The sequence below is a fragment of the Thalassotalea euphylliae genome (genome assembly GCF_003390335.1).
GTDB classification, from domain to species: domain Bacteria; phylum Pseudomonadota; class Gammaproteobacteria; order Enterobacterales; family Alteromonadaceae; genus Thalassotalea_F; species Thalassotalea_F euphylliae_B.
The window spans coordinates 2,248,329-2,305,999 of the sequence record NZ_QUOU01000001.1 but is presented as its reverse complement, the minus strand read 5'-3'; the positions used below and the strand labels follow the sequence as shown (position 1 = coordinate 2,305,999).

The 57,671-nt window shown below is 43.5% G+C and carries 48 protein-coding genes, 2 tRNA genes and 2 pseudogenes (2 of these 52 cut by a window edge); 12 read left to right on the top strand and 40 right to left on the bottom strand.

Going from position 1 to position 57,671, the window contains the following annotated elements; all coding sequences use genetic code 11:
* From DXX93_RS10130 to DXX93_RS10120, 3 genes are all read right to left on the bottom strand, one after another.
* On the bottom strand, positions 1-315 hold the 5' end (the start) of the coding sequence (locus DXX93_RS10130; RefSeq protein WP_116007994.1) for a DUF2855 family protein. 852 nt of this gene lie to the left of the window's left edge; 315 of the gene's 1,167 nt are visible here — the first part of the coding sequence; its start codon is at positions 313-315; its stop codon lies off the left edge, out of view.
* Positions 316-409: 94 nt separating this feature from the next.
* Positions 410-1,402, bottom strand: coding sequence for an alpha/beta fold hydrolase (locus DXX93_RS10125; protein WP_258872648.1), 993 nt, complete (start codon positions 1,400-1,402; stop codon positions 410-412).
* A 66-nt stretch (positions 1,403-1,468) separates the two neighbouring features.
* Complete coding sequence (locus tag DXX93_RS10120; RefSeq protein ID WP_116007993.1) at positions 1,469-2,143, bottom strand: nitroreductase; 675 nt, start codon at positions 2,141-2,143, stop codon at positions 1,469-1,471.
* Between the two features lie 781 nt (positions 2,144-2,924).
* Here DXX93_RS10120 and DXX93_RS10115 point away from each other — a divergent pair.
* On the top strand, positions 2,925-3,152 hold the full coding sequence (locus DXX93_RS10115; RefSeq protein ID WP_116007992.1) for a DUF1653 domain-containing protein: 228 nt from the start codon (positions 2,925-2,927) through the stop codon (positions 3,150-3,152).
* A gap of 79 nt (positions 3,153-3,231) precedes the next feature.
* On the opposite strand, the gene DXX93_RS10110 is transcribed toward DXX93_RS10115, so the two are convergent.
* Positions 3,232-4,242: an NAD(P)H-quinone oxidoreductase gene (locus DXX93_RS10110; protein WP_181902194.1), complete on the bottom strand. Its 1,011-nt coding sequence runs from the start codon at positions 4,240-4,242 to the stop codon at positions 3,232-3,234.
* Between the two features lie 151 nt (positions 4,243-4,393).
* Positions 4,394-4,663, bottom strand: coding sequence for an acylphosphatase (locus DXX93_RS10105; RefSeq protein ID WP_116009912.1), 270 nt, complete (start codon positions 4,661-4,663; stop codon positions 4,394-4,396).
* A 78-nt stretch (positions 4,664-4,741) separates the two neighbouring features.
* Between DXX93_RS10105 and DXX93_RS10100 the strand changes: the two genes are divergently transcribed.
* Entirely contained in the window at positions 4,742-5,932 is a 1,191-nt protein-coding gene (locus DXX93_RS10100; RefSeq protein ID WP_116007990.1) for a class I SAM-dependent methyltransferase, read from the top strand.
* Positions 5,933-6,015: 83 nt separating this feature from the next.
* Here DXX93_RS10100 and DXX93_RS10095 read toward each other — a convergent pair whose 3' ends face one another.
* The 19 genes from DXX93_RS10095 to DXX93_RS10005 all read right to left on the bottom strand — a co-directional run bounded on the left by DXX93_RS10095 (position 6,016) and on the right by DXX93_RS10005 (position 26,906).
* Positions 6,016-6,393, bottom strand: a complete 378-nt coding sequence (locus tag DXX93_RS10095) for a hypothetical protein (RefSeq protein WP_116007989.1) — start codon at positions 6,391-6,393, stop codon at positions 6,016-6,018.
* 292 nt (positions 6,394-6,685) lie between these two features.
* A complete protein-coding gene (locus tag DXX93_RS10090) occupies positions 6,686-7,933 on the bottom strand; it encodes a class I SAM-dependent methyltransferase (protein WP_374188927.1) in 1,248 nt (415 codons plus the stop codon).
* 136 nt (positions 7,934-8,069) lie between these two features.
* On the bottom strand, positions 8,070-9,026 hold the full coding sequence (locus DXX93_RS10085) for a DUF1365 domain-containing protein (RefSeq protein ID WP_116007987.1): 957 nt from the start codon (positions 9,024-9,026) through the stop codon (positions 8,070-8,072).
* Positions 9,019-10,305, bottom strand: coding sequence for an NAD(P)/FAD-dependent oxidoreductase (locus DXX93_RS10080; RefSeq protein ID WP_116007986.1), 1,287 nt, complete (start codon positions 10,303-10,305; stop codon positions 9,019-9,021). Before DXX93_RS10080 ends, DXX93_RS10085 begins: the two co-directional genes overlap by 8 nt.
* Complete coding sequence (locus DXX93_RS10075; RefSeq protein WP_116007985.1) at positions 10,305-11,111, bottom strand: SDR family NAD(P)-dependent oxidoreductase; 807 nt, start codon at positions 11,109-11,111, stop codon at positions 10,305-10,307. Before DXX93_RS10075 ends, DXX93_RS10080 begins: the two co-directional genes overlap by 1 nt.
* Complete coding sequence (locus tag DXX93_RS10070; RefSeq protein ID WP_116007984.1) at positions 11,108-11,566, bottom strand: nuclear transport factor 2 family protein; 459 nt, start codon at positions 11,564-11,566, stop codon at positions 11,108-11,110. The genes DXX93_RS10075 and DXX93_RS10070 overlap by 4 nt, the downstream gene beginning before the upstream one ends.
* Positions 11,567-11,621: 55 nt before the next feature.
* A complete protein-coding gene (locus tag DXX93_RS10065; RefSeq protein ID WP_116007983.1) occupies positions 11,622-13,001 on the bottom strand; it encodes a cryptochrome/photolyase family protein in 1,380 nt (459 codons plus the stop codon).
* 29 nt (positions 13,002-13,030) lie between these two features.
* A complete protein-coding gene (locus tag DXX93_RS10060) occupies positions 13,031-13,996 on the bottom strand; it encodes a YbgA family protein (RefSeq protein ID WP_258872647.1) in 966 nt (321 codons plus the stop codon).
* A 15-nt stretch (positions 13,997-14,011) separates the two neighbouring features.
* Positions 14,012-14,731: a ChrR family anti-sigma-E factor gene (locus tag DXX93_RS10055; protein ID WP_116007982.1), complete on the bottom strand. Its 720-nt coding sequence runs from the start codon at positions 14,729-14,731 to the stop codon at positions 14,012-14,014.
* Positions 14,724-15,299, bottom strand: a complete 576-nt coding sequence (locus tag DXX93_RS10050; protein ID WP_258872646.1) for a sigma-70 family RNA polymerase sigma factor — start codon at positions 15,297-15,299, stop codon at positions 14,724-14,726. The genes DXX93_RS10055 and DXX93_RS10050 overlap by 8 nt, the downstream gene beginning before the upstream one ends.
* Positions 15,300-15,426: 127 nt before the next feature.
* On the bottom strand, positions 15,427-16,026 hold the full coding sequence (locus tag DXX93_RS10045) for an LON peptidase substrate-binding domain-containing protein (protein ID WP_116007980.1): 600 nt from the start codon (positions 16,024-16,026) through the stop codon (positions 15,427-15,429).
* Between the two features lie 173 nt (positions 16,027-16,199).
* Positions 16,200-18,389 (bottom strand): fasciclin domain-containing protein, encoded by a 2,190-nt coding sequence (locus DXX93_RS10040; protein WP_116009910.1) that lies wholly within the window; start codon positions 18,387-18,389, stop codon positions 16,200-16,202.
* 190 nt (positions 18,390-18,579) lie between these two features.
* The gene (locus DXX93_RS10035; RefSeq protein ID WP_258872645.1) at positions 18,580-19,134 is read right to left on the bottom strand and encodes a DUF3833 domain-containing protein; all 555 of its coding nucleotides are present in this window, start codon (positions 19,132-19,134) and stop codon (positions 18,580-18,582) included.
* 159 nt (positions 19,135-19,293) lie between these two features.
* Positions 19,294-19,824, bottom strand: a complete 531-nt coding sequence (locus DXX93_RS10030) for a chalcone isomerase family protein (protein WP_181902193.1) — start codon at positions 19,822-19,824, stop codon at positions 19,294-19,296.
* On the bottom strand, positions 19,817-20,320 hold the full coding sequence (locus tag DXX93_RS10025) for a DUF2878 domain-containing protein (protein WP_147302673.1): 504 nt from the start codon (positions 20,318-20,320) through the stop codon (positions 19,817-19,819). The genes DXX93_RS10030 and DXX93_RS10025 overlap by 8 nt, the downstream gene beginning before the upstream one ends.
* 318 nt (positions 20,321-20,638) lie before the next feature.
* Positions 20,639-20,938, bottom strand: coding sequence for a PilZ domain-containing protein (locus tag DXX93_RS10020; RefSeq protein WP_116007977.1), 300 nt, complete (start codon positions 20,936-20,938; stop codon positions 20,639-20,641).
* An 85-nt stretch (positions 20,939-21,023) separates the two neighbouring features.
* Complete coding sequence (gene hrpA, locus DXX93_RS10015) at positions 21,024-24,947, bottom strand: ATP-dependent RNA helicase HrpA (protein ID WP_116007976.1); 3,924 nt, start codon at positions 24,945-24,947, stop codon at positions 21,024-21,026.
* Positions 24,948-25,343: 396 nt separating this feature from the next.
* Entirely contained in the window at positions 25,344-25,760 is a 417-nt protein-coding gene (locus DXX93_RS10010) for a CBS domain-containing protein (RefSeq protein ID WP_116007975.1), read from the bottom strand.
* 114 nt (positions 25,761-25,874) lie between these two features.
* Entirely contained in the window at positions 25,875-26,906 is a 1,032-nt protein-coding gene (locus tag DXX93_RS10005) for an isoaspartyl peptidase/L-asparaginase family protein (RefSeq protein WP_116009908.1), read from the bottom strand.
* Positions 26,907-27,261: 355 nt separating this feature from the next.
* Between DXX93_RS10005 and DXX93_RS10000 the strand changes: the two genes are divergently transcribed.
* Positions 27,262-28,068, top strand: a complete 807-nt coding sequence (locus tag DXX93_RS10000; protein ID WP_116007974.1) for a crotonase/enoyl-CoA hydratase family protein — start codon at positions 27,262-27,264, stop codon at positions 28,066-28,068.
* A 150-nt stretch (positions 28,069-28,218) separates the two neighbouring features.
* On the top strand, positions 28,219-29,127 hold the full coding sequence (locus DXX93_RS09995; RefSeq protein ID WP_116007973.1) for a homocysteine S-methyltransferase family protein: 909 nt from the start codon (positions 28,219-28,221) through the stop codon (positions 29,125-29,127).
* A gap of 233 nt (positions 29,128-29,360) precedes the next feature.
* Here the strand turns inward: DXX93_RS09995 and DXX93_RS09990 are convergent, their stop codons facing one another.
* The 5 genes from DXX93_RS09990 to DXX93_RS09970 all read right to left on the bottom strand — a co-directional run bounded on the left by DXX93_RS09990 (position 29,361) and on the right by DXX93_RS09970 (position 39,530).
* On the bottom strand, positions 29,361-29,882 hold the full coding sequence (locus DXX93_RS09990; RefSeq protein WP_116007972.1) for a DUF3087 family protein: 522 nt from the start codon (positions 29,880-29,882) through the stop codon (positions 29,361-29,363).
* Positions 29,883-29,910: 28 nt separating this feature from the next.
* Positions 29,911-31,812 (bottom strand): exodeoxyribonuclease V subunit alpha, encoded by a 1,902-nt coding sequence (gene recD, locus DXX93_RS09985; protein WP_116007971.1) that lies wholly within the window; start codon positions 31,810-31,812, stop codon positions 29,911-29,913.
* Positions 31,805-35,380: an exodeoxyribonuclease V subunit beta gene (recB, locus tag DXX93_RS09980; RefSeq protein ID WP_116007970.1), complete on the bottom strand. Its 3,576-nt coding sequence runs from the start codon at positions 35,378-35,380 to the stop codon at positions 31,805-31,807. Before recB ends, recD begins: the two co-directional genes overlap by 8 nt.
* A gap of 108 nt (positions 35,381-35,488) precedes the next feature.
* Complete coding sequence (gene recC, locus DXX93_RS09975) at positions 35,489-38,974, bottom strand: exodeoxyribonuclease V subunit gamma (RefSeq protein ID WP_258872644.1); 3,486 nt, start codon at positions 38,972-38,974, stop codon at positions 35,489-35,491.
* Positions 38,975-39,188: 214 nt separating this feature from the next.
* Positions 39,189-39,530, bottom strand: a complete 342-nt coding sequence (locus DXX93_RS09970) for a DUF4870 domain-containing protein (protein WP_147302672.1) — start codon at positions 39,528-39,530, stop codon at positions 39,189-39,191.
* Positions 39,531-39,736: 206 nt separating this feature from the next.
* On the opposite strand from DXX93_RS09970, the gene DXX93_RS09965 reads away from it, so the two are divergent.
* On the top strand, positions 39,737-40,324 hold the full coding sequence (locus tag DXX93_RS09965; protein ID WP_181902192.1) for a DUF2982 domain-containing protein: 588 nt from the start codon (positions 39,737-39,739) through the stop codon (positions 40,322-40,324).
* Here the strand turns inward: DXX93_RS09965 and DXX93_RS09960 are convergent.
* From DXX93_RS09960 to aroG, 4 genes are all read right to left on the bottom strand, one after another.
* Entirely contained in the window at positions 40,278-42,446 is a 2,169-nt protein-coding gene (locus DXX93_RS09960; protein WP_181902191.1) for a transglutaminase family protein, read from the bottom strand. The genes DXX93_RS09965 and DXX93_RS09960 overlap by 47 nt on opposite strands.
* 1 nt (position 42,447) lies before the next feature.
* Complete coding sequence (locus tag DXX93_RS09955) at positions 42,448-43,434, bottom strand: DUF58 domain-containing protein (protein ID WP_116007965.1); 987 nt, start codon at positions 43,432-43,434, stop codon at positions 42,448-42,450.
* Positions 43,435-43,508: 74 nt separating this feature from the next.
* Positions 43,509-44,435 (bottom strand): AAA family ATPase, encoded by a 927-nt coding sequence (locus DXX93_RS09950; protein WP_116007964.1) that lies wholly within the window; start codon positions 44,433-44,435, stop codon positions 43,509-43,511.
* A 157-nt stretch (positions 44,436-44,592) separates the two neighbouring features.
* On the bottom strand, positions 44,593-45,642 hold the full coding sequence (gene aroG, locus DXX93_RS09945) for a 3-deoxy-7-phosphoheptulonate synthase AroG (RefSeq protein WP_116007963.1): 1,050 nt from the start codon (positions 45,640-45,642) through the stop codon (positions 44,593-44,595).
* A gap of 306 nt (positions 45,643-45,948) precedes the next feature.
* Here aroG and add point away from each other — a divergent pair, with 306 nt between their 5' ends.
* From add to deoD, 3 genes are all read left to right on the top strand, one after another.
* Positions 45,949-46,944, top strand: coding sequence for an adenosine deaminase (add, locus tag DXX93_RS09940; protein WP_116007962.1), 996 nt, complete (start codon positions 45,949-45,951; stop codon positions 46,942-46,944).
* Between the two features lie 45 nt (positions 46,945-46,989).
* Positions 46,990-47,160 carry a DUF1427 family protein gene (locus DXX93_RS09935; protein WP_116007961.1) on the top strand — a complete coding sequence of 57 codons (171 nt, stop codon included), beginning with the start codon at positions 46,990-46,992 and terminating at the stop codon, positions 47,158-47,160.
* A gap of 116 nt (positions 47,161-47,276) precedes the next feature.
* Entirely contained in the window at positions 47,277-47,981 is a 705-nt protein-coding gene (gene deoD, locus DXX93_RS09930) for a purine-nucleoside phosphorylase (protein WP_116007960.1), read from the top strand.
* A gap of 82 nt (positions 47,982-48,063) precedes the next feature.
* Here the strand turns inward: deoD and DXX93_RS09925 are convergent.
* The 5 genes and pseudogenes from DXX93_RS09925 to DXX93_RS09905 form a co-directional block, all read right to left on the bottom strand.
* A pseudogene (locus tag DXX93_RS09925) lies at positions 48,064-48,201 on the bottom strand (transposase); the annotation flags it as partial.
* Between the two features lie 392 nt (positions 48,202-48,593).
* Positions 48,594-48,684 (bottom strand) — tRNA-Ser (locus DXX93_RS09920).
* Positions 48,685-48,791: 107 nt separating this feature from the next.
* Entirely contained in the window at positions 48,792-49,766 is a 975-nt protein-coding gene (locus tag DXX93_RS09915) for an HDOD domain-containing protein (RefSeq protein ID WP_147302671.1), read from the bottom strand.
* Between the two features lie 323 nt (positions 49,767-50,089).
* Positions 50,090-50,180: transfer RNA gene (locus DXX93_RS09910), tRNA-Ser, on the bottom strand.
* Between the two features lie 277 nt (positions 50,181-50,457).
* Positions 50,458-50,865, bottom strand: a complete 408-nt coding sequence (locus tag DXX93_RS09905; RefSeq protein WP_116007958.1) for a hypothetical protein — start codon at positions 50,863-50,865, stop codon at positions 50,458-50,460.
* A 275-nt stretch (positions 50,866-51,140) separates the two neighbouring features.
* Between DXX93_RS09905 and DXX93_RS21250 the strand changes: the two are divergent.
* Positions 51,141-51,471 (top strand): annotated as a pseudogene (locus DXX93_RS21250) (transposase); the annotation flags it as partial.
* A gap of 266 nt (positions 51,472-51,737) precedes the next feature.
* Here the strand turns inward: DXX93_RS21250 and DXX93_RS09895 are convergent.
* Together DXX93_RS09895 and DXX93_RS09890 are read right to left on the bottom strand one after the other, a co-directional pair.
* Positions 51,738-54,035, bottom strand: a complete 2,298-nt coding sequence (locus DXX93_RS09895; protein ID WP_116007956.1) for a TonB-dependent receptor — start codon at positions 54,033-54,035, stop codon at positions 51,738-51,740.
* 94 nt (positions 54,036-54,129) lie between these two features.
* A complete protein-coding gene (locus DXX93_RS09890) occupies positions 54,130-55,344 on the bottom strand; it encodes a phosphopentomutase (protein WP_116007955.1) in 1,215 nt (404 codons plus the stop codon).
* A 410-nt stretch (positions 55,345-55,754) separates the two neighbouring features.
* Here DXX93_RS09890 and udk point away from each other — a divergent pair, with 410 nt between their 5' ends.
* The 3 genes in view from udk to deoC are tightly spaced (at most 15 nt apart) and all read left to right on the top strand, a layout consistent with a single transcriptional unit that may run on beyond the window.
* Positions 55,755-56,393 (top strand): uridine kinase, encoded by a 639-nt coding sequence (gene udk, locus DXX93_RS09885; protein ID WP_116009907.1) that lies wholly within the window; start codon positions 55,755-55,757, stop codon positions 56,391-56,393.
* A gap of 8 nt (positions 56,394-56,401) precedes the next feature.
* A complete protein-coding gene (locus DXX93_RS09880) occupies positions 56,402-57,646 on the top strand; it encodes a NupC/NupG family nucleoside CNT transporter (RefSeq protein ID WP_116007954.1) in 1,245 nt (414 codons plus the stop codon).
* A gap of 15 nt (positions 57,647-57,661) precedes the next feature.
* Positions 57,662-57,671, top strand: the beginning of a protein-coding gene (gene deoC / locus DXX93_RS09875) for a deoxyribose-phosphate aldolase (protein WP_116007953.1). Its footprint extends 776 nt past the window's final position; 10 of the gene's 786 nt are visible here — the first part of the coding sequence; its start codon is at positions 57,662-57,664; the stop codon falls past the right edge of the window.

Below are 57,671 nucleotides of genomic sequence, written 5' to 3'. Positions count from 1 at the left end.
AAAGCCAAAAACACGCTCGCCCACTTCAATGTCATCACACCTTGATTCAATGACCTGTGCAAACGCCATGACCGGAATTCTTCCCCACGTTGCGGGATCTTGGTCAGCAGGAAAAAATTGCCAGTACCCTAACATATCCCCTGTAATGGCATAGGTGATATTGTTGGCGGTTAACGCAAATTGATCGACCTTTAACCTCACTTCGCCATTTGCCAGGTTTGTACTAGGTACTGAGACAACACGTGTTTTAGCTAAGTCTTGTTTACAGACTTCAAGTACCACACTTTCTTGAATAGCGACTTGATGATTACTCATACGGAATCTTCCTTTTCATACTGCTAATTGGTTTAGATTGGTCATTTTCGCTTCACTAACTTGGGCTTTATCAACTTTGGCATCACTAGTAGGCTTATCGCTTAATAAAGTTGGCAATTTCTTGGCTTATCGCAGCAGGCTGCTCATGTTGAAGCCAATGGCTATTATGCGGAAATCGCACAACGTTAAGTTCGTGCACATACTCTGCTAACCCATCAAGACAATTGGGGACAAAAGCTCTATCAGCTTCGCCCCATAGCACTAATGTCGGTACTTTGATAAAAATTCGAGGGATAGTAATATCGTCTAGGCTAGTTAGTGGCGAAAGGCGATGGTTGTTTTCTTGCCCCTCATTTTCACCTTTTTTGTCGTTACTGTTGCTGGTCGCTAGCTGTGGCATCGCTCGGTAGTATTGCAACATGCCGTTAATTGCCCCAGATTGCTGCCAAACGCTTAGGTAACGAGCTTTAAATTCGTCTGTTAATAGCTGTTCGTCAAAACCCGCCATAATTTGCTCGAATAAATACTGACATTGGTTTGCCGATAACAGTTGCTCAGCATCAGCAGAGATTAATTGATGAATATAGGCACTGCGCGCGCGTTGCTCCGCGTTGTATTTCATTTCACGCGTAAAAGTACTCGGATGTGCCGCATTTAAGATAATGAGCTTGTCAATGAGATGGGCATTAAAGGCAGCTAGCGGCCATGCGATTGCCCCGCCCCAATCGTGTGCGACTAAATACACAGGCTGGCCAGATGCAACTTTCTTAATAAACTCTGCGAGTACGGCGATCAAGTTTTCAACTTTATAAAAGTCGTTATCCGTTGGCTTGTCACTTAAATTGTAGCCCGGTAAATCAGGCGCAATACAATGATAATTTTTACCTAAGCTAACAAGTTGATAATGCCAAGTTCCCCAATACTCCGGAAACCCATGCAGAAAAACAACCACGCCCTGGCTGTGATTGTCATTGCCGCACTCGACGTAATGAAGGTCAATACCTCCTGCTGTTAGCTTGTGATGGCTGAGCTCTTTATGTGTCGTTTTCTCTTGCATCACTTTTTCTTGCAGTTGATCTGCTTTCATAAATTTATACGCTGAATTTGTTTATTTCATACCAAACTCAAACTGAATTAGGGCTGATTTTAGGTATTAATCAAAAAATTGAGTCGCCTCATCCAGTGGTGCGCGATCAGTGCGTGCTTTATTGGCCGGCGCATCATCTTTTGCATAACCAAAAGACATACCAAATAAAATTCCTCGCTCTGCTGGCAAGCCAAGTACTTCTTTCACGGGATCAGGGAATTGTCCTAGTGCACCCTGCATGCAGTTGTTGATGCCATGCTCAGCGAGCAATAGCGACAATGTCTGAGCATAAATGCCCAAATCAACAGCGCCCATAATATCAAGGTACTTATCCATGGTGAAAAATGCGGCATGTGGCGCACCGAAAAATTGCCAGTTATTGGCCATTGCCATTTGTCTTGCTTGTTTATCCTCACGTGCAATCCCGAGGGCAGAATACAAGGCGTTGGCAGAGCCAAACTGGCGCTCACGATGAATACCTTGATATTGCGGCATCCAGTTAAAGTCAGGGTTGGGTTTAGCACCACTCATTAGCGTTGTCATAAATTTGTCACGCAATGTAGCCAGTGTATCGCCAGAGACAACACAAACTTGCCAAGGTTGCACATTACAGTTGGAGGGCGCTTGCTGCGCTTTGGTAAAAATCTCAGTAAGTAGCGCTGTTTCAATTGGTGTATTCTCAAATGATCTTACAGAATAACGCGCGGCTAATAGTTGGCTAACACTGCTCTGCTCTGACATCTTAGTTCCTTATTTTTTCTCAAAAAGACTTTTCTAAAAAGAGTTCTTAAAGTTATTAATTCTGACGTAAACCAAACGATAGTGGTTCAGCTTTAAACGAAAAATAGCGTGGCTTAATTTTTATCATTAAGCAACACGTGGATTAAAGTCAAAGACTTCACTAACTGTATTTCGCCTTGGAAGGCCGTAGAGATGAAGCAATAAAAGATGCTGGGGACTTCTTTTACCGCTGACATCTCTAGAGCCAAGGCGCTAAAAGCGTTGTTTCAAGGCAATCCCCTATGTCGCAGGAGCTAAGACAAATTGTGATTTTTATTGATTTCCGCCAATTAGCTTAACTTGGTAATTTAATTTTTAATGTTATCTAGTAGTTAATTTGTTGAGAAGGAGTAGCTGTGTCAACAACTCTAGTAGAGCGCACACTCTATAAAGTTCGATGCTGCTAAAGGAAAGGTATAAGAGTAAGTTGAATTCATATGACAATTACGGGGTGTAGACTAATAATCTTCCAACAAATCTAATTTATACGCACCGTTTATATTCGCCATTCATGCTGATTTTCATGCGCCATATGAATAGTTGGTTTTTAATAACGCCTATTACTTATTGATAGTTATTATATAAAAACTAATAACTTCAATAACATTTGTACTGGTAAGACAAGTGATAACGTTAAGCCAATGGCGCTTATTTATCTCGGCTTCATACATTTCTGTCTACGCTTATATACGTCATTGCAATCATTTCTGATAAACTCGCCAAAAAATGTAGAGTATTTCTTATGATTCCACTAGGACGCTATCAGCACTTTAAAGGCAATAAATATCAGGTAACCCAACTCGCAAAAGACAGCGAAACAGAAGAGTGGCTGGTAATTTACTACCCGCTGTACGGCAATATTGAAAAAACAGGCGAGCCAGAGTATTGGGTTCGCCCATTAAAAATGTTTGATGAAGTCATTGAAAGAGAGGGTAAAACGGTTAAGCGCTTTACATTCCTTAACGCGTAATAAAAGCGAGTAATACGAGTAAGTAACGCTAACTGACTTTAACTCCCTGCCGAGTGCTAAATGTTAATAGTGAACTACTTTACTCGTCAACAGTCATTACAAGTTTACCAATATTCTTGTTTTCAGCCATTTTTTGATGCGCAAGTTCAACTTCTTGCCAAGAAAAAACGGTATCAATGACTGGCTGAATCAAATCCTTGGGCTGTAATTGTTCATGTGACAACGATTGACCATAAAGCAATTGTGTAAACTCAGAGGTAAACGCTTGCACTAAGTCTGCCTTGTAGGTATCGCTGCGATTTCTTAATGTGCTAGCAGATAAGGTAACGCGCTTTTGTAGCATGCGAGCCACATCTAATTGCTCAGCGTATCGACCACCAAGTATTGCAAGTACGACAATACGTGCGTCAACGGCTGCCACTTTAATATTTTGATTAACATAGCTTCCCGCGACAACATCAAGAATCACATTAAAGTGGTGCTGGTTAGTTTTAGCCCAATGTGAAAATGAGGTGGTGTTGTAGTTAATAGTGATGTCAGCCCCTAGTGCTTTACAGGCATTCATTTTTGCTTCATTGCCAACAGTGACTGCGACAAAACACCCTTTTGCTTTAGCGAGTTGTATCGCTGCGGTACCAACACCACTTGCCCCAGCGTGAATAAGCACTTTCTCGTTTTGCTTTAGCTGGCCAATAGCACATAATGCCTGATAGGCAGTTAAATAAGTTTCAGCTAACGCCGCTCCTTGTGCGAATGAAAAGTGCATTGGTAACTTTATTAGATGGTCTTTATCAATAACCGCATACTCAGCATAGCCACCACCCGCGACAATACCGCAAACGCGATCCCCTAGCGTAAAGTTACCTGTGTTACCGCCAACAATCTCTCCGGCGACCTCTATCCCCAAAATGGGAGACTCTCCAGCTGGCGGCGGATAAAGCCCTGCTTTTTGCAATAAATCAGCGCGATTAATACCAATAGCTTTTACTTTGATAAGACATTGATTGCTAGAAGGGGTCGGAATAGCCATTTCGTTAAATGCGATAGTGGTATCTTTTACATCGATAAAGCGCATCTTTGCTGAGGTCATATTCATTGCTAAGTGGTTCATTTAAAGTTGTATTTACGCAAGTTTACTGCTGGCAATCTCACCAGACAAGGCTTGCGCTAAAAGAACCACTTGAAGGCTTTTTAATACGTTTTTTACACTGCGTTATGGAGGCTTAATTTAGCCAAACGCGCTAGCCTATCGAGAAATGATTTAAGGATTGATACTCCACTTGGTTGTGCGATACATTGCTCACCTCTGCCTGACTTGGCCCTTCGGCTAGCCAGTCGAGCATTTTATTGACATTACCTTCTTCTCCGCAAATGAGTACTTGTACGTCACCATCTGCCAAGTTCTTTGCATAGCCGCTCAATTGCAAGTCAATCGCCATTTGTTGACAAGATGCGCGAAAATACACCCCTTGTACTTTGCCGCTAACATTTGCAAGACAACATATTGCCATATTTATGCTCCTTTGATTGCACAGGCAAACGGCTTTCACTACAATCTGCCCAATTTTGTTTTCTCTAAGTATAGGCATATGTCAGCAAGAATTTTTTTAAATGTTGGTCGTGAAAAATCTTTACGCCGCAAGCACCCTTGGATTTTCTCCAAAGCCGTCAGTAAAGTTAAGGGTAAACCTATGCTAGGCGAAACAGTTGACGTCTATGACAGCAAAGATAACTGGTTGGCTCGCGGTGCATATTCACCTGAGTCTCAAATGCGTGTGCGCGTGTGGACGTTTGATCAAAAAGAAGAAATTGATCGCGATTTTTTCAAACGCAAACTGGAACAAGCGCAGCAACGCCGTGATTGGTTTATCGCACAAGGGCAATTAACTGGCTACCGACTGATTGCTGGCGAGTCTGACGGAATGCCGGGTATTACCATCGATAAATATGACGACATTATTGTCTGCCAGCTGCTATCCGCAGGTGCTGAATTTCACCGTCACACGTTAGTTGATGTACTTACCGAGCTTTACCCCAACTGCGGCGTATTTGAACGCTCTGATGTTGATGTACGCAAAAAAGAAGGTCTGGAAAAGCAAGTTGGCTGGTTAGCAAACGAAAAAGACAGCACAGAGCGAGTAATATGCGAGCATGGCATTAATATTATTGTCGATGTCGCCACTGGCCATAAAACAGGGTTTTACTTAGACCAACGTGACTCGCGTTTGGCCGCAGGTAAATACGCCAAGGATAAAAAAGTCCTCAATTGTTTTTCTTATACAGGCACCTTCTCTCTGCATTGCGCCGCCGCTGGTGCTGCTTCTGTAACGAATGTCGACGTTTCTCAAGCGGCATTAGATATAGCCAAGCGAAATTTAGCAGAAAACAACCTTGAAAATGCGCCAGTTGAGTTTGTAAAAGAAGACGTATTCAAACTGCTTCGTCAGTACAAAGCCGAAGGTGTTCGTTTTGACATGATCATTATGGATCCACCCAAATTTGTTGAAAACAAAGCGCAATTAACCAGTGCCTGTCGCGGCTATAAAGACATTAATATGCTCGCTATGCAGTTGTTAAATCCAGGCGGTTTACTGCTAACATTTAGCTGCTCAGGTTTACTTGACGCACCACTTTTCCAAAAAGTCGTGGCTGATGCCGCATTAGATGCCGGCAAAACTTGTCATTTTGTTGAGCGCTTACATCAAGCTGCTGATCACCCGGTTTCAAGTAATTACCCAGAAGGTTATTACCTCAAAGGCTTCGTTTGCCAAGTGAATTAGTGAAATTAACATGGTACACAACAAGAGCTCATCAAATTGAGCCCTTGTTGTTTATTCACGAAAATTTTAGCTCCCCCTTAACACTAAGGCGTTGGTGCAGGTGTTAGCGGTGGCGGCAATACATCAGCTGGATTGACTGGTATTTGTACGCCAGTGTTGGCGTCATAGGGAAAACCTGTCGGAATAATATGCACACCTAACGGGCAACTAATTAAGGCCGCGATACCCAGTACCATCCCCTCACCACCAGCGCCATATCCACCGACCGAAATGGCCTTACATCCCACGGTTTGGCTCCGGTTTATTGCAAGTTGTAGTTCTTGAGCAGCGTCGACGCCACCAGCATTTGATTCACCAACAATTACAAAGCTTTTTGTTGGTGCTGAAGATACAGGCGTATGTTGACAACCTGTCAGTGATAATACAGCGGGGATTAAAGATAATATTAACGAATTTTTCATCTTGCTCTCCTTGGAGTATTGGGTTTTGTAAAACCGAATCAAGTAATTACTGGTCATAACTACTTGCACAACAACGAGATAACTTGCCTCCTTTTTAATCCAATTGGTATTGGAATTAATATTAGTGTGATCAATTAACGAACGCCCATGTATTAACTGTAGTTATTACCACGCCAGCTTCAAGTTATTTGCTTTTTAGTGACAGGCAATCATTACGTAAAAAAACGGACTCAATCGGGGGGGATTAAGGCCGTTTTCTATTAGTTAAGGAGTAAAGTGAACAACTAAAACATTACTTTCTCGCAATTAAATGGACCGTGCTAGTAGAACGCTCCAGGAACGCCCCTTCACAGTAACCCAGGTAGAACAACCAAAGGCGTTTGAACTTCTCATCATAGCCAAAGGTTTGCAGTTCAGGCCACGAAACAAGAAAGCGCTCTCGCCATGCGGCCAGCGTTTTCGCATAATCAATGCCAATATCGTGTAAGCCTTCAATCACCAAAGAGGTTTTGCTGCGCACCTTATTGGCCATAAGTTCGATAGAAGGAAGGAATCCCCCCGGGAAAATGTAACGCTGAATAAAGTCAACGTTGTTGAGGTAGTAGTCAAACCGTTGATCGGCAATGGTAATCGCTTGGATAAGCATTTTTCCACCCGGTTTTAATCGTGCATTAATCTGTTCGAAAAAGCTGTCCATATAGCGATAGCCTACAGCTTCAATCATTTCAATCGAAACCAGCTTGTCAAACTGACCCGTTAGCAAGCGATAGTCTTTTTTCAACAAAGTAATTTGCTTGCTAAGGCCAAGTGTTTCCACTCTGTTTTTAGCGTATTCGTATTGCGCATCTGAAATGGTTGTCGTCGTTACTTTACAGCCGTAATGACTAGCCGCATAAATAGCTAAACCACCCCACCCTGTGCCAATTTCCAGTAAATGATCATCGGCTGTGAGCTCAAGTCGATCACAAATCAATTTTAATTTGTTGAGTTGTGCTTGTTCAAGCGTGGCATCATTCTCTGGGTAAATCGCAGCAGAATAAATCATTTCTTTGTCAAGAAAACGGGTATATAGCTCGTTGCCTAAATCGTAATGGGCGAGAATGTTTTTCTTTGAGCCTTCTTGCGAATTGCGATTGCTAAAGTGAAACCATTGGTTTTTAAGTTTAGTTAACCAGCTAACATATTTTTCAAAACGATCAGTAACATGCTGCGCTCTGGCAAAAATACGTATTAAATCGGTCAGATTGGTGGTTTCCCAGTCACCTGCGATATAAGCTTCCGCCGCGCCAATGCTACCCCCCTTGACTAACGCACTATATGTACGCGCTTGTTTCACTTCAATGGTCGCAATTAATGGTGTGTTAGCATCTAATGAACCAAATGTGTGCTGCTCATCACCCTCTTTGACTATCAGTTGACCATTGGGCAGCTGATTGAATATTTTAAAAATTATTTGGCGGCAACGTTGGTTAACCCAGTCTTGAAATTTAGACTGCGAAAAACTTGTTGGCTTGTCTAATTGTGATGCAACGTTTTCCACCATGTGCTCCTGATATATATTTAGTTCTTGTTATGCGATATATAAGTTAGCTGTTTTCGTTTCTAGCTATTTTGTTAATGAGTTTGTTTAGGGTTTTCACTCATCGCTAGCAGACCAACTCATACATATCACTATCTTACAATTCTTGTTTATTCTCTTTGTGCTGATAAGGCACAAACGGGATACGTTTTAACAATAGCTTTAATGCTTGAATATAAATGCCAGTGACAACGTTAAGCGTCATTGCTGGAAACTTACGCCACACTTTCCCTAAATTACCATTCGTTAGCGGCAACCGTTTAAGTGCCAATGTTGCATCGAAAAGCTTTTCATTTTGAGGGGTTCGATTCTCAATATGAATCAGCGTCTTCGCTGCGCTTGAATTGGTCACCTCGTTTGCTTTATCGTGCGCACTACGGGTACAGCTACTGTTTTCTATCGTATTACTCTGCTGGTTTCTACTCGGTGCTATTACGCGCCAGTGATATGCCATGTTTAAGTCCATAAATGGCGAAACATGGAAATCTTTTTCCGAAGGCGCTATTTGCTTCATATCTACTAAGTAATAGTGACGCTTGTTCCAAGGCGTGTTACTCACCTCAACTAGCATGTATTGGCATTCGCCACTTTTACAGTACGCAAAATAAAAATTAGCCGGACTAAAATACAGCCCAAAACAGCGCACTTGCACCAGCATGGTGATGCTATTGATTAAGCCAGAGCCACCTAAACTGCTAATTTTGTTAACAATACGTTGTTTTAAGGTACCCGGTTCACCGCGTAAATAGTCTTGTTCGTTAAAACGCAGTGGCTTGTACCACTGGTTGCCAAGTAGGCTTGAATTAGCCTCGCCAGCTGATATTTCATCGACATCAAGCCCCAACATGTAAAGTGGGTAACTAAAGCTATGGGCCTTGGGAGAAAAGCGGCGATGACGGACACTACCCACAAACACCGCACTGCTTTGCTGCTCATAAAGATTATTGTTAATGCACTCTTTATGAGCACCCGCAACTCTCTTGCCAGAGTCAAAGTCATCAACCGAATTGCTTACCTGTGTAGAGTCACTTTCCAATGGAGAACTACTAGCCATATTGCTTGCTCAGTTGCTCGCTGGATTGCAACTCACAACCAAAGCGCTCTGCAACATCATTGGCACTGCGTACACCATCTTCGTGGAAGCCGTTATACCAGTAGGCACCAACAAAATGCGTGTTTCGCTGACCACAAATTAATGCACGCTTTTGCTGCGCAGCCATGGAAGTTAAGTTAAATACAGGGTGGTGATATTCAAACTTTTTAATAATGTGCTCAGGGTTAATATCCTCTTCTTGATTGAGTGTGACACAGTAAGTGTGTTTTGCGTTCAACCCTTGCAGAATATTCATGTTATAAGTCACACTCGCTGGGCGATTTCGATTAGTGGTTAATTGATAATTCCAACTCGCCCACGCTTTTTTGCGTTTCGGCAATAGTGCTTTATCTGTATGCAATACCACGCTGTTCGCTTGATAAGGAATGTCGCCAAGCACTTGTTTCTCTTCACTACTCGCATCACCTAGCAGTGCTAAGGCTTGATCTGAGTGACAAGCAAATACGACTTCGTCAAATACTTGCTCGCTGCCACTAGTAAAACGTAGCGTAACTGAGTTTTCTTGACGAGTGACAGCGATGAGCTCAGCATTCAATTGAATATCGTTCGCAAAACTCTTTGTCAGTGGTGCGATGTATTGCTTAGAGCCGCCTGGTATCACATACCATTGAGGACGGTCAGCAATATTGAGCAAGCCATGATTGTGGAAAAAACGAATAAAGAATTTGAGTTCAAATGCTTCCATTTCCGCAACCGAACTTGACCAAATTGCAGCCCCCATCGGTAATATGTAATGTTCACAGAAAAAACGGCTGTAATTATGCTCGTTGAGAAATTGCCCTAATGTTTGGCCGTTATCATCAAGCCCAGCGCCATGCAGAGCTTTACAATGGCGGTTAAACCTTAGAATCTCTGATATTAAGTGCCAAAAACGTGGTCTAACGATGTTGCGTCGTTGCGCAAACAAGGTGTTTAGGTTGTGACCATTGTATTCAAAGCCAGTTTGCAAGTTATGCACAGAGAAACTCATCTCTGTTTCTTGTCGGCCAACGCCAATTTCTTCGAGTAGCTGTAAAAACAGTGGATAGGTTTTGTTGTTAAAGACGATAAAGCCTGTGTCGATGGCGAGTTGTTCGCCTTGATAATCAATATCAATAGTGGCTGTGTGTCCACCAATGTAGTCATTTTGTTCAAACACTGTGACTTGATGCTTTTTCGACAATAAATAAGCGGATGTTAGGCCAGCGATCCCTGAACCAATTACTGCAATGCGCTTCACTACTTAATGCTCCCTGAGTGTGTATTCTGATGAGGTTGGTTGTTGTCGATAAGTTGTTTTCGTTCTTGAAACTTGGTGTAAACCGCCTTTCTGTTGAGTCCCGTCCAGACAAATGAAGGTAACCACGAAATAAATTTCAACAGATAAATAAATCGCTTTGGAAATTCAAGCTTAGCCTTTCGTTTATCTAACCCTATCGCGATACGATTTGCTGCGTCTGCCGCTGTCAGTAAGAACGGCATATCAAAATCGTTTTTATCCGTTAGTGGTGTTTTAATAAAACCCGGATGGATAAGCGATACGTCAATGTCATAAGGCTCAAGCTCTAAACGCATAGTATGAGCTAAATAATCAACACCAGCTTTTGAAGCGCCATAGGCCTGTGCCCGAGGAAAAGGCAAATTAGTGACGCTTGAACTCATTAGCGCCAGTTGGCCGCCCTTAGCTATTTTCGGAATAAGTGTAGAGATAAGGTGACCCATGGCAATTAAGTTGACGTGAATGACGCGCTCGAACAGTGCAGAATCAAAATGAAATGGATCATCAATGTATTCACAATCGCCAGCATTCAATATAGCAATATCAACGCTCGACAACGCGCCAATAGCCGCTTCGATTTCATCGCGCTTGGTAATATCAAACCGTGAGCATTCAAGCGTCCCTGCCAAGCTTTCGCTTTGCTTGGCAATCACTTGTAACTTGTCATCGCTGCGACCACAAGCAATAACGGTGTGACCAGCTTCAAGATACGTTGCTACTAGCGCTTCACCGATTCCGGACGTGGCACCAGTGATCAACACTCTCACGCGTTCGCCCTTTGCTTAATGAGCTTTACAACACTACCAAGTAGCGGCACATGTTCATATATCATCGCACCTAAATCTAAGTAGTCTCGATGATAAACAACTTTATCGCCGTAACCACGCAACTTTGAGTGGCCTTGCACAGTGACTAACTTGTTTTTATTGAGCTTTGGGTGACAGTACGCCATCGTCCAGTAGATCGCGGCATCTTCACCTTGATAAAGTACTTCATCAACGCGAAATGTGCAGCTGGTCAGATTGGTGTATAAACTCACAAAATAATCTTCAAGATTATCAAAACCTGAGATATGGTGCATTGGATCAATAAACACTACATCTTGAGCATAGATGTTACTGAGTAGGCCTAGGTTGTCTGTACCTAGCTGTTGATACGTATCAATAAATTGCTCTAACCAAAGCGGCAAATGATTTACTTTTATTGCGCCGACAAGTTCCATAAACGATAAACTCTATTAAAAAGTTAGTTAAAACAACTTAACTTATTGTATTACTTTACAAATGCTGCTTGTAAAAAGCTAGCGCCTTTTCTCTCGCTGCCTTATGTTCAACTATGGCAGGCCAATAATTAGCCTTGCCTGTCACTTTAATATACTCGTGGGGAAAATGAATATATTTATCTGGGATATCAGCGAGTTCTGGCAAATATTTACGGATGAACTTACCCTGAGGATCAAACTTCTCACTTTGTGTCATCGGGTTAAAAATGCGGAAATAAGGTTGCGCGTCACAGCCAGTGCCCGCAGACCACTGCCAACCGCCATTGTTTGCGGCAAAGTCGAGATCAATAAGCTTTTCGGTAAAGTACTGCTCTCCTGCACGCCAGTCGACTAGTAAGTGCTTTGTTAAGAAGCTTGCGACTATCATGCGCAGGCGATTATGCATCCAACCAGTTTGATTTAATTGTCGCATTGCGGCGTCAACGATGGGGTAACCCGTTTTGCCCTGTTGCCAAGCAGCTAAATACGTCTCGTTCGTCTGCCACGGAATTGCTGCATACTTTTCGTTAAATACATTCCCTTTGATTAAATGAGGAAAATGAAAGAGTAAATGGCGATAAAATTCTCGCCAAATAAGCTCGTTAAGCCAGCTAAAGGCTTGCGCTGACTGCTCTGAGAGCAGATCAGGATGGCGGGAGAGCAATAAGGTCAACAAATACTTGGGGCTAATGGCACCTATCGCCAAATACGGGGAAAGCCCTGAAGTTCCTTTTATAGACGGAATATCACGCTGATCTTGATAACGATCTAACTTATTTTCTAAGAAAGCGGGAATTAACGACTGTAAGACCTGATCAGCCAACGGCCATTTATTGGCACCCGCTGCAAATTTACCGGAATCAATTTCAATAGTATTTGAGATAGACCCGTTTTGCATCGCAAGGATATTTTCGTGAGTGCAAATACCAAAGCCATGTTGACGCAACCAACTTAGCCAAGCGCGTTTAAACGGCGTAAACACTTTAAACATTTGGCCTGATTGATTGAGTATTTGCCCTTTGGGTACAACGACATCACTTTCAAAGGCGATAAATTCTACGCCAGCATGGCTTAACGCTTCGTCGCGCTCCATTTCATTGAGCTCTAACTCTTTGTTTACGATGAGTTGACGATGCTGGTTGGTAAGTAGATAGGCTTTTTGATCGGCAAAGCTATCGGCCTCTACCAATGCAAGGGAAATACCTAGCTGCGCCAGTTGATGCTTGATCAGCAAGGCGTGGCGATAAATAAAGTCAATCTTGATGGCAGCTAAGTGGTGGGTTTGCCATTGTCTTGGCGAGATAAAGAAAATGGCGTCGGTGACGCCATTTTCTATTGCAAAGTTCAGTGCGGGATTGTCGGTAACACGTAAATCGTTACGAAACCATAACAACATAATAGGTTCTCTAATAATGTGACGACATGCTACAAGCTATATCGCAATTTCAGCTCCGCTGGATGCGGGGATAAGTAAAATTGTTTTTGTAAGTAAGCTTTGGGGAAGCGCATTAAATGGTGTTTGATCAAGGTTAATGGCACGAAAAGTGGCACTAAGCCTTTGCGGTATTCGTCAATATTGTCGCACAATTCTTGCTTTTCCATTGGGGACAATTCGTTTGAGAAGTATCCTTGAATATGTTGTAGCGTATTAGAATGCTTCTTCCTTGTTGCCTTGATCTTCAATGCGCCCATCAGCCCGTGAATATAGCGTTCAGCCATCTCTTCCACATCTAAATCAGCGCGCGCAAGTAGCTGTCCCAGTTCTTTATAAGCGATTAAATCGTGGCTCATTACTGTGTATTTAAACTGTGTGTGAAAGTCCATCAGTTTATGTTTGGTAATGCCCTCTTGGCAGAGCGATTGCCACATGCGATAAGCGTACACACGCGCGACAAAATTCTCTCGGATAACCGCGTCATTCAATCGGCCATTTTCTTCACAGGGTAGCAATGGGTTAGCTTTCATTACCTCTGCAGCAAATACTCCAACACCAGTGGATACTGAACCTTTCCCCGCTTCGTCATAAACCTTAACGCGTTCCATGCCACAACTGGGGCTCTTGGCACAGAAAATAAAGCCGCTAAAGTTGTTCGCAATTTTACCAATTTTTTTACCGTATTCAGCAAGTGCTTCTGTTACATCACCGCTGCCATCAGGCCTAGACACATGTATGACGTCATTTTTACTGATTTGACGAATGGTAGGACGCGGCACGGGCAAACCAATTGCCACTTCGGGACATACTGGCTGGTAGGTGACGTACTCACCTAACTCTTTGATACAAAAATGAGAAGGTTTTGAGCTGGCATCGAAACGTACATTCTCACCATGTACGCAAGCACTTATACCGATTGTGATCTTATCCATGCTCGCAAGTTGTTGTTTATTCATAGGTAATGTATCTCCCTAGTAAATCAAGCTGCCGATTGGGTTCAGTAACTTGTTAAGACCTTGCGTGAAGTGCTGGGCATCGTTTGCCACGGTATAACACAAACATCCGTCTTCGGTGATTGGACTGTGGGTTTTGGTACCGTCTAGCATAATAAAATCGCCAGGCCCGTATTCGCCCATATCATCTTTGAAATGCCCCTCAAGCAGTAGCGTTAGTTCAAAGCCTTTGTGGGTGTGCTCTGGCACAGATCCGCCAGGTTGAATTTGCAGTAAACTGGCACGTATTGGTTCTTCGTCTAGCGCTAGTCTGGCACGAGCGAGATTTCCTATACTCGTCCATTTACCCATAGCAAGATTGGTCAACGCTCTTGGCAGCTTGTATTTTGTACCCTGAACCGAAATAGATTCTTCACGAGACTCTACCGCAAGTTCTATCTCGTCATTGGCTGTTATAGCACTTATCATGGCTTCCATAGCATCTTCACTGGCAGAGACCATGCTGATATCCGAACCTTCATGGTAACTTACATCCTTCGCACTCGCTGTTTTCAATGTAGCGACTGTACCTACTGATTCAAACGCCAGTTCAGCTTGCTCTTCTGTGAGTGCCTCGCATTTGGCTTTGCACTTGGGACACATGTCAACGTGAACAGCGATTGCGGCGGCAATGGAAGCGGGTAATTCACCTTCAACGAATTTACCCAACATAGTAACGTCTGGGTGATGCTTAATCATTTTTGTCTCCGATGTGCTGTTTCAGTTTAGCTAAGGCAAGTCTTAACCGAGACTTTACTGTACCGAGTGGAATGTCTAGATGAACAGCTAGCTGCTCTTGTGACATCTCCATAAAGTAAAAACCTTTGATCACGCTTTGCTGGTTTTCTGGCAGCTTATCGATACAAGCAAGCACCTCTTTGGACGCTAAATGATCAGAAAAACCGCTTTTTTCATCGTCTGCCGCAATTCCCTCGACCATTGGCCAGAAATCATCACTCAGGTTATCTTCTTTCTTGGCTTTTATCTTACGCAGCAGGTCGAATGTAACATTACGCATTACCGTGTAAACCCATGTGGTTGGGGAACCCTTACTAGTATCGAACAGATGTGCCTTGCGCCACACGTTCGTCATGGTCTCCTGCACGACTTCAGAGGCAAGTACTTCATTACCGTACTTACTGGCAGCGATTCGTTGGATTTTTGGTGCGAAGAATTTGAATAGCTCAGTAAATGATTGTCTATCTCGGCGCTTGGCGACATCGACTAAGTACTGGGCTAGTGCTTGGTGTTCTATTGACTCGTTCATCTGTATAGCTTTAGCGCGTGGTTTAGCGCTTTGCAACAGCGAGTTGGTACTTTGACCCATATTTTTGTTCCAAGACAATGATTACTATTTTTTCCTACGTCATTTAGACGCACAAAGATCAATTACATCACGAAGATGTTTCATTCACAAATATGGTATTTAAAAAATCGATAGCCTCAGTAAAACTGGTATCTTGCGAGAAGTGTTGCTTATCCGAGAACTCTATCGGTAGTAACTCAAGCCAGCGAGCACAAACCCAATTGTCATCATCGAACGCTGGACTTGGGTAAAGTCTCTGCAATGCAATATGGTTATCAAACAAGCGTTCTAGCTGAGTTTTTAGCAACATGCAATGTTGGTGATCGTGTGCTTGCCCAGTTTGCCAGTGAGGTTTTGGCGAAATAGTAGCGACATATAATTTATCCGCTTGCTGGTGTACATCTTTGATGGTCACTAGTGATTTGCACTGCACCGTGATCATTAACATGCCATCGTCACCGCTATCAAAGTCAACGATATCTACCCAGCTTCCCCAGTCGCTTAATCTGGTTTTTTGATTTACCCGATACTTGCTAGAGTCGCTCTCTTGCAACGTGTGTACAATAACGAACCCTTGCGTTTTTTGACTATTCTTTACCATATTCAGGTAACGCTGCTCAAAAATACGCAGCTGGGTAATGCCATTCGGCAGTAGGTAAACAGGCAAAGGAAAAATCGGTACTATCATTTTAATTCACAAAATATTCTCTTGTGCTTTATTACGCATAGAGCTAACCAATTGATCAGCACTTGCACCGATGTCGTTACGGTTTACTGAGTAAAAGCAAGGCTAAGCTCAATGACGGATAAAAAAATCGGGACAAATGCCCCGACTTTTCAGCAACGTAGACAGCCTAAGCGTTAATCTGTGATAACAGTGTCAAGCACGTGAATAACGCCGTTTGTCGTGTAGATATCTTTGACGATAACATTACTACCATTAATTTGTAGTGTGGTTTGATTTTGCTCTGCCAAGAACCATACACTACCAAGCCCTTGTCCAGTTGTATCGCCAGGCGCTGAATCACCAATGTAGAAGTACAATGGACGCCCTAAAAAGCTCGCCTGCATAGTTCCGTCATTACGCATTACCGTGCCAACTCCCGGAATATCTGAAACCGAACCGTCGGCCACAATAACAGGCGGCCAATTAGTCGCACAGTCGCCATTACAGTTACTACCTGCACTGCCTAAGTCATTATTAAATACGTAAAGTGACATGCCAGCCATTCCTGTGCCCATACCACCCACTAGGCGCTGATTAACTGCGTCATAAGCGATTTCCTCGCTTGCGCCGTCCGCAAAACTGGCATAGTTAACTAGTTTTACTGCGACATTGTCGCCACCAGCAGTTGCCACCATAGCGCCGTTTGCAGCAAATGCGTCAACGGAGCCAATTTCTGCTGGAACAACATGTTTTAATAAAACAGCACTTAGCGCGGCGGTATCACCTAATAGCGTAGACAGAGCACCAGATTCAATTTTGGCAAACGCATCATTGGTGGGCGCAAAAACCGTAAATGTTGCATTCTCGTCAGCCAGCGTATTAACCAGATTAGCAGCGGTTAATGCAGCAACGAGCGTCGAGAAGTTAGCGTCAGCAACGGCTACGTCAACAATTGACTGGGTTGGCTCGCCGCGCATGGCAGGTGGTAAAATAACCGAGTCAATCACATGAATGACACCATTGCTCGCCATAACATCGGCAGCGCTCACCACACTGTCGTTAATAAATAGATCTGAACCAGAAATCGATAATGCCGCCATATCATCGTTGGCCATAGTGACTTTTTTATCAGCAGATTGGGCAACAGTAAGCGCCGCATCGCGTTTTATTTCATTACCTGAAATGACGTGATACAGCAGAATATTGGATAATGTGTCTGGGTCAGCCAGTAACGCTGTGATAGTCGCATCACCAAGCTTGGCAAATGCTGCGTCAGTTGGCGCAAAGACGGTAAAATCCGTTGCGGTATCGGCCAACACCGTATCTAAACCTGTGGCTTGTAGCGCCGCAACCAAAGTTGTAAATGATCCTGCACCAACGGCTACATCAACAATTGATCCCGGTGGCTCTGGTACGTCAACACCACCCACTATCACCGCATCAATCACATGAATAATGCCGTTCGTTGTGTAAATATCTTTCATCACAACGTTTGCACCACCAACGGTCAGCATATCTGTATCAGGGTTGATAACAATATCTACCATAGCACCAGAGGCGGTTGTTGCCGCTTGTCCATTTAACGTAAATGCAGTAATTGAATCGACACTGCCGGAGACTACATGTTGTAGCAAAATACTCTCAAGCACATCTGGATTGGCCAGTAACGTGGCTATGACTTGATCACCTAAGATGGCGAATGCATCGTCCGTTGGTGCAAATACCGTAAAGCTGGTGCTTTCGTCTGCTAAGGTAGCATCCAACCCGGTGGCTTGAAGCGCAGTGACTAAGGTCGTAAACGAGCCAGCCGCCACCGCAGTATCAACGATGTTCGCTGTCGGTGTGCCAGGCTCATTGGGAGGAGTCAGTACCGCATCAATAACATGGATAATGCCGTTATCGGTCATTATATCGGTTGCGGTAACTGTTGAGGTATTGATTAATAAGTTGTCGCCGCTTAATGACAAGCCAACTTCGTCACCATTTACCATTGCCACTTTCATGCCTGCACTGGCGATTGCCGCAGCCGCATCAACTTCGCTCGCAATGACGTGATAAGTTAGTATATCTGACAAGGTATCTGTATCTGCCAATAGTGCATCGATAGTGTCTTGACCTAACAATGCAAAGGCATCATCAGTTGGCGCGAAAACCGTAAAAGTCCCACTTGCATCATCAAGTGTTTGATCTAAACCTGTTGCCTGCAGTGCAGCAACTAAAGTCGTAAAATTACCATCAGCAACCGCGACATCGACGACTGTATTTGGCTCTGCGGCGGGAGGTTCGGGAATAACAACGTTCGGACGATCGTCATCGTCGTCATGACACCCTTGTAAAAATAGTATGCTGGCGAATGCCGTAAATAATAAAGTTGACGCTTTCAATGTTATGCCCTCGTTTTTATTAGTGACGTCAAAGTTACGACCTTGGCTTAACAATAGATTACTTTTTATTCGTTTTTCCGTATGTTTTTTCTATGTTTTTCAATGAGATAAAAGAATTGGACGAAGAAAAGCCTTAGACCTTGCATCCAAGCATAAAATTTCCGTTCTACTGCCTTGATTAGCTTACTATTTAAGGTTGGCAACCTCTGATTGGTTGTTGCTTATCGAAAAACAAGGTGAGCTCCGCTACCTCGATGCCAAATTTTTTCATTGAAGTACGGTTAAATACTCGCGATTGGTCAACTTGGTACATCCAATCATCTAAAAAAAACTCGTACGCTTTACCGTCAATTTCAAGCTGCAAGTTGTATTGCCATTGAAAGGCGAAACCTTGGGTCAACCCCGTTGCCGAGCCAGTAACGTCTTCAGCGGTTCCTTGATAATTGTCACCAGTTTTTGTTAGGTGCCATGTGCGATAGCTTTTCTCACCGTCATCAAAGTAGAAGGTTTCCACTAACGTCCCGTTATTGCCTTCCCAGCTACCATCGATTTCTACACAAAATCGGCGCGTCACTTTGTCTGTGTAATCTTGCACTAGGCCCCATGCGGTAACTTCACCATCGAAGTACCTATCTAACTCAAACTTTGGCTGGCTATTGTCATAGTCTTGAATTTGGTGACCACAGGCGGATAGCAACACACCGGACGCTATTGCCAAAAGATTAATACCTATTTTTGTTTTCAATGAAACTTTCCTTAAATGCAAAACTTATCACTTGAATCCATTGCTTGACCCTTTTATCGAAGCTTAATGCTCAAACTAAATGCCAGACTAAGTTATTCCAGCTTAGCTAGTACAAGGCTCGTTATTGCAATGGTTGTTGTATTGCTTACCTGAACCTTGCTATCTCTTCCCAAGTAGCTTTTTGCGCAGCTTAGGTTGACTGGTTTGTGGCGATAACCAGATATTGACAAACATCTCACTAAATTCAGGACTATCTATTTGCCCTTGAAGTTTCTGGTTAAAATAAAAAGCGGTTGAAGTACCGTTGAACCACATCGCAAGCTGATCGCCTTTGTTAATGTTTGGCCATAGCTGTTCTAGCTGCTCTAGATAAGGTGCGTAAGCGTTTTCTGGTACGCCAATGTGTTGCCACTGCTCAACAGTGCGCTCAATCAAGTCTGCTTTTGAAATCTCTCGCAGATAAGTAATCTCAAATAAATAGGCGTTTTGTGCTTGATAATCGCCACTCGCTGAAAATAAAGCACTATCGTAAATGTCCCAAAATAACACGCTAAACTTTGCCTTCCCGACAAGCATTAGCTGATTTTTAACGTTATTCAGCTCTGCTGGCACATTATCGGTAGTTGATGGCTTAGCATTTAAAAGCATGGGTGAAATCCCTATCAGTAGTACGAAAAAAAGGTTACGCATAACCAACATTTTCCCTTTTGGTTAGAGAAATTAAATATGGCAGTAACAACAGCCAAACAATTGAGATAGTGGCGATAGTTGTTATGTAAGAGTAAGAAAAGTCTACGGCGTTTAGACGCTCACCGGCGATATAGCTCATCGGTACAACAAAAGCGCCAATGCAACGGCTAACGGTAACGCTTTTGCACACGAGTGTGATGCTATGATTGAGCGTTGCAGCAAAAGCTGCCCATAGCACAACCAGCCATGGCGGTATAATCAATTGCTCTTGGCCAAAATCGAAAACACCGGCGTGCATCAAGCTAGAGTCAATGATTAAACCAATCACGGTGACTTGAAAAATCAGTTGAAGTTCGTCTTTTGGCTTATCGCACTGTCTTATGTGCCAAATAAGCCACAACGCAACCACAGGAATAAAGGCGTTGCCCCAAAATATTAGGCCAAACCAGCACAGGTTGAAGAGAATTGCGTTGAGTATCATAAGCAAAAGAGTCAATTAAGTTAGTCTTGCTTACGCAGTAAATTAAGATAGGGATTAATTGTCCTGACTCAGGCTCAAGTCAGTTGCAGTTTTCGTTCAGTTTAAAATAGTGATAAAAGAAAAATGAAAAGCTGCTTTTGGCGGTTTCAGTTAACAGTCATTAAATAAAAAAAGTCCGTTTGTTCAGCAGTACGCTTTGCGGGTCAAACCGCTGAACAAACCCAATTAATCAAGATAATTCAAACTAGCCAAAGCTAATTTAACTAACGCAAATCAGCATACAATAGCTTTGTGCTAAATAATTGCACAGATTAGCTTTTCAGGCTGTTGCTATTAGTCCATATCATCAATAGCGATACCAACTAGGTATAAGTCTGTTGACTCTTCCTCAAGGCGAACGACTTTGCCTTTCACATCTAGCGCCTGCACGGCAGCATTTGCTGATTCAATTTTAGCTTTTATGCGAGTGCCCATTTCAAGCGGGTGGCTCATTTCTATTGCCATACCGGTTGCGCTTAAATCACGACACGTAGCAACAAATTCACTGTTAATTTCGTCATCAATGATAGTGACCTTTACTTCACTGTTAAGTAGCATGCGATAAAAATTACGCTTATCGTCAAAATTAACCATTGGTTCTCCCTTATATTCGAAATATTTCGTGTTATTTTTCGAAGTTGCAGTTTAGTTATACTTGTTAATGATAATAGCTGTCAATTTAGCTATTGTCAGATTCGATTGTTTTCAGGTAATTTTGTATCCGCTTTACTGAAATTGGGTACGCCGTACCTAAGTTTTGTGCAAATAAACTAACACGCAACTCTTCAATCATCCAACGACAATCAATAAAGCTGGGTGCCAGTGGCAAATCTTTGCGCTGCTTGGCAATAAGCGATGTCAATTCACTTGACACTTTATCGACCTCTAACATTTTCAGGCGATCTTGGTTAGGATCGATCGGCATTTTTTCTAACCGGCGCAAAATACCATTTAAGTAGCGAATTAAGTCATCCAGTTTATCAATACCTGAGCGAGTAACAAAGCCCTTAAAGACTAACTTATCGAGTTGGTCTTTAATGTCGCCGTGGTTTTGGATCATATTCAAGGGAACAGAGCCTTTGAGCTTTTTACGTATATCGTGGTGCAAGTTCAGTGCTTGTTCGAGCTTGATAGCGGCACTTAGCACATGATCGGCAATTTCTGCCCGTACAAGATCTCTTAGTTTGCTAAAGTTTTCCGGCGAACGAGGGATGGCGTGCTGTTTAACTAAATACAGCGCAGTCGCTTCTATACAGTCTTGTAAAAGCTCGGCAATCGAGCCAAACGGGTTAAAATACAAGCCCAATTTGGCTTTGTTAGGCAGTTTTTCCTGCAAGTATTTTATCGGTGATGGAATGTTGAGCAACACTAAACGCGTTAACCCCAACAGCATGGCTTGCTCAGCCGTTGATTCTTGCTCAAACAGTTCAATCGCTACCGACGATTTTTTATCAACCAAAGCGGGAAATGCCTTGACCGTAATATTGGCCATTTTCTTTTCGTAGCGATTCGGTAATTCGCCGAAACTCCATTCGGTTAATGACGATTGCTCTATGCCCTGCTCTGCAACTTGTTTAATGGTTGACTTAACTTTGCCCTGCAGTGCTTGTTGCAGTTCAACGAGATCACGCCCTTGTTTGATCAGTTTGCCTTTTTCGCTCACCACCTTGAAATTCATGGTCAGATGTATCGGCAATTCGACACTATCCCATACGTCTTGAGCTAGCCTTACGCCTGTCATTCGCAACAGTTGTTTGGCCAGTGAATCAGTAAAACTGAGCTGTTGCTTAGGCATATTTGCGTCCATATTCGCCAAGCTCGCTTGCGCATAATTTGGCGCGGGGACAAAGTTGCGGCGCTGTGTTTTAGGTAGCGCTTTGATCAACGCAATCGCCAACTCTTCACGCAGTGCAGGAATTAACCAGTCAAAACCAACAGCCTGAACTTGGTTAAGAATACCAATAGGAATATGTACAGAAATGCCATCATCCTCGTCACCCGGTGAAAAGTGATAAGTTAATGGCATGATCAAATTGCCTTGCTGCCAAACATCTGGATATTGCGTTTTTGAAACTTTTGTTTCGTCTTCTTGTAACAGAAATGCTTTGGTAAAACTTAATAACTTAGCGTTCTCGCGCTCCGCCTTTTTCCACCAAGACAAAAAGCTGCGCTGACAAATAACCGTTTCAGGAATACGTGCTTGGTAAAATTCGAACATTAACTGTTCATCAACCAAAAAGCCTTTGGTACGCGCTTTTTGCTCTAGGGTTTCAATCTCTGCGACCAGCTTTTGATTTTCTGCCAAAAATTTCGCTTTTATCGTGCTATCACCATTGACCAGTGCTTCGCGAATAAAAATTTCGTGGCAAGTGTCTGGTTCAATTTGGTTAAATACCACTTTGCGCTTTGGCACAATTACTAAACCGTAGAGCGATACTTGCTCGTAAGCCATGACTGCACCTTGTTTTTTCTCCCAATGTGGTTCGCTGTAGCTGCGTTTAACAAGGTGGCTCGCCATCGGCTCAAGCCAATGGGGATCGATTTTAGCGACCATACGCCCAAACAAGCGACTGGTTTCGACAAGCTCGGCGGCCATTAACCACTTAGGTGGCTTCTTCGACAAGGGTGAGCCGGGAAAGATGTAAAATTTACTGCCTCTGGCGCCTTTAAATTCGCGATTCTCATCAAGCTGACCAATATGGCTCAGTAAACCCGATAAAAGTGCTTGATGAACCACCGCCATTTGGCTTTCGTCCTCTTCATCAATACTGGTCATCGGAATTTTCATCTCGCTTGTGGTTTGTTTAAGCTGGGCAATAATGTCTTGCCATTCACGAATGCGGATATAAGAAAGGTATTCTTTTTGACACAGCTTTCTGAACTGGTTATTCGACAGTGCCTGTTGCTGTGCTTGCACATAACGCCACAGGTTCAGCAGCGATTTATAATCTGACTGTTTGTCTTTAAAGCGACTGTGTTTTTCATCTGCTGCTTGCTGCTTTTCGTGCGGTCGCTCGCGCGGGTCTTGAATGCTTAGCGCACTGACAATCACAAAGACTTGCTCTAAACAACCAAGGTCGATACCCGTTAACACCATTTTGGCTAAACGCGGGTCGATAGGAAAACGGGCTAATTGTTGGCCTGTTTGGGTGAGTTTACGCTGGCTCTCGCCTCTAGGTGCTGGCGAAATGGCGGCGAGCTCTTCAAGCAAGCGCACGCCATCATTGATATTGCGATTATCGGGTGCTTGTACAAATGGAAAATCCTGAATATCACCGAGGTCTAACGACAACATTTGCAAGATAACCATGGCAAGGTTTGTGCGCAGAATTTCCGGGTCGGTAAACTCATCGCGCGACAGGAAGTCATCTTCCGAGTAAAGGCGAATACAAACACCGGCTGAGACACGACCACAGCGCCCTGCTCGCTGATTCGCACTCGCTTGTGAAATCGGCTCTATGGGTAAACGCTGCACTTTTGTGCGGTAACTGTAGCGAGAAATACGCGCAGTACCCGGATCAATGACATATTTAATGCCGGGTACGGTTAAACTGGTTTCGGCAACGTTGGTGGCCAGTACAATGTTGCGACCGGCATGTGATTGAAAAATCTTATTTTGCTCTGCAACGGTTAATCGCGCATAGAGCGGTAAAACATTGGTATTGCGATAATTTTCGCGTTCAAGTGCAGCGGCGGTATCGCGAATTTCCCGTTCACCATTTAAAAATATCAAAATGTCGCCATTGCTGAGGCGGGACACTTCTTCAACGGCGTCTATGATGCCAGCGATCACATCAATGGAATCTTCACCGCGCACTAGAGGACGATAACGCATTTCAACCGGATAAGTTCGACCCGAAACGCTAATGATCGGCGCATTGTTAAAATGTTGAGAAAATCGTTCAGGATCGATGGTTGCAGACGTGATAATCACTTTTAAATCTGGGCGTTTAGGGAGAATCTGCTTCAAGTAACCCAAGATAAAATCAATGTTCAGACTGCGCTCGTGCGCTTCATCAATGATGATGGTGTCGTACTGACGCAATAAGCGGTCTTGCTGCATTTCTGCCAGTAAAATACCGTCAGTCATCAACTTAACATAGCTATTTTCGCTTACTTGATCATTAAATCGCACTTTATAACCAATAGCTTGACCAAGGGGCGAACCCACTTCTTCAGCGATGCGATTGGCCACCGTGCGAGCAGCAATTCTTCGAGGCTGTGTATGACCAATAATGCCTTCGATACCACGCCCCAACGCCATACAGATTTTAGGAATTTGCGTGGTTTTACCAGAGCCCGTTTCACCCGCGATGATTACCACTTGGTTATTTTCAATCGCTTGCGCAATCTCTTCAACTGACTCAGATACAGGCAAACCTGCAGCGTAGGTAATTTGCGGCTTATTGGCGATCTTCGCTTGTTTACTAGCGATTGATTTTTCTATCGCATAAGCAATATTTTCCAGTGCTTTATTGCGTTTTTTTGTGTCTTTAATTTTTTTAGTGCCAAAGATACGTTTTTTTAGGCGACCTTTGTCGGCGAGTTTAACGAATGCTAATTGCGAAAGCAGTTGGGGAAATAATGGATTGTCGTTGGTCATTAATCTGAGTTGCTGAGTATAACGTTATCGGGTGCTATGGATTACCGATGTACGATTTTGCTATGTTTAATTGGTTTAAAATGTTTACTGTGGCTTGAGGCGAGTAAGCAGCTAACTACACTGGCTGACACTCTAAATCTTTGAAAAGCACACTGTGTGCGAGCGATATTATCAAAGTACAACCAATACGACCAAAGGATTATGAAAATTACTTGTTATTTGACGGTTTCTGATGGCTTCTGGTGGTTTCTGATAATTTCGCCGCTCGGCAACCCATTCAGTTTATTGGTCACAAGCTATCAAAAACGGGAACCTAGTTCCCGCTTAGTGATGTCGCTTAGTGATGTCGCTTAGCGTTGCCACTTGCTCTTCTTGAGTCGGTGATTTGTCTTTAAGTTATGATGCGGCGTAAATAACGCGTAAATGGCGATCAACCGCTTGTAGCACGTCGTTTCGACTGATCGTTCCTAAAAGCATGCCGTCATCGTCAACAACCGGATAAATTTTCGGCTTGTCGTCGAGCATTTGCCTAGCGACATCAACAATACTGTCGTATGGCTTCACAGAAAGTACATTACACTGCATGATATCGGCAACATTGGCAATATGCTCGCGATGGTAGCTCGACGCCAGCATATTTTTCAGTAAATCACTTTCAGACAAATAGCCAATGAGCTTTTTGGTCGTGTCTACTACTGGCCCACCAAGCTGTTTTGTTTTTAACAAACGAAACGACGCTTCTTCGATCACCATTTCTGGTGCAAATGTAACAGGGTAATGGTTCATAAACTCTTTTACTTGAATACTCTCCATAACATCCAACCTTATTGTTTTATATATTGTTTAATTTGTTTTTTTAGTTACTTTAGCGCACACCTTAACTTTAGACATAAAAACTCAAGATTTCATACCATTATCAGCAGATTTTTATTCATTTTTGAAAATAGCCACATGCGCTTGCTGCCCCGCTTTTCTGCTCGCTCGGTACATTCCTTTACTATTAAACGGCATGACAATGTTTCCCTTTGCATCAATAGCGATAACACCACCATCGCCACCTGCTTTGACAAGTACTTGGTTAACCACAGTTTCAGCTGCGTTTGATAAACTGGCACCTTGATATTGCACGCGCGCGCAAATGTCGGCAGCAACGTGATAACGAATAAAATATTCACCATGCCCTGTTGCTGACACCGCACAGCTCTTGTTATTGGCATATGTGCCTGCACCGATAATGGGGGAATCACCGATGCGACCAAAGCGCTTGGCGGTCATTCCTCCCGTACTAGTGCCAGCAACGAGATCACCATATTTATCAAGTGCAACGGCGCCAACCGTGCCAAATTTAAACTCTGGAGCCAAGGTTTGATGCGCCGCTTGGAAGTCATTAAGGGCTCGCTGTTTTTCGGCTAATTTACGTTTAGCCCTTTTGAGCGCTTGATATCTGTGCTCCGTATCAAAGTAGTTATTATCAACTAAAGCTAACTGCTGATTTTTAGCAAACTGCTCTGCGCCCTCACCCGATAACATGACATGGACAGACTTTTCCATCACCGCTTCAGCCAACGCTATCGGGCTCTTTACGATTTTCACCCCTGAGACGGCACCTGCATTTAGGGTTTTACCATGCATAATAGAGGCATCTAGCTCATGCGTTTCATCAAAGGTATAAACCGCGCCTTTACCTGCGTTAAATAATGGCGAGTCTTCAAGTATTTGAATTGCCGCAATCACTGCCACTTGGCTGGTTTTTCCTTGCGCTAATAATTGATAACCTCGATTGACGGCTTCCAGCAGTTTGGCTTCATATTGGCTGCGCTTTTCAGGCGTCATTTTCGCTTTATCTATGGTGCCTGCTCCGCCATGAATGGCAATCGCGATGTTTGTCGTTTTGTCAGCAGCAGTAGCTGGCGCACTTGCCAATGCAGTTAGCGTAGCAGCTAGCGATACAGTGAACAGCCCGGTAATCAGTGGCAGTGCTTTAATTGAATGCGCCAAGTTATTTTTGGCGCTCGGTAGTTGCTGTAATCTTTTGGGTAAAAGGCGCTGAGTAATCATCATTGCTCCTTGCTGGTTGAATTGCTTATAGCCTTGCTTATTCGGCTCATGTTTCGCTTTAGTCCCACTCTTATATAAGAAAAATGCAAGAGCCAAAATGCTGACCAACTTGCTTGTTTATGGGGTGTATTTACTTAGTTTGTTAATTTGTTTAATGTTAAGTGGTCGTACCTGATAAATTTTAACGTGCTAATTAGCGAACAAAGCAACTGAATTAGCGATTAACTGAGCTCTTAACAATAACGATAAATATCCTATGAACCCGTCTCTTGTTACAACTAAAATTGAAGAAAATATTGCGATTGTCACCCTAAACCGTGCCGATAAACACAATGCGCTGAATCTTGACATGTTTAAAGCGATCCGCGCCACCATCAAGTCGCTTAAAAAGAATAAAACAATCAGAGCGGTGATTGTACAAGGTGATGGTGTTGATTTTTGTACTGGGCTAGATGTTAAATCTGTGATGGGGAAAGTCAGTAATTTTATCGCCTTGTTATTTAAATGGCGTCCAGGCAAGGCTAATTTAGCGCAATATGTATCAACGGGTTGGCAAGAAATTCCCGTTCCCGTCATTATGGTGCTTCATGGCCGAGTTTGGGGCGGCGGTTTGCAAATTGCGCTTGGTGGCGATTTTCGTATTGCACATCCTGAGACAACACTTTCGGTACTCGAAGCTCGTTGGGGGCTTGTACCCGATATGGGTGGCACGTTAGCACTAAAAGAGCAATTACCGGCAGACAAAGCCAAGCTGCTGGCAATGACAGGTCGCGAGATTAGTGCCAAGCAAGCACAAAAGCTGAATTTGATCACTAAAGTCAGTGAGGTACCTGTTGAAGCGGCCATGGCACTCGCGCAAGAAATCAGCGCGCAATCACCTGATTCAGTGGCAGCCGTGAAAAAGTTGTATAAAAATGCTTGGTGGCACAGCAAAGCGTTCGCGCTGGCCAGAGAGTCTTGGTATCAAATCAAAATTATCCAAGGTAAAAATCAGGGTATCAAAACCCGCAACCAATTAAACCCGGAGCAAGCCAAACCGTTTAAACAACGTAGCAATTGGTAAGGCCGTTATTGGAATTTGTTTTTATCGTCAGATACCTCCCTTCATATCAGCGTTGAGTAGCGTCAACAGGCTACTCACGTGAACTCGCTTGAATTCGTCTAGCCCCTCAGTTAGGCTTACCGTCCTTCCCCTTAGATTCAAAGCGTTAAAGTGACTTCAGTAATCCTGTTAGATGGCGGCATGGGCCAAGAATTAATCAAGCGAGCCAACGTGAAAGCAACACCGCTTTGGTCGGCACAAGTCATGTTAGAGCAACCAGCTTTAGTGCGAGATTTACACCTCGATTTTATCAATGCTGGTGCTAAGGTCATTACCTTAAATAACTACACGGCAACGCCCGGACGATTAGCAAGAGATGCGTCTATCGATTTGCTAGCGCCGTTACACCAAGCCGCAATTTCCGCAGCGCAAAGCGCGATTGAATTAAGTGGTGACAACGATATTCGTATCGCTGGCTGTTTACCGCCATTAATGGCAAGTTACACCGCTGACGCTGCCTTAGACTTCAACACATCGCTTACACACTACCAACAATTAGTTGAGTTACAGCGCACCGCTGTCGATGTGTTTATTTGCGAGACCATGGCAAGTATCAGCGAAGCTACCGCTGCGGTCACCGCCGCCAAAACAGCCAATAAACCTGTTTGGGTGAGCTTTGTCTTACATGATCAACTAGCGCAATTGCCTTCTGGCGAGTCACTTGTGGATGCCATCGATGCGATTCAATACCTTGGGGTTGATGCGGTACTCGTCAATTGCTGCGCACTTGAAACCATCAATAAAACCTTGCCATCACTTGTTGCCCACTTTCCCGTCACAGGCGTTTATGCCAATGCCTTTGTCGATGTAGAGCCATTAAAACCCGGTGGCACGGTAGATTGCCTTGAAGAGCGCGATGATATTTCGCCATCAATGTATGCGAAACAGTGTCTATCATGGGTACAAGATGGCGTGAGTATTGTTGGCGGTTGCTGCGCAATTGGGCCTTCGCACATTAAAGCAATAAACCAATTACTCACCGACAATCATATAAAAGTTGTTAGTGACCTCGACCACTAACACCAAGATCAGATGATTGCACGCTAATTTAGTCAACAAGTCTTAACGCTAGTATAAATGCCGTTACTATAGATGACGCTGTTGTTTGTACGCTTGGTATTAACGTGTAGCATGATCCCACCACTTGCCACCTAAGCGGCTTTAACCAACTCATCCGCATGCCCTTGTTGTGCTACTCCCTAACTTTCGCACTTTCCTTTGGAGTTAGTTTCGATAACTAGCCTGCAAAGCGCTTAGTAATTCTCTAGCATTTTTTTCTCAAATTGGTGCGTATACTGCTCGTATTGCTCAACCCCAATTTTCTGTTGTAACTTATTGATTTCTAAATTAACGTTATTGATTGTCAGGGTGTTATTATCAAGTTCGTATACTTGTTTGAGTGTTTGATAGTAAAACGCCAAAATAATTTTGGCGTTCTCGTGCCCTTCTATTTGCCCTGCTTTTATCTTCGCGAGCTTGCGATAAATACTGTTGTGTAACTGTTTTAATCGCCAAACATAGTAAATTTCATGCAAGAATTCGTGTCGTTTAACACTGTTGGTGATCATTCCCATGGTCACTAACGCGAGAATGACACCGCCTAGGTTATAACGAAAGTTACTCTGGGTATCTGGGTCAACAATTGGCTCAGCAAACAACGCGATAAACAGGCTGCCAAACACAAGTGCCAATAGCGCGAATAAAATCACAAAAACAACCGTAACTTGGTTCAGTTTTTTACGGTAGTTGGCTTTATTTACAGTTTCAATTTTCATAGTCGTTAGTTTTTTACGCTTTGTAGAGTTAAATAGCAAGATTGCTATGGCGCGCAACTTTCGCTTCGACGCCACGATACCACACCGGCTCTCGACAACTCAGGCTCAATTGTTTTTTTGCACGAGTAACGCCAGTGTATATTAGTTCTCTGGTCAGTAACTGATTGTCCGCTTGGCTTGGCAGCACCATAGCAACATGTTCAAATTCACTGCCCTGGGTTTTGTGAATAGTCATCGCAAATACCGGCTCAAAACTAGGTAAGCGCGATGGGATCACGGTTTTATAGCCCGTTGATTGTGCTTCTTCGAAGCAAGCGACTAAATGCCCTTGAGCATTTTGCCAAATAATACCCATATCACCATTATAAAGCCCTAAGCCGTAGTGATTTTCATTAATCATGATGGGTAAGCCATGGAACAGCTTTGCTTGCTGATAGTGACCTTTTAGCATAGCAATCACTTGCTGGTTTATGGTTTCAACCCCTTCACTTCCTTGGCGAGTCGCACATAAAATTCTAAACTTGCTCATCAGCGCGAATGCGTCTTCAACCTTTTCTGCCGACAGCAGGGGTTGATAATACTGCTGAACATAGCGGCTGAGCCATAAAGATAGCTCTGCTGGTAATAGCGTTAAGTCATCCCGACACTCGCTGTGTGCCATAATATATTGCCAACTGTCATTTGCTCGCCCAGCGATGGTTGCCATCGCGATATTCCCTATCGCCCCTTCACCATCAAAACGGCGGCTTTTCAAGAGAATCGAAAGGTGATCTGCACACTCTTGCTTGGCCGCAGGTAGCTGCTTAACTTGAGTCTTACTTAACTGGCAAACTTGGCCAAGGAACTGCAGATTGGCTTTGCTGTAACCTAGATGCGGTCGAATAGCGATATCGGCTAGCACGCTGCCGAGAGCAACAGATGGTAGTTGGTCGGCATCACCTAACATGATCACTTGGCATTTGACCGGTAGCGCTCTAAAAAGGCGCTCCATCAATGGCAGATCTACCATGGAAACTTCGTCAATGATGATCAAATCCATGTCTAGTGGGTTATCGCTTCCCTTTCGAAAATTCACTTGATTAGGAATGACGCCAAGTAAACGATGCAGTGTTTGCGCCTTAGTCGGTAACACATCGAGTATCTGATCATCAATAGCGCCCCTAAAGCCTGCGACTGCATTTTGAATGGATTCGGATAAACGCTGTGCGGCTTTACCCGTTGGCGCAACTAAGGCTATATCTAAATCCTTACTTATAGATGCATTATTTTGCTTGACCTTTAACATGGTTAAGGCGGCCAGCAACTTAGTAACTGTGTATGTTTTACCTGTGCCGGGACCACCAGCGATAATACTCAACCCTTTGTTTACACTATTAGCAACCGCGATTTGTTGCCAATCCACTTCTTGCTGCGTTTTGGGAAATAGCCTTGCGATGACCTCACTAATGGCATCGCTTGAATATCCCAAGTTTAGTGACGCTTTTTCCAGCAAAGCAGCCTGTAATGCACGCTCGAACGAAAAATTTCGACGCATATACAAGCAGTCTTGCCAATACACTACGGGAACGTCATTATCATCAAGCGACAGCTTTGCCATCACTTGTTGTAACTCGTCATGTGCAGGAAACGCAAAACCATGATGTGTTATCACATTGTCTTCACTGGCAACGCCAAAACGCTGGTTAGCAACAACGCTTAACGGCAAACAAGTGTGACCATCTCGCACCGAAGCGCTAAGCGCCATTAGTAAGTGATACCACACATCAAATTCCGCTGACGATAGCGGCATAGCAATAGGCGAGCTAGTCATTTCTTTTGCAAAAAAATAATCAATCGGCTCAATATCTGCAATTTGTGCTGCTGCGCTAGCAAATTTATCATAAACGATGGCCTGCACATTTGTGTTGGCCGTTGCAATAACGCTAGTCATTAGTTACCACTCCCAATTCGTTACTGCGCTCGCCATCGGTGCTGTCCGCTCCGGCAAAAAGCGCATCCATCGCCGCTAATTCATCCGCTGAAACATCACTAAAGAAAACACCAGTGGGGCTTGATGCATTATTACCTTTTGGGTTTTCGCTTACCTGTAATCCACGTAGGTACAAGTAAAATACACCGCCAAAATGCTTGGTGGGATCATAATCGCTGATTCGAGACTTGAGCAGCCGATGAAGCGCTAAGCAGTAAATTAAGTACTGTAAATCGTAGTAATTTTCTGCAATGTTTTGCTGTAATGCACTGTGGTGATAGTGCTCGGCAGCATCACCTAAATGCGTAGATTTATAATCGCATACGTAATACTTGCCTTGGTGTTCAAAAATTAAATCAACAAACCCGTGCATCATGCCTTTTAATGCTTGATAAGCCGGAAGTTTTACCGCTTTTAACTGCGTATGCGCTTGATCTTTAGCCATTTGGCGCTGCCGATGTTGATAAACCAGCACCGCGAGTTTTTGGCTGCTCGCCTTTTCCATAGGAAAATAAAACTCTTGCTCTTTTAATACTCTATTTGCGTTTAAGCCAGCTAAACAGATGCCATCGCCTAAATCGCAGCGAACAAGTTGTTGACACCAGTTTGCTAATTCATCAGCAGACCACTGCGCTAACAGCGCGGCATATTTCACCTTCATTGCTTGCGATAGTGCTAACCAGTCTTGGTGCTGAAAATCACCCAATTCCAGTAAGTCGTGTAATAAGTTACCCGTTTGTGCTCCTTTGGCTAAATCAAAACCGATCCGATTAACGTTAGACGCGACAATGGCCGGTTGCTCATCGAGATCGCGATCTGGCCTTGAAACACCGCCATGACGTAAGTTTTTACTCAATGCGGTAAATGAACTTAACCACCAATCTCGTTCAATTTTACTGGTAAAGGTGGCCACTTTAGGGTCACTCTCGTCAATACCACTAAGCGAAGGTTTATGTTTTTCGGGAGCTTGAGCGCTTGTAGTTACATCATTAAGGCATTGGTAACCGATGGCCTGCGGGTATTGCGCCGACAGTGCATTAAGCTGCTCGCTAATATTCACCTTTGCAGGCCATGCTAAGGTTTTACCTAACGGCGAGCGCTCGACCTTGTCAAAATTCGCCACGAGTAAATAGCAGCGCTGGGCAGCACGTGTAACAGCCACGTACAACAACCGAATGGACTCGGCGTAAGCCTCTTCAGCCATCTTAGCCAATTGCTGTTCGTTGCCCGACAAGCTGGTGTGTAATTGCCCTGTTTCGTCGTGATATTCAATTACAGTAACATGGCGGTTACCGATTTTACCGGGATCTTTATGTCGAGACGCGAACGGCACAAACACCACCGGGTACTCAAGCCCTTTAGAGCCATGCTGAGTAACGATTTTAATCAGTTGCTCGTCGCTTTCTAATCTCAGTTCAGCATCCGACTCTGTACTTTCCAAGTTAATTTGTTGCTCAAACCAATACACGAGTTCCAACGGTTGGTGATACCTAGCACTGGCGGCTTGCAACAGTTCAAATAAGTGCAGTAAATTGGTTAACGCTCGCTCTTTTGTTTCACCAAGCACACTCACGTGCTCATGCAGCAGTTTAAGGGCTGCTGAAATAAAGCCTTTGTGCTGCCATTCATCGCGTATGGCTTTAAACGCAAATTTAACGTCTTGCCATGCTAACTCATCATTAGATAAGGCCAATAAACTGCTAGGCGTGTGTCCTAAAAGCCCCGATGCTAAGCCCGCATTAAAGTATCGGTCTTGCTCTAGAAATAAGACGGCTTTAAGCACCAAGAGTAACTGACTGGCTTGTTCGCTGTGCCACAAATTGCTGCGATTACTCAAATAAACACTGGCCAAGTCATAAGCAGTTAATGCTTGTTTGACGATCGCCGCTTCGGTGCCATCTCGCACCAGTATGGCGATATCAGCTGCGGATATCGCTTGTTTGTTGTCACTAAGCAGCGAGGTTATCTTACCTGCTAGCCAAAATGCCATCTCGCTGCGCTGAGCGGGTTTTGCCGTTTCGGCCTCATCATCAAATATAAAATGAACAAATTGCAACGACTTGTCGTCATCCGCTAAATCAAGCGATGTAACGGTATTTGAGGCATTAACAGGATGATAAGGAATGTTACTGCCAAAAGTATTTGCGCCTGCCTCGTCAAGCGATGAACCGTAAAACAGTCGGTTGTACCCTTGGATCATTCCTGCCGTTGAGCGCCAGTTCGTATCCATTACCCAAAAGTGCTGACAAAAATTTCGCGCCGTTAAATAGGTAAAAATGTCACCGCCGCGAAACGCATAGATCGCTTGCTTAGGGTCGCCAATCAAGAACAAAGTCGCCAGCTCTGCGCTTTGGTAAATTTGGGTTAAAATATTGAACTGGTTCGGATCAGTATCTTGGAATTCATCCACCATTGCAGCGGGATACTGTTTTGCCAGTTGTCGAGCCAGTTTTTTCCCCGCATCCCCTGCACTTAGCTGTTTGGCAAGAATTGCAATAAGATCGTCAAAGCTAAGTAGCCCTAAATGCTGTTTTTTGCGCTCTACCGCATCAGCAATAATTTCAAGCCCGCTAGCAACGACTTGATAGGCAGCTAGGCGCTTAACTTTTTCAGCTAAGCCGCCGAACACTTGCTTTAATTCGTTAATAGGCGTGAATATTTCAACTAAGGTTGTTTTTACTTTAGAGCGGCCATAGCGGCGACCATCGGTAAAACTCGCAGGTAGTGCAGGAAGTGCCAATAACTCAGGAAGCTGCAGAGTACTAGCATCTGCCAACCAAGCTGTTAGCTGCTCATATTCACTAATCCGCTCTAACCGTTTGGCACCCTTTTGATTATCCACCAACTGCTCAAATAAAAATGCTTGATGGCTGGACAAATTATCCACGGCGTGCGCTGCCAATTGATTAACTTGCAACGCAAGATCTACTGGCGATGGCACAGTAAGCGAGGCATGTTTGTCAATGGCTTGGCCAAATACTTGAATAAACTGCGCGGGTTCAGGCCAAAACTCTGCAACGGTTAAATAATCATCCGGTGCTTGTTTGGCCAACAATCGATACCAATCTTGCACCGCTTCAACGGTTTGTTCTTGGCAGCTAGACTCCATGGCGAGGTTAAACAATAAACCGCTGTCGAACGCGAACTCGCTCAGTACGCGTTTGCAAAAGCCGTGAATGGTAAAAATCGCGGCATCATCTAGAAACAATAAAGCACGGTGTAACTTTGCCATTGCTTGGGCTTTGTCGAGTGACTTTGCAACGGTTTGATAAAATGCGTCGTTTACTGCTAAGTCATCCCAGTTGGCAATGGTATTTCTCAGCACTTGACCAATACGGCTTTTGATTTCCTCTGTGGCATCTTTGGTGAAGGTCATCACCAAGATTTGCTCAACGGTCAAGTCTTTCTCTAGCAATAGACGCAGATAAATGCGGGTAATATTAAAGGTTTTACCTGTACCGGCACTGGCTTCAATTAAATGGCGGCCAGTTAACGGAATCTGCTCAGCGTGTAGGGGTTCTAACTTCATGACGTTACGTACTTATGTGCGTTCTGATTAATTGCTTTATTCTTTAATGTTTGGCTTTTTAAGCTTTTTAACTCGCTATTGTCTTGCGAATGTGGGGGCACCAAAACACTAGCGTTTTACCTTATCAAGAGCTTGATACATAGGCTCATACAGCGTAATTAGTGTTGGCATAATGTCGTCAAGTTCAGGACATTGCGGCCAGAAAAACTGCATATAAGGATCAAAACCCGGTGCCATCATGTTATTGCTGTCATACCAGTAGTTTTCCAATTGGCTTTGTTCAAATTTACGAGCATTAAAGGCTTTGTGAGCAATATCCGCGTTAGCCAACATTGGCATTTGTTGGCCCGTTAAATAGTAGTCAACCAACAACTGCAATTGTTTCTTGGGCTCACTCATCGGACGACAAAAATACTGAGTGACCTGCTGTTGTTTGGTATCGAAATAAAGCCCGGTCACTGGTTTATCACAAAATACAGGCATTGAGTTTTCACACTGGGATTGCTCAGCTGAAACACTGGCAATAAGTTGTGCTAAATACAGTGAAAACAAATCTTTAGCTTTCGCCGTTGACGGGCGATAAAACCCAATCGCCTGTTCATTCACAGGTAAGCTGCCACGAAGTTTGAGTAATTGCACCACCTTGCCTGACTGCTTAATTGGCACAGACAATGAAAATGGTGCTAATTCTGTGTCACTTATGCCAGCTTCGATAATGGCTTGGCTAAATATATCGTTATCTTGTTGCCATTTATCGAATAACTGCTCGGTAATAGGTGTATCGGCGAATCGACCAGAGAGCCTTGCTTGCTTTTTCACGTCATCTTGCGCCGCCTGTACTTCTTTGGTGCCGTTTGGCATTGCCGAAGATAAGCTTGTTTCAAGCAGCGCTTGTTTTAACTGGTAACTGGCTAGTCTATCGTAACTAAATTGCTCTATGTCACTTGGCGCTGGCTCTGTTTGCTCAAAATACACACTGAGTGCGCGCTGCGCGTACCAACGGCTTGGATGTTGATAGAAACGAATAAGGTCGGCTAATTCAATTTCTGTATCAGCCACGTTTGTATCCGCGCTTTCCGTCCCAAAATCGGCACGGGTATCATCCGAAAGTGCTTCTTTTTCTTCGTCTTTATTAGCCTTGTTATGCTCATCATGGCATTCTTCACTGTTTTCGCCATCGCTTTTACCGAGCTTGAGCCAATGTGCATCAAAGCTTAGATAACGACCGCGGTAGTTATCTAAACTAAACGCTTGCAGCGGTAATTGACGAATATGGCTAGTGGGCTTTAAATTACATTGCCAACCGTAACCTGCGCCCAAGTAATCAAATAATTCCTGCAAAATAATGCTCGGCTCACGCACTTTGTTGTTTTGTACATTGCGCCCTTGATAACTCAAGTAAAGCTTGTCGCGCGCTGAGATTAGCGCTTCGAGAAATAAGTACCTGTCATCGCCACGTCTTGAACGATCCCCAAGCTTTGGCGGTGTGCTGTTCATTAAATCAAAGGCGAGTGGCTGACGCTGCCTTGGATACTCATCGTCATTAAGCCCCAAAACAGCAATCACTTTAAATGGAATACTGCGCATTGGTAACATAGAGCAAAATGTCACTTGCCCTATCATAAATTGCCGTCCCGTATCAGGGGTAGAAAAGTGAGCGGTTAGAAACTCTTTAACAACCAGCAAATCCAGTATTTCATCGGTTTCTGCCGTGTGGTTATACTCTGCCAATAAGCCAAGTGCGTGATAAATAATATCAAGGCTTTCTGCAGCGCTGGGGTGATACAACTCGGCAACTAAATCCGTTAGATACTGCTGCCATTTTTGCGGTGATTTAGGTGTTTTAAGCGCTAATGTGCTGTTCGCCAGTTGTTCTAAAAACAGCATTAATTGGCCAAGAATAAAGGCGTCTTGGCCTTCAACATCAGGGAGGTAAAGCTGCTCACCAACGACCGTTAACTGGTCGCCATAGGCAAATCCTCGCAATAACTTACTTAGCCCTTGTTGCCAAGTAAAGGCTTCACTTACTTCATTTGCGCCCAGTATTTCCGCTTTGTGTTGCTGTGAAAGCCCCCAATGAATAGCGGCATGCTCTAGCCAGCCACTGAGTTTTACGACGTCTTCACTGGTGAGCTTTAACTGCTGCTGCACCGCTTCTAGTCGTAGCATGGCAATAATTGAGGTCACGTGAAAGCGGCTATCCGGCAAGGTAAGCAAGTCAACGAATGTCGCAACTAAAGGGTCGGCATTTTGCACGTTGCGATCAGCAATCGAGCATGGTAGCGGTGGGACATCGTCTGCTAAGTCTTGCCAGCCTCGGGTAAACACAGCATGGACAAAAGGAGCATACTGCTCAATTTCAGGACACATCACCAGAATGTCTTTTGGCGTCAGCTCAGGATCTTGATTTAATTGATGTAGTAGCCAGTCGTGTAGTGCTTGGACTTCGCGAAACGCGCTGTGGCAGCTGCTAATTGTCACACTGTCGTCGACTAACTCAGTGGGTGTTTGCCGCGCGTCAGTTAACGTTAAGACATCGTGTTGCAGGCTTTTGAGTAGCGGTAGTTGCTGAGGGCTATCAATATTTTCTGGTTCGGCACCAGCTTCTGAACTGACATAAGCTTCTGGTTCAGGCTGATGCTGCTCAAACACATCAATATTAATCGTACTCACTTGTTGCAGCTGAGCCAGAAACTCGCGGCCCTGTTGCCCCCAATTGGCCAACAGCGGATTACCTACTGCTGCCGTGAGATTGTCGGCTTGATCTGTCCATTCATTTAATTTCGCAACAAACTGCTTTTCCGTTTCGATATCGCCCCAATAATCCGCACAAGGATTTAAATGGAAAAAGTGAATATCGATATGCTCGCCAAGCATTTCTAAGAAATTAATCCACATTGGTGGCAAGGCATTAATGCCAAAAAATGAAATGCGTTTAGGTAGCTGCGCTATTTTGTCGGCAATACGCTCGGCGGCATTTTCCATTAACTCAATTGGGTTGTAGGATTGGCGCTGTTGCAATAAATACCACAGTTTACCTTGCCAGTAATAGGTTTGTTGAGTGGTATCTTCAACTACGTGGTTTTCAACCACATCGTCTTGAGCAAAGTCAAAATTTTGCTGGCTCCAGCGGTCAATCCAGTTGGGACGAAAAATCAAGTATTGCTCGAATAAATCAGCAACTTTCATGGCAAGCTGATAGCGTTTTTGTTGCTGTTCGCTGTGACTCGAGGCACTTTGCCAATATTGTGTTGCCTGCTCAAATACATCGTCAGCCAAGATCTGTTCAGTGCACAATAGTTCAAATACGCGCCAAACGAGCACTTCACGCGCGTAAAGCGATTGATCGGGTACGGCTTCATCACTGGCGATTTCACGAAGCAACTTCCAGAGATATTGCGCAGGTAATGAAAATTCTATATTCATCGCGATACCACGAGACTGGGCAATCGACATATTGAGCCAATGCTGCATACCGGCATTTTGTACAATAATGTGTTCTTGATCGAACAGTGACAGTGGCGAGACTTGCTGAATTTTGTTGAACAGGGCTAGCAAATTCTCCATTTTGTTAGCAGGGTAGATGTAAATCAATGTGTTATCGCAGGCAATCGATGATGATCAAATTTAATCACACGCTACCAGCGAACACTAGCGTAATTTGATTGAACGACAGCTGTTTGGTGATTTTTTACCTGATTTTAACTGTTAGCCCAATTTACCACCGAGATAAGACCGTAATGCTAGCAAACTAGATACAGTATAAGGCTATAAACAGTTACACGTAACCGTATTATTTACCATAAAATCAAGTAATAAAATGTAAGTGGTTTTGATATTTATCACCAAGCCAAGGGACGCTGTATATTTCTCCTTTGAATGCATGAAAGGCGCTAATAAGCCAGAAAATAGCTACGACAAAGTTCAGCAGCCAGCCAATTAACGGGATAAATGACAATAGCGCTGCGGTGATGATCAGCCCCAGAGATTGGCGAAGATGAAAAGCCACTACATAGCTTTTACCACAGCCGTGTTTGTTTTGACCGTATAGCACAATGGCAGCAAGCCAGCCAAGCACGGTTAGATAACTTAACAACGCTATCATCCGTGCATAATCATGGTCCGTATGAGTACTTGTTTGGAATTGCATAGCAGCTCCCCTTTTTACAACAGCTACCCCTTTAACGTTAGTCAGAAATCATCAGCGAAACAAGCTAAAAATGTGTGCCAAATATCGTCGGCTTTGTTAATTTAACCATAGATTTATGAATTTGTTCGCAATTTATGCCTGAAATAAAAATAAGACCCGTCGCCAATAATCACGGACAGTTTTTAACTTTCTTAGGAGTCATAGGTGTGCTGATAAGCATCGCCGTTAGTCATCATTTTTGGGCTGAGTTTCGCATGGTGATAGCCTTATTGTTATTAGCCAGTCTGGTGACTTTTTTTATTGGCTTCGCCAAGCGTTTAGAGCCTGAACATAGTTTTTCAATAACACCGCAAGGTATTACATTCCAGCATAAATACGGCAGTTGGAAACTGCCGTGGAGTGATATTTTACGCTTTGAACAACTAAACGTTCAGGTTGGGTTAGATAGACGCCCTCTTCCCTATATCGGTGTTAGACTAGGCAGCTGTGATAACTTGATCAACTCGATAACGCCAAGGCTGGCAAGTAGGTTGCCACACGAGCAACGACCACTGCTCACCATGGCAATTACGCAATCACTACTGACTATTGAGCAGGCACAAATAAATTTTAGCCCCTATAAGCACAATGATAAATTGATTAAAGGCCCTATTGCTTTGTATATGCACCATACCCAAGCACTATCGACGGCCTACGGGTATCATATTTATTTGCCACTTTCAGCGTTAGATCGCAGTGCAGATGACTTTATTCAACTATTGAAACAGTGCCAAGCGCACCGCCACGATTATTAATTTTCCCCAGATGCTTGTTAAACGCTTTACAGCTTTGAATAAATCCCTTTGCTTTCGCTTCAAGCTCATCTTTGGTGAAGGGTTGGTATCTGAGTGCATCATACTCTGTACACAATTTGGCAAACAATATGGCGGCCTCTGAATTTTGAGCCGAAATTGCAGGTATCAATGTGCTAGGCACTTGATGAGCTTCTCGTTTTAAGCCCCTAGCGGTCAGCTTATCAAGCAGGGCTTCAAATTGAAGTTGCCAGCGCGGTTTAACCAGCCTTGGTTGTTGGTAAAACCCTCGAAGCCATAGCAATACAAACATCGACAGAAAAACAGCGATAATAATTGCTGTAGATTTCCAAAAACTGCCACTGCCGAGTAACTCTTTTAAAAAGCGAGATTGCTTTTCCACAGTGTAACTTAATACGAGGCGGTTCCATTGATAATCTATCGCCTCTATCTGCATTCTAATTTTGGCTAACCACTGGGCACTAGAAAACGCTTCCCAACTAAACGCACCTGCGAGATTAATGCGCTGCTCCCTGAGTGCATCAGCCATATTGTCGCTAACTCTGTCTGGGCTAACCGCTGAGGTGGGATCGATAGTCACCCAGCCTAGTTCAGGTAACCAAACTTCCGTCCAAGCATGAGCATCGTATTGATAAATCGCGAAGTAGTTGCCACGTTCGTTGCGTTCACCGCCTAAATACCCGGTCACTAATCGCGCCGGAATACCCGCGGCACGCATTAAAAAAGCAAAGCTGCTGGCATAGTGCTCGCAAAAGCCTGATCGGGTATCAAAATAAAACTGGTCGAGGCTATTGTTGGCTAACAGCGGCGGAGTTAATGTGTAAAAGTATTCTTGCTCTCGGTACTGCGCCAAAACATGATTGATCAGTGCCTGCTTATTGGTATATCGGCCAGCAAGTTCTTGGCCAAGTGCTTGTAGCTTAGGGCTAACATCGGCTGGCAGCCGAGTATAAAAACGCTGAAACACTTGTGACATCTCAGGTTCGCGAATCGCATTAGGGTAACTGACAACTTGATAACTTTTTGTCTTTGTTAAGGGTTGGTTATTGATCAGTGAAAAGTCAGCAAGTTGACGAGCATCGTTACTGGGAGCAAGCGCGGTGTCTAGGGCGAATAACCAATGTTGATTACTTTGCTCGACCATAATTTGGTAGCTGTAAGACTCTGTGTCATTGGCCGCTATTTGAAAATTTGGCTCGGCCAGCAAGTAACGAGGAGCTTGATTATTTTGGGTACGGCTCCAACTTTGACCGTTGTAAAACGGCATAGTCATCGCACGCCAATACATTTTAGATATTGATGGAGAATCACCGGTAAACTCAACCCGAAAGGCCAATTCATCAGACAGTGCTAATTTCGCAATATCACCCGGTCGTACATCACTGCCAAGGCCCGTTTTAGCGGTATTCGCCAATGGTACTTGCCAAAACGGTGAGAGCCTTGGAAAAAACACAAACAGTGCAGCGGCTAATGGAATACTGAGCAACAATAACTTGCCGGTTTCTCGATACGCAATAGGCACGGCAATCGATGCCGCAAATACTCGAAACAGCAGTGCAAAGTTAAGTACCACTAACGACATAACGATGGCAGCGAACCAAATATTCTGGGCAAAAATTAATGCACAGGCATGTAAAAATAGCCCGATCAAAATCAGTTGATAAAAATCAGAGCGTTTACGTATCTCAAACGCCTTGATGGCGTAGGCAAAACAAATCAGATGCACCATACTGAGCAGCAACCCCAGTGACTGGCCATTGACAATGATGATCCCTGCCCCCGTTAACGCGAAAAGCGCAACAATAAGCCGAGGGGTGGCCTCTATCTTTCCTTGTCTTTGCTTTTGCTTGGCGGCATGAATTCTCGCCACTTGCCAAATGATGCTCAGGGCGATTAGCGCCATCATCCATGTGGTCAGTTCACTGACAAATAACGCCAATGTCAGCGTTTGTACGAGCAGTAATAGCCAACAATTGAGCAAACTTAGCTGATAATGCTCAGTTCCCGAACGCTTTTTAAAATCAAACATAGAGAAATTAACGCGTTTATCACGCACTTTAAATTCAACTAATGACGGCATTCGTGCACGCAAAGACTCAATCATATCAGCCACCAAATTCCGCCAACGCTCGTAAGCATTGTTGCTTGTGCTGCTCACCGTGATCGGCGCTAATTTTCTGGTGCGCCAGCGAAAGGCCAAACGCATAACTTGCTTGGCTGTACTGTAAAACCAGATAACACAGGTAAGAGAGTTTTTGCTCAATTGATACTGGCGGCAACATATCGAGCGATAGTTCACGTCGTTGGCCCGAGAGTTGGTGGTAGTGCTTGGTCAATTTCCCCTGCCCACGCGCTAACTGCTTCCAGGCAACACGTGCCATTGACTCGCCAGGTTTATAGGCGGTAAGCTCTTTAAATTCATCGCCATCGCGGTCACTCACCAGTTGCTCGCCATCTTGAGCTTGATTGGGCATTTCCAGTAAATGTTTACTCGCTATGGCCATCGGGTGCGGATAAACAACCAACTCATGGCCAAAGTCTAGCCATGACCAGACGCGAAATAGTCCAAATGCGTGTTCGCTGAACACCTTTACACGCCCTGGTGATAACACGCCGCGTTTATTTGCTTGGTAGTATATGGTGACTTGCGCTTGGCGATTCGCTGGTGTCGTTTTGGCATCGTTGCCAATGTGTTTGAGCTGGGTGGTTGATTGTTTATCAAACCCCAATACGATGCCGTGTTTTGCCGACCTTGCCTCAAGTGAAATGGCAACTGGAATATCTTGGCCTTTAAAACCTTGAGCATACGGTTCAGCTTTGATAATTAACCCTTTAAGATTAAAAAACGCCGTCAGTTTTGCCGTGATAAAAAAACTGCCCATCAAGTAGCAAAGTAAGATGATTACGTTGTTCTGGTAGTTGGTACCGAGTAAGAAAAGCAATACCAACACAGCGAGGTAAGCGAAGCCAAAACGCGTTGGAAAAATAAAAATATTGCGATTGGTGAGTTCAAACTGTTTGGCTACAGGTACGCGCACTGTCAGCCACTGATTAAACTTGTTGGTAAAATACTGTTTGAACTTGTTGATCATATAACTGCCCTTAGGGCCTTATTCGATTTATGTTTTCGTTTCGTATAGCTTTTTATCGCTATCCCAAATTGGCGCTAAGTCAAAGGTGATAGTACATCCACTTGTTTTAATACTTCCATTGCCAAACCACCATCGCGCGCTAACTCTGTGACACCGGCATCTAAGCGGTGCTCACACACACTGGTAAATACCGCCTGCACATCATCTGGTAACACATAATCGCGTTGATGAATAAAAGCCCATGCTTTCGCTGCATTAAGTAATGCTTTACCGGCACGAGGCGATAGCGGATTTGCAGTAAAATCACTCGACCTAGAGACGTGACTCAAGGCAATGATGTATTCCAACACAGCATCCGATGCACTAACCTCAAGCACCGCTTGCTGGATAGTGGCAAGCTGCTGGTGGTTTAATACGCATGCTGTTTTTTCAACCTTTTCTTTTAGTCCTTCACCTAACAGAATTTGTTTCTCAGCTTCAACGTCAGGAAAGCCCAAGGAAAGGCGCATCATAAACCGATCAAGCTGTGACTCTGGTAAAGGATTAGTACCCGCGTGAAATAAGGGGTTTTGCGTTGCTATAACAAAAAATGGAGTTGGTAGGTCGTGGGTAACGCCGTCGATACTGACCTGATGTTCTTCCATCGCTTCAAGCAATGCACTCTGGGTTTTCGGGCTAGCGCGATTGATTTCATCGGCCAGCACCAATTGGTTGAAAATAGGCCCGTGGTGTAAGACAAACTGTTTTTGTTCGGTGTCGAAAATAGAGATCCCTGTGACATCAGAAGGCAACATATCACTGGTGAATTGGCAGCGCTGATAACTTAAACCAAAAACCTTGGCTAATATTTGTGCCAAGGTGGTTTTACCCATGCCCGGTAAATCTTCAATCAACAAGTGCCCTTTCGCCAGTAAACAAGCAACAGCAAGTCGCACTTCTTTGTCTTTACCCAATACAACGCTATTCACTTGGCTGATAACTTGATTAATTAACTGATCCATATAATTGTGCTTAACAACTGAATGACTGCTCACACTATCGCAGAATTATTCAACAAGCACAAAAAAAAGCCGCGAACTCATTGAGCTAGCGGCTTTGATCATATTGCAACGATATCGCTAAATACATGCGATATCACTTGTTGTTTGTTGTGGTTCGCTACTTGTTGCGGGTTGCGACGGCTTCGTTTAACTGTGCTAATAAGGTTTCAGTATCCTGCCAACCAATGCAGGCATCAGTGATACTTTGACCATAGGTCGCCGCTTCCCCTTCGACTAAGTCTTGACGACCTTCAACCAAGTGACTTTCCACCATAACACCAAAAATATCTTGGTTACCTTGGGCAATCTGCGCTGAGACATCATCACAGACTAACATTTGATTTTCGAATTTCTTCTTGCTGTTTGCGTGGCTAAAATCGATCATAATTTTGGTATTTAACTTAGCACCTGCAAGCTGCTCGGTGACGGCTCTAACGCTGTCTTTGTCGTAATTGGTTTCTTTACCGCCGCGCAAAATAATATGGCAATCTGGATTACCCGCGGTTTCGACAATGGCTGAGTGTCCGTATTTCGTGACTGATAAGAAGTGGTGAGAAGCACTTGCTGCGCCGATTGCATCAACAGCGACCTTAATTGTGCCATCTGTGCCGTTTTTAAAGCCCACCGGGCATGAAAGACCTGACGCTAGCTCGCGGTGCACCTGGCTTTCCGTCGTACGTGCGCCAATTGCGCCCCAACACATAAAATCGGCCATGTATTGTGGCGTGATCATATCTAAAAACTCACCCGCCGTAGGTAAGCCCAAGTCGTTAAGATCTAATAGTAGTTTACGGCCGATGCGCAAGCCGTCATTTAGCTTAAAGCTGTTATTTAAATAAGGATCGTTGATCAAGCCTTTCCAGCCAACCGTGGTGCGTGGCTTCTCAAAGTACACGCGCATAACAATTTCAAGATTGTCTTTATACTTTTCACGCAGCTTCACTAAGCGCTCACCATATTCAATGGCAGCTTTGGGGTCGTGGATAGAGCAAGGACCAATCACCACGAGCAAACGGTCGTTTTTACCGTTAAAAATATCGCTGATTGCTTGGCGGCCTTGAAATACTGTTTCCGACGCTTTTTCTGTCGCGGGAAATCGTTCGATTAACGCGATAGGTGGTAATAATTCTTTGATCTGATTAATTCGAATATCGTCGGTTTGGTACATGTGATTTCTCTTACTACTTATGGTTTGTTTTATTTGAAACAAACCTATGTTTAACTTCTTTGTCTTGTTTTAAGTTACTCTTTCTACGTCTAGACGCCTAAATAACTAATCCCGCAGTTAATCTAGCAGGAATAACTGCAATTACCAACCGAAAATCCCCCATTCACGACGAAAAAAGCAGTATAATGTTGAGCAATTGCAACTTGCATAACTGACAGGCTAATTAACAGCCTACAGTCATCATTTACTCGGTAATAGCAAACTCCACTTACACTCGCATTAAGTTCTGATAAAAATAAGGAAAATATGACCAGTTACAACCCAAACCTGCCCTTGATCGACCTTCACCGCCACCTCGATGGTAACATTCGTCCGCAAACCACTTGGGAGCTTGCCCAGCAGAACAATATTCAGTTGCCTGCTGACAATCTCCAAGACTTCTTACCGCATGTTCAAATTCAAGAAAGCGAACCTGACTTATTGTCATTCCTTGCTAAATTGGACTGGGGCGTAAAAGTACTGACTTCACTCGATGACGTTAAACGGGTTGCATACGAAAATGTTGAAGACGCTTACCACGCAGGGTTGAGCTATGCTGAGTTGAGGTTTTCACCTTTTTATATGGCAATGACTCATCAATTGCCCGTTGCCGATGTGGTTGCCGCTGTGGTTGATGGGATTAGATCTGGTCAGCAAGACTATGCCGTTCAAATAAATCTCTTAGGCATTTTAAGCCGTACCTTTGGCGTCGAGCATTGCACCACAGAGCTCAATGCACTATTAGCCCACAAAGAACATATCACAGGCATTGATTTAGCAGGCGATGAAACTAACTACCCTTGTGAATTATTTGTTGATTTATTTAAACAAGCGCGCAATGCAGATATGCGAATTACCGTGCACGCTGGTGAAGCACAAGGGCCAGAAAGTGTTTGGCAGGCGATAAACTTATTAGGCGCAGAACGAATTGGTCACGGTGTTAACAGTTATCAAGATAAAGATTTACTTGACCATTTGGCCAAGTATAATATCGGCCTCGAATCTTGCCTAACGTCTAATTTTCAAACAGGCACAGTAAGTGATTTGCGTAAACATCCGATCACAACCTTTTTAGCGAATGGTAATTTAGTGTGCTTAAACACTGATGACCCTGCCGTTGAAAACATAGAAATAAAGCATGAATTCGAACTAGCGAAGCAGCTGTTTAACTTTTCGACAGAGCAGTTCACAAAACTGCAAGAGAATGCCATTACTATGAGCTTTCTCTCGGATAGTGAAAAACGAGCACTGCGTACCAAGTAAACTAAATAGCAAATCACATAGTAAACGATGCGCTAAGGAGCATTTATGAGTGAAGTGCTTTTATCTTTAGGCACAGGTGCTTTGGTTGGGATTGTGTTTTCCCTACTTAAACTGCCACTACCTGCACCGCCAGTAATTTCAGGTATCGCAGGTATTTTTGGTATTTACCTTGGCAGTGTTGGCTATCATTGGATTGTTGAACGATTCTTTAGCTAACGACAATAAATAACAAATAACGAACTATTTTTATAAACGCTTCAGTAAAAAACCCTTGATAGCAGAGAAAATCTGGCTAGAAACTTACTGAAACCTAATCAACATAAGGTTTTATTATGGCAACTCCACATATTGAAGCTGCTGTCGGCGATTTTGCCGAAACAGTGTTAATGCCTGGCGACCCACTACGCGCCAAGTTCATCGCAGATAACTTCTTAGAAGACGTAAAATGCGTTACTCGTGTACGCAACATGTTTGGATTTACGGGTACTTATAAAGGTAAGCGCATCTCTGTGATGGGATCAGGTATGGGTATTCCCTCTATTTCTATCTACGCAACCGAACTATACAAAGAATACGGCGTAGAAAATATTATTCGCATTGGCTCTTGTGGCGCAGTGCGCGATGACATTAACGTACGCGATATTGTTATCGGTATGGCGGCGAGCACAGACTCAAATGTAAACCGCAATCGCCTAGACAATTGTGACTTTGCGGCAACGGCTGATTTTGGTTTATTAAAAAATGTTGTCGATACTGCCGACAAACTGGGCAAAGATGTTCATGTTGGTAATATCTTTACTGCTGACTTATTCTACACACCAAAACCAGAAATGTTCGCTAAAATGGAAAGCTTAGGTATTTTAGCTGTTGAAATGGAAGCTGCTGGTTTATACGGTGTTGCTGCTGAATACGGTAAAAAAGCACTCACCGTGCTAACGGTAAGTGACCACATCAAAACGGGTGAAGAAACCACTGCAGATGAGCGTGAAAATACCTTCAAGGATATGATGGAATTAACGCTAGAGAGCATTCTATAAACACTTAATTCAAAGAAAGTAAATTACCACCTTCTAAAGAAGGTGGCTTTCGTTGAGCCCCTCGAAGGGGGCATTATTTAGTCTAGCAACCCATTTGAGCTTCTGCTTCTATCCGCTTTTGCTTCTCCTGATGACGAACATATTGCCTAATCATTTCCTCATTTATCCCTACTGAATCAACAAAGTAACCTCTTTGCCAAAAGTGATTACCCCACAATTTATACCAATTGATCAATTAATTAATTCAATTGGTATAAAAGCTGTTTTGATGTTTTTAAGTTCAAGGCGGTTAATGAAGATTATGATAACAACCCTTATTAGATCAGATATTTAATTAAAATGGTATTATAGTAATTTGAAATGGATACGCGTTTGATTTTCGAGGCTTATAAAATAATAAAGGGCTTGCTATGAGTACCTGCTTTGAAGGTGGTGAGCGAACGTTAACAATGTTTTATAACGACATGATGAAACACCTAAAAAAATCCTACATCAAGGGGCAAGTAATAGCATAATAGTCCGATGCGAGCATAAATGTTAGTTAACATGGTAAGCGTTTAGATAGGGCTTTAGAACGAAAAAATGCTGCACATTGTGCAGCCTTTTCGAATATGGCGGTGAGATAGGGATTTGAACCCTAGAGGGGCTACAAACCCCTGCCGGTTTTCAAGACCGGTGCTTTCGACCACTCAGCCATCTCACCAAATTTGTCCCCTTTGCTTGGGAACGGTGCGCATAGTAAAGTGTGCTTAGTCGCTTGTAAAGCGTTTATTTCAATAAAATGACAATATTGCATCGTTCGATCACAATCTAATCAGCAGCGATGTATTTTTCAGCAATCTTACGTGCTTCCACGTTGTTTACTAGCAGATTCAGTTCGCGATAAAAATCTTCTTCCTCAATGCGAGCACTTTGTTTCAACATGAGTAGTTGGCTTAGTTTCCTCGCATCGTAATTAGCGACAGCTACTTGATGCTTATCTTTAACTGAGGCAAGTTGAGCCGTACTTGTCGCTTTAATTTGCACCGCGATAGGCAATAAAACACTTTCCGGTAATTGCCATGTCTTGGCAATGGTATACGTCAACTTTAACCCGTATTTATCAATAATCTGCTTCAATATATAGGCATTAGGTTTACAGTCTGGGTCTACCCAGCTAAAGGCTTCAACAAGTAATTGAAACAGCACCATCTTACCCAAGTTACGCAATAATCCAACAAAATAGGCAGTGGCAGCTAACTCTGGCGCCTGACCTTTAATAATCGCTTGAGTAAAATCGGCGGTGTTTTGACTGTGCCGCCAGATGCGCTCACCAAACTGCTTAAAATATACGTTCGTGACAGGTTTGTAGCCATTTATGTAGCCGTATACCGCCCCTTCTAACAAGCCAGCAGCGCCCACTGTTACAAAGGCGGCTTTAAGATCCGTAATGTCTTTATCACCACGTTTATATTTAGTGGAATTAGCAAGCTTGATAATATCTGCGGCAATGCTCGGCTCTGCAGCAATTATTTTTAGTAAGTGATCGGTGTCAAAATCTTCAGTTGATAGTTGATTAGCAAGCTCAGTAATAGTGGCAGGCATCACGGGTAACTCGTGAACTATCGCCTTAGCTTGTGTTGTGATAATCGTTTCGACCTGTTGCTTAACAAACTGGCTGATGGCATCTTCTTGCCTACCCGTCACCTGAGAGTTAAATAGATAACTTGTGAAAGCTTGCGTTAATTCAAATTTAATAGGCTCTGTGACTTCAACAGAGGATGGCGACACCTGCTGAGACATCATATTTTCAGTTGGCAACGGTTCTACAGGTGGAGCACTTTTACTTTGAGCAAATGCTTCATAATTAGGTTTAGATTTTGATTTAGCGAGTGTTGGGAGAGTTGATTTTAAAAGTTTGCGAAACACGAATGTACAGCCTGTGAATAGAAAACACTAACTGCTTAATTTTAAGTAGTTAGTATGACGACTAATGAACAGCTAGCTCAAAAATGACGTTTAGCTGACCCTAAATAGCAACGCTAATGGTAACACAATAACTGAGCGCTATTCCCTTAAACAAAAGTTAATGGCAAAAAAAAACCCCGCATTTGCGAGGTTTTAGGATATGGCGGTGAGATAGGGATTTGAACCCTAGAGGGGCTACAAACCCCTGCCGGTTTTCAAGACCGGTGCTTTCGACCACTCAGCCATCTCACCAGATTTGTTCCCTTTGCTTGGGAACGGTGCGCATATTAAAGCGTGTTTCTGTGCTTGTAAAGCGTTTATTTCAATAATTAATTCATTAATGAAGATGTTGCGTTCGAATGCTCAAAATATCATCTTTAAAATGCTTCGTAGTATATAAAACAAGCGATAGCCACGACTTTTTCATATTAAAAAAATGACAAACCTATTCTCTTCTTGGATTACTATAGAGATGATTTCTATTTTAATAATCCACTGGTTTAACAAAATTTAACCAATAGTTAGCCCATTAGAAAAGAACTTCAACAGAGTCTATCGTGCCAAGGGCGTTATGGTTAATTGCACGCTGTCGTTCCTCTTCATTTAAAATACCTACAAATGGCGTTTTGCGTCTTAACCACCTCATTTGTGGTGTATCTTCGGTCATGGCATTTATAAACACTTCTGGCTGTTCAATAAGCTCCAAAATACTGTACCAGTTAATAAAATGGCTGTAGCGTATTTTCTTTTCGTCGCGCTGCTGTTCTAGTCGCATTTTAACTTGTTCAGCCAGTTCAAGGTGAACTAATAATTTCTCAGCAATTGCGCGATGAATAGCAATAATTTGTCTGTCTATATTCTCATCTTTAATGCCCGTCTTTTTGATAGCGTACAGCTTGTTGCGGCGTTTATTTCGAGAGCGGTTATAGTTATACATTAATAAAAATCCCGTGATTTGGAATTAAGTGAGCCAAGTTCATGAGTTACATCAGTCAACTTACCTGCGATCACGTGAATTACCTCCTTTTCTCACTCCACGATACCCGTCACTTTGAGTATTTTAGCGGTCATATAAGGCTGCTTTTATAATCTTGATATTGCTGCCCACACAACTAGATTGATATTTCCCGTATCATCTACCAGCATCATAAAAGTAACGCCACCAGCTTTAGTCGGTGCTTGTTTACCCGTGATGACACCAAGGATAAGGGCATGGACAACTTAAACGCAATATACCTAGATGTCGATGACTTTTGTTTGTTATTTAAACCACAATAGCAAGCACATTTGATTGCGACAGGCATTGCATTTATTGACCTCATCTCATTGAAAGTTCAACACAATATACGTATTCCGTGTTCGCCGATATTGCTGAACGTTGTAGAGGTGCTATGGGCTGGTTTTATGGCTCGAAGCTTCTTCTGGTAATGAATGATGAGGCGGATTACTTGTGGCAAAAGCCACAGAGGGCAATGTTGATGATAGAAGGCCAGTGTCAGATATAGTCGACGATATCACGGACAGCCTATTTGCCGATAAAGGTACCGACTTTTTCATCCTAACTACTCGTAAGTATCTGCTTATGTTATTTTCCTCTATGACTTCGCTAAAAATCACAGCGGGATTTAAGATGAGTCAGGACAGATTAAATGGGCTGAAAATAAAAAGCCGAACTTAACGTTCGGCATTTTATGATGCTTAAAATTGATGTGTCGTCTTTCAGCTAATTTTCACTAACAAGCTTCACCATAAACATGGACTTAAACTTGTTAGCTACTTTTAAGTGACTCTAATATAACTAAAGGTTGCTTAGAAGAAGTTAGCTTTAAACTCGACACCCCAGAAGCGACCTTCGTTGATATAACCTGTTAGGTTATTGAAGTCGATCGCACCGGTTAGTTGCTCTTCGTCAGTAATGTTACGACCAAAAACAGCGACTTCGTAATCTGCATCATCACCGTACCATTCGTATCCGACACGGATACCACCTTCGGTTAACGCATCGCCTTCAAATTCAACTGACTCGTATAGGAAGAAGTTTACTTCACTGCGGTATGACCAATCTGAGTAAACATATAATTCGCCTTCGCCCAATTCTTTAGACCAACGAATCGATAAGTTACTGATCCACTCTGGCGATTGCGGTAAAGGGTTACCATCGATTAATGCAAATTCGTCAAAACCATCACCATCTGCAGCGAAATTGTTTGGAACTTGGCGGAATGGATCCCTTATCGTACATGCCGAACCACATGCTTGAACTTCTAAACCCTTATCTTGAATTTCAGTGTTGTTGTAACTTACGCTACCCGCAACAACTAAATCTGGGGTGATAAAGTATTCACCGTCTAATTCAAAACCGTAACCTACCGCTTTATCGGCATTTAATAGCGATGCTAAGTTACCACCACCACCAACAGCAGTTAATTGTTGATCACTCACTTCGTAGTAAAACACAGAGCCATCTAAACGCCCCATTCTATCAGCAGTTGTTGATTTAAAACCCGTTTCGATTGATGCCACAGTTTCTGAGTCAGCCGTTGTTGCATTACCAGAGAATAATAAGTTACGGCCTTGAATACTTGGTGCGCGGTAACCACGAGCGATACGCGCATATAGGTTAGTTTCATCGCTGTAGCGGTAGTTAACGCTTAAATCACCTGAAACTTGTGAGTCATCAACACTTGTTACTTCATCAAATGACGGATTACCAAATGGAGATTGCACTAAGGTACCATCCCACTCACGTTCATCATCTGAGTAACGAATACCACCGTTAACATTAACGCGATCAGAAATTTCGTAATCAACAGAAGCGAATACCGCCCAAGCTGTTGTTTCCATATTTTGAACTGCGATACCATTTTGAGCACCACCGCCAAGTGTGTCGAAACTCAAGTTGTTAATCGTTAAGTCTTCGTCAAAGTAGAATAAACCAAATTGGTAATCTAATTTACCAAGCTCATTGCTTGAAATGCGAAGCTCTTGCGTTAACTGCTTGTGATCAGGCATTCTTGCGCCAGTTTCTGACGGGAATGGAATAACGCCAGGGCCTGAACCCGTTGGTAAGAAGGCTGCACCGTAACCACCGTCAATATCACCGACTGAGAAAATTTCAGCTGACTCGTAACCACTAACAGATGTTAGCGTGTGATCGCCCATGTCGTACTCAAGCTTTAAACTTGCGCCTTTCATATCAACGGTTTGTTCATTGCGGCTTGCAGCATCTTGGAAAACAGTATCGCGATCAAAACCATCGATTAAATCGTTAGTACCCGGCTTAATAATGTTGGCGCGGAATACTCGTGCATCAGCTTCGGCATCACGGAAGTGGTAGTTAAATAGCGCGCTAAACTCGTCATTTGGCTCCCAAAGCAACTGAACTCGACCCGCAGTTTCACTGTAGCCACCTAACTGATCTTTCGCTTCAAAACCGGGCGCTTCGTTATCAATGTAGTCGTCGCGATCTTGTTGTAAAAGCGCTACGCGGCCAGATAGCGTGTCAGTTAAACCACCGCCTACAGCTAAACGTAAATCTGTTGAGCCGTAGGTGCCGTAGGACGCTGAAACGTTTGCATCAAAATCTTGTGTCGGTTTTTTAGACTGTACTTTAACGATACCAGCCGTTGTATTACGACCAAACAAGGTACCTTGTGGGCCACGTAATACTTCAACACGCTCGATGTCAAACATCGGCATACCTTTAGTCAGGGCGTTTTCAAGTACTACGTCATCGTATACTAAAGAAACAGGTTGAGAGGCGAGTAAATCAAAATCCGTGTTACCTAAACCGCGAATATAAAAACGCGGGAACGTACGACCAAAAGATGATTCGATAAGCAGACTTGGTACTTTGCCCGACAGTGCGCGAACATCCATACCCGATGAACCGAGTACTTCTAATTTTTTAGGGGTTAGTGCTGATACAGCAATAGGAACGTCTTTTACGTTTTCGGTTCTTTTACGTGCGGTTACTTCAATAACTTCAACACCAACCACTTTATCAGCTTGTGCTTCTTGAGCTTGAGCACCAAAGCTAATTGCGCTGGTAGAAAAAAGAGCGGCGTGCACACACAGTGCCAGTGAAGACTGCTTCAACAGTTTCATTATATTCTCCCGAAGGTTGCGTAAGTAATAAGCAAAACGGGACTAACTGTTGTTTTTTTATGTATGCCAGCCCCGACTTCGGGTAAAGATTCTACTAGCTAAATTTTAATTCGTCTAAAAAACTTGTCCCATAGGAAAGTTTTATAACCTCAAATAATTCAACTATAGTTTGGCCAATATCAGCAAATGTCTCTCTTTCCCCGAGATTTACTGACTTAATCGAAGAGTGGTAAGCAAGTACGGGGACATACTCACGAGTGTGATCTGACCCATGCCAAGTTGGGTCACAACCGTGATCTGCTGTAAATAATAACAAATCATCATCTTGCATTACGGCTTTGATCTCAGCAATGCGCTTATCGAATGCTTCAAGCGCTTTACCATAGCCCACCGGATCACGGCGATGGCCGTAGTCTTGATCAAAGTTAACTAAGTTGGTGAAGATTAATGAATTATCTTGTGCCGTTTGAATGTGCTCAATAGTTGCATCAGTTAGCGCGTCAATACCTGTAGCTTTAGTTTTGACTGAGACACCTTGGTGTGCATAAATATCAGCAATTTTACCAACACTGATCACAGTGCCACCGGCATTGGTAATGTTATCAAGCATCGTCGGTGCCGGAGGTAAAATGGAGTAGTCGCGGCGGTTACCGGTGCGCTCAAAAGATTGCGCATCTTCACCCACAAATGGGCGCGCAATAACGCGACCAATATTCATGGGTTCAACAATTTTTTGTACTGTTTCACAGTATTTGTATAAGTTGTCTAAACCAAAATGTTCTTCATGTGCAGCAACTTGGAAGACACTGTCAGCACTGGTGTAGCAAATCGGTAAACCGCTCTTGATGTGCTCTTCACCTAATTGCTCAATGATCACTGTGCCTGAGGCATGGCGATTGCCCAGCATACCTTCAAAACCGGTAGCTTCATTGATTTTTGCCATTATCTCAGGCGAAAAGCTATTGTCTTTATCGCTAAAGTAGCCCCAATCAAACAACACTGGTACACCAGCCATTTCCCAGTGACCTGATGGTGTATCTTTACCTGTACTTAATTCAGCAGCATAACCATATGCCCCTTTAATTTCAGGTACAGGTGCATGGTTTACTCGCGTGCCTGACGCTTGCTCGGCAAGTGCTAATAACCCCATGCCAGCAAGCTGAGGTAAATGTAATGGGCGACCTTCGCTCGCTTCAAACTCTCGCGCTAGGTTGGCAAATGTATTCGCCCCTATATCGCCAAATTTTTCTGCATCTGGTGCCTGACCAACACCAAAACCATCAATAACCATTAAAATGACTTTCGCCATTGCTACCTCAACTTAACTTAACCAAAAGCGTTATCGCGATTAATCGCCATTCAATGTTTAAATTATATCCTTTGCATTATTAAACATGAACATTGTGTGTTTAGTTTGTAAGCAAACCATGTTGCGTTGGCTGCTTGTCAATCACTAATTAAAAACCAAATAAACATGACCGAATGGTCAGGTTGTGGTAATTTACCAGTTTTCCGATGAAAGACAAGCTTAATAATAAGCCAAACGGTCAGTTTTCAGGCAATTCATTAAAAAAGTTGTTCGAAATTGATAACAAGGCGTCCAAGCTCTATCAAAATCACGAAAAAAGCGTCAAAATACGCCACAATTAACGAAGCGGTTTTTCAACTGTCTTTTACTTTCTTTTTAGTAGGATTTCTAACCAAGTGAATGCTGATCAAATAGCTAAGCCAACTATAATCGCTGTTGTTGGTGCATCGGCCTCTGGCAAAACACTTTTTGCGCAAACGATTTATGATGAACTATTACCTGAACTAGGAGAGCAAGGTATTTCTATCATCAAGGAAGATTCTTACTACCGTGCACAAGACCATTTGCCAATGGAAGAGCGCGTGCGCACAAATTACGATCACCCGAACGCGTTCGAACACGAGCTGCTAGCACAGCATTTGAATGATTTATCATCGGGAAAGGCAATTGAGTGCCCTACTTACTGCTACAAAACACATACTCGTAATCAAGATACCATTAGCATACAACCAACGAGCATTATTCTGATCGAAGGTATTATGCTACTCACCAACGAGCAATTGCGATCACACTTTGACATCAAAGTTTACATGGATACCCCGCTCGATATTTGTTTGATTAGACGCATTAAGCGTGACACAGCAGAGCGTGGTCGCAGTATCGATTCAATTACCAACCAATATCTAGAAACCGTAAGACCTATGTATTATCAGTTCATCGAGCCGGCAAAAGCTCATGCTGATATTGTCATTACTCGTGGCGGCAAAAACAGAATGGCTATCGAAGTATTAAAAGCCAAAATCCGTCAACTTACCTATAACAATAATTAGAGGAATATATGGAATTAACAGCACTGCGTGGCGTGCTAGGTATAGTTGCGCTGCTCGCAATTGCCTATGCACTTTCTTACAAACGTCGAGATATTAACTGGCGTACGGTCAGCTTAGCTTTTGGTTTGCAAGTGTTACTTGGAGCATTTGTACTTTACATTCCATTTGGTAAAGATGTACTCGCGTCCATGTCAAATGGTGTTCAACATGTGATTGATTCTGCTAAAGCGGGAATTGATTTCTTATTCGGCGGTTTAGGCACCGACGCTATGTTTGACAATGGTGTCGGCTTCGTTTTTGCGATTCGTGTACTACCTGTCATTATCTTCTTCTCGTCACTGATCGCCGTACTTTATTACCTAAACATCATGCAGCAGGTGATCAAAGTGATTGGGGGCGGTTTACAAAAGCTCCTCAAGACCAGTAAACCTGAGTCTTTATCGGCGACCGCTAATATCTTTGTTGGTCAAACCGAAGCGCCATTAGTGGTTCGCCCTTACATTAAAAACATGAGTAATTCCGAACTATTCGCCATTATGGTGGGTGGTTTAGCATCGGTTGCAGGCTCTGTGTTAGCCGGTTACGCTGGCTTAGGTGTCGAATTAAAGTATCTTATCGCCGCATCGTTTATGGCAGCGCCTGGTGGCTTATTAATGGCCAAAATCATCATGCCAGAAACTGAGTCTCGCGAAAAATTAGAGCAAAACGTTGAATTTAGTGACGGCGAGGAAAAACCCGCTAACGTTATTGACGCCGCCGCTTCTGGCGCAGCCTCTGGTTTGAAACTGGCCGTGAATGTTGGTGCGATGTTATTGGCATTTATTGCTCTAATCGCCTTACTAAATAGCATAGTTCAAGGGGTAACAGGTCTATTTGGCTTTGAAGGTATCACCATTGAATGGATATTGGGCTATTTATTTGCACCTATCGCCTTTATCGTTGGCGTCCCAGTTGATGAAATGCTCCAAGCCGGCAGTTTTATTGGCCAGAAAATCGTGGTTAACGAGTTTTTTGCTTATGCCCAGTTTATTGAAGTAAAAGAAAACCTAAGCGTTACCACCCAAGCCATTATCACCTTTGCACTGTGCGGCTTCGCTAACCTTTCTTCTATTGCAATTTTGCTTGGGGGAATTGGTTCAATGGCACCAAGTCGCCGCCCGGACATCGCCCGTTTGGGTGTACGTGCAATGATTGCAGCCACATTAGCCAACTTAATGAGCGCCGCCATTGCCGGTGTTTTTATCAGTTTATAATTAAAGAGTTTTATCATGAGTGAAT

Excerpts from the sequence above, each read along its gene's own strand:
- DXX93_RS10125 (WP_258872648.1), bottom strand. The coding sequence starts at position 1,402 with ATGAAAGCAGATCAACTGCAAGAAAAAGTGATGCAAGAGAAAACGACA.
- DXX93_RS10120 (WP_116007993.1), bottom strand. The coding sequence starts at position 2,143 with ATGTCAGAGCAGAGCAGTGTTAGCCAACTATTAGCCGCGCGTTATTCT.
- DXX93_RS10115 (WP_116007992.1), top strand. The coding sequence starts at position 2,925 with ATGATTCCACTAGGACGCTATCAGCACTTTAAAGGCAATAAATATCAG.
- DXX93_RS10110 (WP_181902194.1), bottom strand. The coding sequence starts at position 4,242 with ATGACCTCAGCAAAGATGCGCTTTATCGATGTAAAAGATACCACTATC.
- DXX93_RS10105 (WP_116009912.1), bottom strand. The coding sequence starts at position 4,663 with ATGGCAATATGTTGTCTTGCAAATGTTAGCGGCAAAGTACAAGGGGTG.
- DXX93_RS10100 (WP_116007990.1), top strand. The coding sequence starts at position 4,742 with ATGTCAGCAAGAATTTTTTTAAATGTTGGTCGTGAAAAATCTTTACGC.
- DXX93_RS10095 (WP_116007989.1), bottom strand. The coding sequence starts at position 6,393 with ATGAAAAATTCGTTAATATTATCTTTAATCCCCGCTGTATTATCACTG.
- DXX93_RS10085 (WP_116007987.1), bottom strand. The coding sequence starts at position 9,026 with ATGGCTAGTAGTTCTCCATTGGAAAGTGACTCTACACAGGTAAGCAAT.
- DXX93_RS10070 (WP_116007984.1), bottom strand. The coding sequence starts at position 11,566 with ATGGAACTTGTCGGCGCAATAAAAGTAAATCATTTGCCGCTTTGGTTA.
- DXX93_RS10065 (WP_116007983.1), bottom strand. The coding sequence starts at position 13,001 with ATGTTGTTATGGTTTCGTAACGATTTACGTGTTACCGACAATCCCGCA.
- DXX93_RS10060 (WP_258872647.1), bottom strand. The coding sequence starts at position 13,996 with ATGAATAAACAACAACTTGCGAGCATGGATAAGATCACAATCGGTATA.
- DXX93_RS10055 (WP_116007982.1), bottom strand. The coding sequence starts at position 14,731 with ATGATTAAGCATCACCCAGACGTTACTATGTTGGGTAAATTCGTTGAA.
- DXX93_RS10050 (WP_258872646.1), bottom strand. The coding sequence starts at position 15,299 with ATGAACGAGTCAATAGAACACCAAGCACTAGCCCAGTACTTAGTCGAT.
- DXX93_RS10045 (WP_116007980.1), bottom strand. The coding sequence starts at position 16,026 with ATGATAGTACCGATTTTTCCTTTGCCTGTTTACCTACTGCCGAATGGC.
- DXX93_RS10030 (WP_181902193.1), bottom strand. The coding sequence starts at position 19,824 with ATGCGTAACCTTTTTTTCGTACTACTGATAGGGATTTCACCCATGCTT.
- DXX93_RS10020 (WP_116007977.1), bottom strand. The coding sequence starts at position 20,938 with ATGGTTAATTTTGACGATAAGCGTAATTTTTATCGCATGCTACTTAAC.
- hrpA (WP_116007976.1), bottom strand. The coding sequence starts at position 24,947 with ATGACCAACGACAATCCATTATTTCCCCAACTGCTTTCGCAATTAGCA.
- DXX93_RS10010 (WP_116007975.1), bottom strand. The coding sequence starts at position 25,760 with ATGGAGAGTATTCAAGTAAAAGAGTTTATGAACCATTACCCTGTTACA.
- DXX93_RS10000 (WP_116007974.1), top strand. The coding sequence starts at position 27,262 with ATGAACCCGTCTCTTGTTACAACTAAAATTGAAGAAAATATTGCGATT.
- DXX93_RS09990 (WP_116007972.1), bottom strand. The coding sequence starts at position 29,882 with ATGAAAATTGAAACTGTAAATAAAGCCAACTACCGTAAAAAACTGAAC.
- recD (WP_116007971.1), bottom strand. The coding sequence starts at position 31,812 with ATGACTAGCGTTATTGCAACGGCCAACACAAATGTGCAGGCCATCGTT.
- recB (WP_116007970.1), bottom strand. The coding sequence starts at position 35,380 with ATGAAGTTAGAACCCCTACACGCTGAGCAGATTCCGTTAACTGGCCGC.
- DXX93_RS09970 (WP_147302672.1), bottom strand. The coding sequence starts at position 39,530 with ATGCAATTCCAAACAAGTACTCATACGGACCATGATTATGCACGGATG.
- DXX93_RS09960 (WP_181902191.1), bottom strand. The coding sequence starts at position 42,446 with ATGATTGAGTCTTTGCGTGCACGAATGCCGTCATTAGTTGAATTTAAA.
- DXX93_RS09955 (WP_116007965.1), bottom strand. The coding sequence starts at position 43,434 with ATGATCAACAAGTTCAAACAGTATTTTACCAACAAGTTTAATCAGTGG.
- DXX93_RS09950 (WP_116007964.1), bottom strand. The coding sequence starts at position 44,435 with ATGGATCAGTTAATTAATCAAGTTATCAGCCAAGTGAATAGCGTTGTA.
- aroG (WP_116007963.1), bottom strand. The coding sequence starts at position 45,642 with ATGTACCAAACCGACGATATTCGAATTAATCAGATCAAAGAATTATTA.
- add (WP_116007962.1), top strand. The coding sequence starts at position 45,949 with ATGACCAGTTACAACCCAAACCTGCCCTTGATCGACCTTCACCGCCAC.
- DXX93_RS09935 (WP_116007961.1), top strand. The coding sequence starts at position 46,990 with ATGAGTGAAGTGCTTTTATCTTTAGGCACAGGTGCTTTGGTTGGGATT.
- deoD (WP_116007960.1), top strand. The coding sequence starts at position 47,277 with ATGGCAACTCCACATATTGAAGCTGCTGTCGGCGATTTTGCCGAAACA.
- DXX93_RS09915 (WP_147302671.1), bottom strand. The coding sequence starts at position 49,766 with ATGATGTCTCAGCAGGTGTCGCCATCCTCTGTTGAAGTCACAGAGCCT.
- DXX93_RS09905 (WP_116007958.1), bottom strand. The coding sequence starts at position 50,865 with ATGTATAACTATAACCGCTCTCGAAATAAACGCCGCAACAAGCTGTAC.
- DXX93_RS09895 (WP_116007956.1), bottom strand. The coding sequence starts at position 54,035 with ATGAAACTGTTGAAGCAGTCTTCACTGGCACTGTGTGTGCACGCCGCT.
- DXX93_RS09890 (WP_116007955.1), bottom strand. The coding sequence starts at position 55,344 with ATGGCGAAAGTCATTTTAATGGTTATTGATGGTTTTGGTGTTGGTCAG.
- DXX93_RS09880 (WP_116007954.1), top strand. The coding sequence starts at position 56,402 with ATGGAATTAACAGCACTGCGTGGCGTGCTAGGTATAGTTGCGCTGCTC.